The 57,671-nt window shown below is 37.8% G+C and carries 53 protein-coding genes and 2 pseudogenes (2 of these 55 cut by a window edge); 17 read left to right on the forward strand and 38 right to left on the reverse strand.

The window, feature by feature from the left end; translation table 11 throughout:
• Positions 1–369: the 3' portion of a DsbA family protein gene (locus tag AB7942_RS13450; protein ID WP_369447229.1), read on the forward strand. Its footprint begins 561 nt before the window's first position; 369 of the gene's 930 nt are visible here — the last part of the coding sequence; its start codon lies beyond the left edge, outside the window; the stop codon is at positions 367–369.
• 504 nt (positions 370–873) lie between these two features.
• Here the strand turns inward: AB7942_RS13450 and AB7942_RS13455 are convergent.
• Positions 874–2,619 carry an AAA family ATPase gene (locus tag AB7942_RS13455; RefSeq protein WP_369447230.1) on the reverse strand — a complete coding sequence of 582 codons (1,746 nt, stop codon included), beginning with the start codon at positions 2,617–2,619 and terminating at the stop codon, positions 874–876.
• Positions 2,620–2,998: 379 nt separating this feature from the next.
• Positions 2,999–3,292 carry a hypothetical protein gene (locus AB7942_RS13460; protein WP_088088234.1) on the reverse strand — a complete coding sequence of 98 codons (294 nt, stop codon included), beginning with the start codon at positions 3,290–3,292 and terminating at the stop codon, positions 2,999–3,001.
• A gap of 361 nt (positions 3,293–3,653) precedes the next feature.
• Here AB7942_RS13460 and AB7942_RS13465 point away from each other — a divergent pair, with 361 nt between their 5' ends.
• The 4 genes from AB7942_RS13465 (at position 3,654) to AB7942_RS13480 (ending at position 7,747) form a co-directional block, all read left to right on the forward strand.
• Positions 3,654–4,523 (forward strand): SDR family oxidoreductase, encoded by an 870-nt coding sequence (locus AB7942_RS13465; protein ID WP_098934074.1) that lies wholly within the window; start codon positions 3,654–3,656, stop codon positions 4,521–4,523.
• 238 nt (positions 4,524–4,761) lie between these two features.
• Positions 4,762–5,148: a hypothetical protein gene (locus tag AB7942_RS13470; protein ID WP_098934073.1), complete on the forward strand. Its 387-nt coding sequence runs from the start codon at positions 4,762–4,764 to the stop codon at positions 5,146–5,148.
• A gap of 337 nt (positions 5,149–5,485) precedes the next feature.
• Positions 5,486–6,970, forward strand: a complete 1,485-nt coding sequence (locus AB7942_RS13475) for an amidohydrolase (protein WP_369447231.1) — start codon at positions 5,486–5,488, stop codon at positions 6,968–6,970.
• A 453-nt stretch (positions 6,971–7,423) separates the two neighbouring features.
• A complete protein-coding gene (locus tag AB7942_RS13480) occupies positions 7,424–7,747 on the forward strand; it encodes a DoxX family protein (RefSeq protein WP_369447279.1) in 324 nt (107 codons plus the stop codon).
• Between the two features lie 170 nt (positions 7,748–7,917).
• On the opposite strand, the gene AB7942_RS13485 is transcribed toward AB7942_RS13480, so the two are convergent.
• From AB7942_RS13485 to AB7942_RS13495, 3 genes are all read right to left on the reverse strand, one after another.
• Positions 7,918–9,300, reverse strand: a complete 1,383-nt coding sequence (locus AB7942_RS13485; RefSeq protein ID WP_369447232.1) for a purine-cytosine permease family protein — start codon at positions 9,298–9,300, stop codon at positions 7,918–7,920.
• A gap of 38 nt (positions 9,301–9,338) precedes the next feature.
• Positions 9,339–10,331: an agmatinase gene (gene speB, locus AB7942_RS13490; protein ID WP_369447233.1), complete on the reverse strand. Its 993-nt coding sequence runs from the start codon at positions 10,329–10,331 to the stop codon at positions 9,339–9,341.
• Between the two features lie 95 nt (positions 10,332–10,426).
• Entirely contained in the window at positions 10,427–11,794 is a 1,368-nt protein-coding gene (locus tag AB7942_RS13495) for a sigma-54 interaction domain-containing protein (RefSeq protein WP_369447234.1), read from the reverse strand.
• A 239-nt stretch (positions 11,795–12,033) separates the two neighbouring features.
• On the opposite strand from AB7942_RS13495, the gene AB7942_RS13500 reads away from it, so the two are divergent.
• Positions 12,034–12,798 carry a DUF3891 family protein gene (locus AB7942_RS13500; RefSeq protein ID WP_369447235.1) on the forward strand — a complete coding sequence of 255 codons (765 nt, stop codon included), beginning with the start codon at positions 12,034–12,036 and terminating at the stop codon, positions 12,796–12,798.
• Positions 12,799–12,919: 121 nt separating this feature from the next.
• Here AB7942_RS13500 and AB7942_RS13505 read toward each other — a convergent pair whose 3' ends face one another.
• Positions 12,920–13,387: a DUF3291 domain-containing protein gene (locus AB7942_RS13505; RefSeq protein ID WP_088088243.1), complete on the reverse strand. Its 468-nt coding sequence runs from the start codon at positions 13,385–13,387 to the stop codon at positions 12,920–12,922.
• Between the two features lie 305 nt (positions 13,388–13,692).
• Between AB7942_RS13505 and AB7942_RS13510 the strand changes: the two genes are divergently transcribed.
• On the forward strand, positions 13,693–13,881 hold the full coding sequence (locus AB7942_RS13510) for a YjcZ family sporulation protein (RefSeq protein ID WP_369447236.1): 189 nt from the start codon (positions 13,693–13,695) through the stop codon (positions 13,879–13,881).
• Between the two features lie 755 nt (positions 13,882–14,636).
• Here AB7942_RS13510 and sda read toward each other — a convergent pair.
• On the reverse strand, positions 14,637–14,777 hold the full coding sequence (gene sda / locus AB7942_RS13515; protein WP_369447237.1) for a sporulation histidine kinase inhibitor Sda: 141 nt from the start codon (positions 14,775–14,777) through the stop codon (positions 14,637–14,639).
• A 99-nt stretch (positions 14,778–14,876) separates the two neighbouring features.
• Entirely contained in the window at positions 14,877–15,050 is a 174-nt protein-coding gene (locus tag AB7942_RS13520) for an alpha-L-rhamnosidase-related protein (protein WP_369447238.1), read from the reverse strand.
• 166 nt (positions 15,051–15,216) lie between these two features.
• Here AB7942_RS13520 and AB7942_RS13525 point away from each other — a divergent pair, with 166 nt between their 5' ends.
• Both AB7942_RS13525 and AB7942_RS13530 read left to right on the forward strand, forming a co-directional pair.
• Positions 15,217–16,137 (forward strand): hypothetical protein, encoded by a 921-nt coding sequence (locus tag AB7942_RS13525; RefSeq protein WP_369447239.1) that lies wholly within the window; start codon positions 15,217–15,219, stop codon positions 16,135–16,137.
• A gap of 5 nt (positions 16,138–16,142) precedes the next feature.
• Complete coding sequence (locus AB7942_RS13530) at positions 16,143–16,877, forward strand: SH3 domain-containing protein (protein ID WP_369447240.1); 735 nt, start codon at positions 16,143–16,145, stop codon at positions 16,875–16,877.
• Positions 16,878–18,086: 1,209 nt separating this feature from the next.
• Here the strand turns inward: AB7942_RS13530 and AB7942_RS13535 are convergent.
• The 14 genes and pseudogenes from AB7942_RS13535 to AB7942_RS13600 form a co-directional block, all read right to left on the reverse strand.
• On the reverse strand, positions 18,087–18,842 hold the full coding sequence (locus tag AB7942_RS13535) for an amino acid ABC transporter ATP-binding protein (RefSeq protein ID WP_098935000.1): 756 nt from the start codon (positions 18,840–18,842) through the stop codon (positions 18,087–18,089).
• A 22-nt stretch (positions 18,843–18,864) separates the two neighbouring features.
• Entirely contained in the window at positions 18,865–19,578 is a 714-nt protein-coding gene (locus AB7942_RS13540; protein WP_369447241.1) for an amino acid ABC transporter permease, read from the reverse strand.
• An 11-nt stretch (positions 19,579–19,589) separates the two neighbouring features.
• Positions 19,590–20,297 (reverse strand): amino acid ABC transporter permease, encoded by a 708-nt coding sequence (locus tag AB7942_RS13545; protein ID WP_369447242.1) that lies wholly within the window; start codon positions 20,295–20,297, stop codon positions 19,590–19,592.
• Between the two features lie 21 nt (positions 20,298–20,318).
• Positions 20,319–21,191, reverse strand: coding sequence for a transporter substrate-binding domain-containing protein (locus tag AB7942_RS13550; protein ID WP_369447243.1), 873 nt, complete (start codon positions 21,189–21,191; stop codon positions 20,319–20,321).
• Positions 21,178–22,362, reverse strand: coding sequence for an acyl-CoA dehydrogenase family protein (locus AB7942_RS13555; RefSeq protein ID WP_369447244.1), 1,185 nt, complete (start codon positions 22,360–22,362; stop codon positions 21,178–21,180). The genes AB7942_RS13550 and AB7942_RS13555 overlap by 14 nt, the downstream gene beginning before the upstream one ends.
• A 2,120-nt stretch (positions 22,363–24,482) precedes the next feature.
• A complete protein-coding gene (locus AB7942_RS13560) occupies positions 24,483–25,382 on the reverse strand; it encodes an aldo/keto reductase (RefSeq protein ID WP_369447245.1) in 900 nt (299 codons plus the stop codon).
• A 152-nt stretch (positions 25,383–25,534) separates the two neighbouring features.
• On the reverse strand, positions 25,535–26,251 hold the full coding sequence (locus AB7942_RS13565) for an SDR family oxidoreductase (protein ID WP_335719758.1): 717 nt from the start codon (positions 26,249–26,251) through the stop codon (positions 25,535–25,537).
• Positions 26,252–26,350: 99 nt separating this feature from the next.
• Entirely contained in the window at positions 26,351–26,863 is a 513-nt protein-coding gene (locus AB7942_RS13570) for a type 1 glutamine amidotransferase domain-containing protein (RefSeq protein WP_369447246.1), read from the reverse strand.
• Positions 26,864–26,984: 121 nt separating this feature from the next.
• Complete coding sequence (locus AB7942_RS13575) at positions 26,985–27,503, reverse strand: DJ-1/PfpI family protein (protein WP_335719756.1); 519 nt, start codon at positions 27,501–27,503, stop codon at positions 26,985–26,987.
• Positions 27,504–27,741: 238 nt separating this feature from the next.
• On the reverse strand, positions 27,742–28,056 hold the full coding sequence (gene trxA / locus AB7942_RS13580; protein ID WP_335719755.1) for a thioredoxin: 315 nt from the start codon (positions 28,054–28,056) through the stop codon (positions 27,742–27,744).
• A gap of 496 nt (positions 28,057–28,552) precedes the next feature.
• Positions 28,553–29,153: pseudogene (locus tag AB7942_RS13585) on the reverse strand (spore germination protein); the annotation flags it as partial.
• Positions 29,154–29,319: 166 nt separating this feature from the next.
• Positions 29,320–29,754 carry an OsmC family protein gene (locus tag AB7942_RS13590; RefSeq protein WP_369447247.1) on the reverse strand — a complete coding sequence of 145 codons (435 nt, stop codon included), beginning with the start codon at positions 29,752–29,754 and terminating at the stop codon, positions 29,320–29,322.
• A 988-nt stretch (positions 29,755–30,742) separates the two neighbouring features.
• Positions 30,743–31,525, reverse strand: a complete 783-nt coding sequence (locus AB7942_RS13595) for an SDR family NAD(P)-dependent oxidoreductase (protein ID WP_369447248.1) — start codon at positions 31,523–31,525, stop codon at positions 30,743–30,745.
• Between the two features lie 327 nt (positions 31,526–31,852).
• Positions 31,853–32,110, reverse strand: coding sequence for a DUF1450 domain-containing protein (locus AB7942_RS13600; RefSeq protein ID WP_369447249.1), 258 nt, complete (start codon positions 32,108–32,110; stop codon positions 31,853–31,855).
• Between the two features lie 931 nt (positions 32,111–33,041).
• On the opposite strand from AB7942_RS13600, the gene AB7942_RS13605 reads away from it, so the two are divergent.
• From AB7942_RS13605 to AB7942_RS13635, 7 genes and pseudogenes are all read left to right on the forward strand, one after another.
• Positions 33,042–33,365: an ArsR/SmtB family transcription factor gene (locus AB7942_RS13605; protein WP_335719768.1), complete on the forward strand. Its 324-nt coding sequence runs from the start codon at positions 33,042–33,044 to the stop codon at positions 33,363–33,365.
• 20 nt (positions 33,366–33,385) lie between these two features.
• The gene (locus AB7942_RS13610; protein ID WP_335719751.1) at positions 33,386–34,351 is read left to right on the forward strand and encodes a TIGR03571 family LLM class oxidoreductase; all 966 of its coding nucleotides are present in this window, start codon (positions 33,386–33,388) and stop codon (positions 34,349–34,351) included.
• Between the two features lie 98 nt (positions 34,352–34,449).
• Positions 34,450–35,220, forward strand: a complete 771-nt coding sequence (locus AB7942_RS13615) for an MsnO8 family LLM class oxidoreductase (protein WP_369447250.1) — start codon at positions 34,450–34,452, stop codon at positions 35,218–35,220.
• 156 nt (positions 35,221–35,376) lie between these two features.
• Complete coding sequence (locus tag AB7942_RS13620; protein WP_335719748.1) at positions 35,377–36,402, forward strand: LLM class flavin-dependent oxidoreductase; 1,026 nt, start codon at positions 35,377–35,379, stop codon at positions 36,400–36,402.
• A 173-nt stretch (positions 36,403–36,575) separates the two neighbouring features.
• Positions 36,576–37,697, forward strand: coding sequence for an NADH-dependent flavin oxidoreductase (locus AB7942_RS13625; RefSeq protein WP_369447251.1), 1,122 nt, complete (start codon positions 36,576–36,578; stop codon positions 37,695–37,697).
• 270 nt (positions 37,698–37,967) lie between these two features.
• A complete protein-coding gene (locus AB7942_RS13630; protein WP_369447252.1) occupies positions 37,968–38,219 on the forward strand; it encodes an SDR family NAD(P)-dependent oxidoreductase in 252 nt (83 codons plus the stop codon).
• Positions 38,220–39,039: 820 nt separating this feature from the next.
• Positions 39,040–39,582 (forward strand): annotated as a pseudogene (locus AB7942_RS13635) (IS1595 family transposase); the annotation flags it as partial.
• Here the strand turns inward: AB7942_RS13635 and AB7942_RS13640 are convergent.
• The 3 genes from AB7942_RS13640 to AB7942_RS13650 all read right to left on the reverse strand — a co-directional run bounded on the left by AB7942_RS13640 (position 39,526) and on the right by AB7942_RS13650 (position 40,887).
• Complete coding sequence (locus AB7942_RS13640) at positions 39,526–40,068, reverse strand: hypothetical protein (RefSeq protein ID WP_369447253.1); 543 nt, start codon at positions 40,066–40,068, stop codon at positions 39,526–39,528. The pseudogene AB7942_RS13635 and the gene AB7942_RS13640 overlap by 57 nt on opposite strands.
• A 341-nt stretch (positions 40,069–40,409) precedes the next feature.
• A complete protein-coding gene (locus AB7942_RS13645) occupies positions 40,410–40,676 on the reverse strand; it encodes a hypothetical protein (RefSeq protein ID WP_369447254.1) in 267 nt (88 codons plus the stop codon).
• Positions 40,624–40,887, reverse strand: coding sequence for a hypothetical protein (locus AB7942_RS13650; RefSeq protein ID WP_369447255.1), 264 nt, complete (start codon positions 40,885–40,887; stop codon positions 40,624–40,626). The genes AB7942_RS13645 and AB7942_RS13650 overlap by 53 nt, the downstream gene beginning before the upstream one ends.
• A 932-nt stretch (positions 40,888–41,819) precedes the next feature.
• On the opposite strand from AB7942_RS13650, the gene AB7942_RS13655 reads away from it, so the two are divergent.
• Positions 41,820–45,086, forward strand: a complete 3,267-nt coding sequence (locus tag AB7942_RS13655; RefSeq protein WP_369447256.1) for an Ig-like domain-containing protein — start codon at positions 41,820–41,822, stop codon at positions 45,084–45,086.
• A gap of 237 nt (positions 45,087–45,323) precedes the next feature.
• Here the strand turns inward: AB7942_RS13655 and AB7942_RS13660 are convergent, their stop codons facing one another.
• The 13 genes from AB7942_RS13660 to AB7942_RS13720 all read right to left on the reverse strand — a co-directional run.
• Positions 45,324–45,959 carry an FMN-dependent NADH-azoreductase gene (locus tag AB7942_RS13660; RefSeq protein WP_369447257.1) on the reverse strand — a complete coding sequence of 212 codons (636 nt, stop codon included), beginning with the start codon at positions 45,957–45,959 and terminating at the stop codon, positions 45,324–45,326.
• A 290-nt stretch (positions 45,960–46,249) separates the two neighbouring features.
• The gene (locus AB7942_RS13665) at positions 46,250–46,438 is read right to left on the reverse strand and encodes a hypothetical protein (protein WP_026565324.1); all 189 of its coding nucleotides are present in this window, start codon (positions 46,436–46,438) and stop codon (positions 46,250–46,252) included.
• Positions 46,439–46,493: 55 nt separating this feature from the next.
• Complete coding sequence (locus AB7942_RS13670) at positions 46,494–46,631, reverse strand: FbpB family small basic protein (RefSeq protein ID WP_081825434.1); 138 nt, start codon at positions 46,629–46,631, stop codon at positions 46,494–46,496.
• 145 nt (positions 46,632–46,776) lie between these two features.
• Positions 46,777–47,985: a thiolase family protein gene (locus AB7942_RS13675; protein WP_369447258.1), complete on the reverse strand. Its 1,209-nt coding sequence runs from the start codon at positions 47,983–47,985 to the stop codon at positions 46,777–46,779.
• Positions 47,978–48,643, reverse strand: a complete 666-nt coding sequence (locus tag AB7942_RS13680; protein WP_369447259.1) for a 3-oxoacid CoA-transferase subunit B — start codon at positions 48,641–48,643, stop codon at positions 47,978–47,980. The genes AB7942_RS13675 and AB7942_RS13680 overlap by 8 nt, the downstream gene beginning before the upstream one ends.
• The gene (locus AB7942_RS13685) at positions 48,630–49,325 is read right to left on the reverse strand and encodes a CoA transferase subunit A (RefSeq protein ID WP_369447260.1); all 696 of its coding nucleotides are present in this window, start codon (positions 49,323–49,325) and stop codon (positions 48,630–48,632) included. Before AB7942_RS13685 ends, AB7942_RS13680 begins: the two co-directional genes overlap by 14 nt.
• Positions 49,326–49,780: 455 nt before the next feature.
• Positions 49,781–50,272, reverse strand: a complete 492-nt coding sequence (locus AB7942_RS13690; protein WP_369447261.1) for a zinc-binding dehydrogenase — start codon at positions 50,270–50,272, stop codon at positions 49,781–49,783.
• 5 nt (positions 50,273–50,277) lie between these two features.
• Entirely contained in the window at positions 50,278–51,468 is a 1,191-nt protein-coding gene (locus AB7942_RS13695) for an MFS transporter (protein WP_369447262.1), read from the reverse strand.
• Positions 51,469–51,574: 106 nt separating this feature from the next.
• Positions 51,575–52,675 (reverse strand): alkene reductase, encoded by a 1,101-nt coding sequence (locus tag AB7942_RS13700; protein WP_369447263.1) that lies wholly within the window; start codon positions 52,673–52,675, stop codon positions 51,575–51,577.
• 127 nt (positions 52,676–52,802) lie between these two features.
• Complete coding sequence (locus tag AB7942_RS13705) at positions 52,803–53,066, reverse strand: ArsR/SmtB family transcription factor (protein ID WP_246869550.1); 264 nt, start codon at positions 53,064–53,066, stop codon at positions 52,803–52,805.
• A 315-nt stretch (positions 53,067–53,381) separates the two neighbouring features.
• Complete coding sequence (locus AB7942_RS13710; protein WP_026565604.1) at positions 53,382–53,717, reverse strand: DUF3870 domain-containing protein; 336 nt, start codon at positions 53,715–53,717, stop codon at positions 53,382–53,384.
• 69 nt (positions 53,718–53,786) lie between these two features.
• The gene (nagZ, locus tag AB7942_RS13715; protein ID WP_369447264.1) at positions 53,787–55,544 is read right to left on the reverse strand and encodes a beta-N-acetylhexosaminidase; all 1,758 of its coding nucleotides are present in this window, start codon (positions 55,542–55,544) and stop codon (positions 53,787–53,789) included.
• 222 nt (positions 55,545–55,766) lie between these two features.
• Positions 55,767–57,671, reverse strand: partial view of a XylR N-terminal domain-containing protein gene (locus AB7942_RS13720; protein ID WP_369447265.1) — the 3' portion only. It continues 27 nt past the right edge of the window; 1,905 of the gene's 1,932 nt are visible here — the last part of the coding sequence; the start codon falls outside the window, past its right edge; its stop codon occupies positions 55,767–55,769.

Raw genomic sequence — 57,671 nt, forward strand, 5'->3', positions numbered from 1 at the left:
GAGCTGCCAAGCGGACAGCAATTATTAAATGAAGATTTCGTGCTAGCTGCCAAATTAGGTGCCAGAGGGTTTCCTACGATTGTCATGATAAATGAGGAAAATAAAGGTGTGAAGATTGTTGGTGCTCGCCCATTAGAATACTATGTTGCAGGGCTAAAACAAGTACTAGATTCAGAGACTCTCCAACCTAAACAACAACCAGCACTTTCTAGCCTGCTTGAAAAAGAAAAGCTTTTATTTTCGAAAGAGATTGAGGTAATGTACGATCTTGAAAAAGCAGAAATTAACGCTTTTGCTGAAAAAGAACTTTCATCAAGCAGTTTTCAAGTGAGGGAAATTCTAGGTGAAACCTATTTTGTGACGAAATAATCACGAAAACAGTAACTGGTTCCGTTCCCTATCGCTATAATTAAAAATGGAACCAAAAATGACTATCAAATTGTAAACTAATTTGATAGTCATTTTTTATTGGTATATCAAGCTTTTTACAAAATAAGTGCTTAAATTTGTACAATGATAATGATTACTTATACATGAAAAACAGAATAGGTACTTTTTGCATGTGCCTTTTGTCATTTTTAAAGTCTATTGTATCTGCTTTGGTTTTCCAATATAGCTAAACGAATTAGCTTCACTTTTATTTCTTTACTTAATGAAAGCCATTGAGGTTTAAGGATTTTCATTTTACATTCCCCCATTAGAGTATTGTTCAGTTTCATATTTTGTAACAATATTCATCTGAGATGCAATTGTTTTTTCTACTATCTTTATCATTCCCGATTCCTCAAACTTTTTAACATTTTTCGTTTTCCATTTTATTTGAATTTTCTACATTTTTTTCATTTACTGTTTTGAATCGTAAGGAATCACCGTTTAATTGGACTCCTTTGATTCATCGGCGCTCTCGTCTGCTGGAATAACAGGAGCCTCCAGCGCAGGGGAATCAATATACTCCATAACTTTTACCTTTGGCGGCTCTGGCCGACTTTGACCATACAGACGTACGTAGATTTCTTCAATTTCCTCTCCTGTCAAATCACCCCGCTTCAGCAATTCTTCTGCAATGGAATGGACAAAGTCGGCGTTTTCATTTACTAGCTTCTTTACTTGAAGCATTTGGTCTTTTAACAACACGTTGATTTTTGGACGGAGCGCTCTAAGTCCATCGATTCGAGAGCCTATCGCCAGCCAGCTGAACAGCTCATCTCCCATACCTACCATTCCAAGGTAGGCGCCAGCTAACAGCGTAGCATGCTGCAGGTCGGAGGTGACACCGTTTAATTTCTTGAAGAGGAACTCTTCTTCCACCGCCCGTGCTGCCAGACACACCTGAATTTCTGCTAGGATTTCGCTATCGCTTCTATTATACCGCTCCTCTGTCGGCTTGGTCGCTGCAAGACCTAGCGCACTGCCCCTGCGGATAATTGTTACCTTCCAAACCCGTTCGTGCGGCTTCAATAGATACTGAGCGACTGCATGGCCGGCCTCATGGTAGGCGACATTACGCTTCTCATCTTCCATCATAGAGCTCAGAGGCTGCTTTAGTCCCCACTCATAAGTCTCCATGGCGGCCCGGAAGTCCTCGTAGCTTGCTAACTGCGCACCATGTTGGTGTGCAATTACAACAGACTCATTAACGATGTGTTTGATTTGTGCTGGGCTATAACCAATCGTATCAAGTGCAGCCTTCTCAGGTGTAAGAGTAGCGTCCCTTTTTACCTTTTCGAGGTAGTAGTTGAATACGTCCACCCTTCCATCATAATCTGGGGAATCGACCCAAAGCTTCCGATCAAATCTGCCGGGGCGGAGCAGCGCCTGATCGAGTACATCGGGCAGATTGGTTGCTCCGATTGTCAGCACTGCAGGTCGTTCTGCTTTTTTGCGCCGCAACCCAAGTGAACGTAGCAATTTGGCAATCTTGGAGTTATCAATGTTTGGCGGGTCCATCTGCAGAAGCAGCTCATTAAGCAAGCCCGAACCCATGCCCGCCATGCCAAGCATCCCACCCATACCACCACCGCCGCCTCCTCCCGAACGACTCATTCCGATTGCATCGATTTCGTCGATAAAGATAATGCAGGCGCCGTATACTTTCGCAAGCTTCCTCGCCTTCCTATAGAGGCCCATCACCTTCAGGTTGCCGACACCGAAGAACATATTTTGAAAACTAGGAGCCGATGCGTAAGCAAAGGGAACCTGCGCTTCGTTCGCAATTACCTGTGCCAAATAGGACTTTCCAGTGCCAGGGGGCCCACATAACATCAACCCTCGTATCGCCTCACCACCCATGTCCTTAAACTCCTTGACGCCCTTTAGCAAAACGACAATCCGCTTGGCATTATCAACGATTTCGGGATTTCCTCGGTAATCATCCCAAGTCGAACCAGTCTCGCCAGGCAGAATCCAGTAAGTTCGTCCCCGTGCCAGGAACCAAAAAAGTGCAACAAACTGGATAATCATAAACAACATTGCAAAGAGCAACTGCAGCAAATAACTAACAATAGTCAACGCTACCTGCCAATAGGCCGGCCCTCCCCTTAAGAGAATCATTCCTAAGAAAAAGATGGCCGCAAGCCAGAGAAGAGATTTACGCCACTTGACCCATTGATATTTCCTCATAGCTTCACTACCTTTCGGAATATTCAGAATATTATATGAGGAATTAGCCCTAAAAGTGCCTAGAAAGGTGTCAGGCACCTAAAAAAGACAATTGTCCATCATATACGGACACCTTTAATTATTTTTTAAGGCGAATAACTTGATAATCATACTGATATTTATTCGTTGTCTAATCAGGTCATACCTTATTTATGTGAACGACATTAAGATTTCTTTCTGTTGAAGTGTTGTTAATAATTTCCATATCCCTATTAAAAATGTTCTTTAAATCTAGGCACCTTTTCCCTGCAAAGGCATAGATAGATTTACCTATTCCTATGAACAAAATATTGCTATTAAAAAATGAAAAAGCCCTCCAAGTAGGAAGGCTTCACCTTGCTTATTTAATTAATTTATTTTTAATGTCCAATAAATATTTGAGTACAGCTGCTATACCGCTTATGAAATAGAATGTTATCAGAATCCACCCTGTTGGATCTATTGGAAACATGGTTATTAGAATGTTCAACGGCAAAACAATATATACGATATCCTTTAAATAATCTAAAACAAATGTGGGATCGAACTTGCCTGCCCAAAAAGATTGGAAGAATGCAATAAGAAAATTAAGAATCATTAGTCCAAATACAGCCCACATTGTGTAGAGCATCCAGTCTGAAAGTGTAAAGCCCATTTATCATCACCACCTTACAATATACTATGCTAGTAATAATGTAAGGTGAAGACGACAACAAGTTAAATTAACAAAATTTTCAGAAATAAGAAGTTAAATAAAAAAAGGGTTTTTGGATTCTTAACCTGTATCTGCATAAATGTTAATCTACAGTCTTGCTGCATTTCCTTTTAGTACAGCTGTTCATAATGATAGTTGGTAAAAACCATACTCTAAGTCAATTAACACCCGCTTTCTCCATCTTTCTATTTGAATCTAGCAAAGGGTAATGAAAATCATTGTGAGATTGATTGTTATGGTTTATTCACTTTGTTAAATGGGTACTGTATTGTCATCCCAAATTTATAGGAGGTAATATCAAATGAACAATGAACAGTACCCAAGCAAATTACCCGCACAGGAACAAAACCAGCAACCAGGAATTGAGAAGGATATGAAGCCACTTCCAGATACGGAAAATCCGAACTACAAAGGAAGTAACAAGCTACAAGGAAAGAATGCCATAATTACCGGTGGTGACAGTGGAATTGGACGTTCTGTATCAATAGCTTTCGCAAAGGAGGGGGCAAATGTTGCGATTATTTATTTAAACGAAAGCAATGATGCCGAAGTAACCAAACAGCTGGTTGAGGAGGAAGGTGGAAGATGCCTATTAATTGCTGGAGACATCGGTGATGAATCCTTCTGTAAAAATGCCGTACAGCAAACAGTAGATGAGCTGGGTGGACTTGATATACTTGTGAATAATGCAGCTGAACAGCATCCTCAAGAAAGCATTTTGGATATAGGGACAGAACAACTGGAAAAGACATTCCGGACAAATATTTTTTCTATGTTCCATTTAACAAGATCCGCGTTGCCTCACCTTAAGCCAGGAAGTGCGATTATTAATACAACATCTATCACTGCCTATCAAGGACATCCAAAGCTGCTTGACTATTCTTCTACTAAAGGTGCAATTACAACCTTTACACGGTCTCTTGCCCATCAGCTAGCCGAAAAAGGAATCAGGGTAAATGGAGTCGCTCCAGGACCTATTTGGACACCACTTATCCCTTCTACTTTTACCGCGGAAGAAGTAAGTAAATTTGGACAGGATACACCGATGAAGCGCCCTGGACAACCGGAAGAGGTTGCTCCTGCGTATGTCTACCTTTCATCAAATTCAGATTCATCCTATGTTTCTGGACAAATTTTGCATATAAATGGTGGAAAAGTCGTTAATGGGTAGGTAGATACAATAAAAAGGGATTCGCAATTCATCCCCTCCCAGAATTAGAACTGAAACAGAAATATAGCCCATTTCCAAGCATATATTTTAAAAGTTTAGGACGGTTCTTTTTATAAACAGTGGTTACCATCCCATCCATAAGCAAAAAAGAGAGACAAATAATTTACATTATTAATACAACTTGTCCACACCTCCCAATTTACTCCTACATTTAATGTAAAAAGGGAGGTGAAATTTATTGAGTATAGAGGACGTTATTTCAATTGGAGCAAATTGCATTGTTCAAATCAGAAATCGCTTTTTTCTTTTAGTAGAAATCGAAGTGGAAGCAGGCAATGTTGCATTTGAAGAATTCGTGTTTATTCGTATATCACGACAAGAGGCCAGGACATTGTTGGATGCAGGAGTCCATCGTTGTGAAATTACAACCCGCGTTCCGAGATCGGATGATGTAGAAGTAGAATTTATTTGTCTCTTGATTGTAGATGGAGAGGCATTTGCAGTGTTTGATGTAGAAAACGACACGGACGAAGCAGTTCTTGTCGAAATCCCATTAGCAGCAGCACGTCGATTAATCCGCAGAGGTGCAAGGGAATGTACTGTCATTGACAGATTGCGAGATTAAGATTTTTAAAAAGAATGAATAGATTACATTAGAGGGCTATTTACGCGAATAGTCCTTTTGTTTTTTATAATTAGGCTGTGTAAAACTAGTTTGTTGATTTCCGCTCCAGGCGCTTCGCTTTCCGAGGGCGGGTTCGTGGAGCCTCCCGCAGGAGTCTCGCGCCCTCCGCTCCAATCAACAGGGTCACAATATCAGCAATTACCTTTAACACTGCCTCTTATAAAAATAAAAGGATCATTATATTTTTCTATATCGTATCCACGGATAAATATTTTGGATGATGATGGGTAATTTATTATAGTCTGAAGATTTAAGGTACATTTATAGGAGGAAATAAATGAGACTCAGAATACTTTATAAATTGTCGATGGTCGTTTTGGTTACAGCATCTATTTTAATAGGAGCCTTTTATCCTAATACGAAAGCGATGAGTGTGGAAGCAGCGAGAATCCCAGGGAATAATCAAAAGGCAGATCTTGTGATTAAAAATGGGCACATCTTAACGATGAATGCGAAAAAGGATGCCTTTGTCAAAGGGACAATTGTAATAAAGGATAAGAAAATCATTGCAATTGGCGATGAAAATTTGGAAAAACAATATAAAGCCTCTAAAGTCATTAATGCCAATGGTAATATAGTGATGCCGGGAATGATTAATACTCATAATCATGTTCCAATGGTTGCGTTTAGAAGTATTGGTGAAGAAGGAGTAGGCAATCGGTTATTTGATGTTTTTTTTCCACTAGAAGGAAAATTACTTTCAAGGGACCTAATTTATAAAGCATCCATTCATGGCGTCATAGAAATGGCAATGGGCGGAGTTACGACATATGCAGATATGTATTACCACGAAGATGAAGTAGCAAAAGCGACAGAAAAGATTGGCATTAGAGGAGTTCTTGGAGAAACGGTTATTAGCTTTCCAACAGTCGATGCTCCTGAACCATATGGCGGACTAAAATATGCAGAGGACTTCATTAAACAATATAAGAATCATGAACTAATTACCCCATCTGTGGTAGCCCATGCTCCCTACACAGTTAGCCCTGAGATGATTAAGGCATCGAAAGATTTAGCCAAAAAATATCAGGTACCATTTGCGATTCATGCGGCAGAGTTTGCTGATGAAGCACAAAGAGTAGAAACCAAGTTTGGTCAGAAGTATCCTTCAGTCATAAAATACTTGGATTCTTTAGGAATATTAGATGAAAATACAATGCTTGCACATGCCATCCATATTGATGATGAGGACATTAACATCATTAAACAAAAAGGAGCCACAATTGCCCATAATCCAATAGCGAATACAAAAGGGGCAACCGGTGTGGCACCAGCTATTAAGATTGATAAAGCAGGGATTAAGATGGGATTGGGTACAGATGGGCCAATGAGCTCGAACACCATGGATGTATTCGGGACAGCGGGATATGCGGCAAGAGTCCATAAATTGGTCAACAAAGATCAAAGTGTAATGCCGCCAAGTAAGGTTGTCGAACTTGCCACAATCGGTGGTGCAAAAGCACTTGGGTTGGATAAAAAAATCGGCTCACTAGAAGTCGGGAAATACGCGGATATTATTATTGTAGACATCCATGCGCCTAATACTTTTCCAACATATGATCCGTATGCAACGTTAACATATTCAGCAGGACCGCAAAATGTAAGAGATGTGATCGTCAATGGGAAATTGATTGTAGAAAACAAAAAACTTAAGACATATGATTACAAGAAAAATCTGAAGGATATGGAAGGAATCTATAAACAAGTAGCAGAAGTAGAGAAAACACTTCCCTATCATCAACAAAAACCAACGAGTGAATGATGTATTCAACAAAAAAGCGAAGCTTGAGGGAATTATCCTCAAGCTTTTAACCCTTTTTTACCGGCACTCATATCAATTTATAACATGAGAACCCTCCCTGTGGAGTTTTACTGAACACTATTTTTGTGGCTTCCCCTTCATGCATGTGACCATCACACCGTTTTCTCCGCACATCACTATCCATTTTCCATCATCGAAACAAGAGTCTCTTTGAGTAGAGTAGCTCAGCCAATAGGGATGCACATCATTATTGTTTCCACTCAGTTTATTCACAAAGAGTTAAACCGTCCCTAGCTGTCAGACTATTATCAACAAAAACTTACATAAAACTTTTTCCTTTTAATTTCAATCAATTTTACTTTATGTTGGTTTTTTGTAATGGTCTGTCCCTCTTCTTGCATAAAGATATAAAAAGGAGGGATTTTAATTTTATATCCAAATAAACTTATTAGAATTACTGTTGCTTATGTTTTTATTACCTCAGCACTTATGAAATTAATTGGTACCGAAGTAGCGAATCATTTTCTTGGATTAGGACTTCCCTATCCCCACATGATGTTAAAGATTATCATTTTATTAGAAATGGTTTGCGGAATTCTACTATTGGTTAATAAAGCTGTTAAAAATGCAGTGGTACCATTAATTGGTATTATGATCGCAGCCATTCTATTAACAAAGGTTCCTTTACTGCACACTGGCTTCCTTCCATTCGCATTTGGTGCTCGTTTAGACATTGTTATGTTAGTTTTGCTAGTTTATCTATACAAGGCCAAATAAGATTTCCCTGTTTTTTGGGGTGCAGTTCAAAACGTTTGTAAGGATTTAATTTAGCTAATTGGTACTTCAGAAGTCTAGTGAACAAAAAAAGGATAGAAAAGGAATCACGTATTCCCGCTTCCTACCCCTTTAAAAATAATTCCATTTTCTACTTCATTACTTAACTAATTTTAAGAAGTTTTACTCTCTTCATACGGGATTGGTACCTGGGACGGTTCCTTCAATTTTCTTTTCATCATTACATAATAGAGTACTGATGGAACCACCAATCCTAATATCCAGGCTATATCGGCTCCCCCCATTGCTTTCGCACCAGGTCCTACATAGAACGAGGTGTTCATAAATGGAACTTCGGCGATAATTGAAACGAGGAAAGAAATAGCAGTAATTTTGTTTACTTTTCCGTACTTTCCATTTAAATCAAAAATATCTTTAATACTATACTCCCCGTGACGCAGGACGTAAAAATCAATGAGGTTAATGGCTGTCCATGGAATTAAAAAGTAACTAATAAATAAGATAAAGTTGATAAAATTGGACAAGAAATTTCCCTGACCCCAAATAGCCAGTAAAGTTCCAACTGTTCCAATTCCAAAGATAAAGAACATTCTTACTTTTGGGGTTACTTTTATTTTTGAAAAAGGCTCAACAGTAGATATGGTTGACATAAAGGCGCCATATAAATTAAAAACATTGATGGAAAACTGACCTAGGATAATCACAGCAATTAAAAGAAACGAAAAACTTCCAAACTGATTAGCGAGATTCGTTCCGGAGTTACTAAGGAAATTCGGAATGGCCGTAGTCAATAAGACTCCTAAAACCATCATCCAAACAGTGCCTAAAACAGTCCCTGCATACGTATACCAAAACGTTTTTGAGTAATTGGTATCAATTGGCAAATACCTTGAGTAGTCAGCGACATAGGGTGCAAAAGAGATCTGCCAGGTTGCTACCACACTAACACTTAACATAAAGATTGGTAGATTGAACTCAGCTGGAGACCAGCTTCCTGACGGAACGGGTAATTGGAAAACAATAAACGTAGCAGCTATGAAAACAAGAAAGAACACCCATGTCAAATACTTTTGCATCTTATGAATAAGATCATGGCCAATCATTGTCACGATAAAGGTGAGGATATTAAGAACAATGATACTCAAAGTTAAGTTAAGATCTAAGGCACTGCTCAATACTTGTGCACCTAACAAACCACTGCTTGCAAAAAAACCCAAGTACATGAAAATAACTAGAATTAAGGGAATCACGGCTCCAATAACACCAAATTGTGCACGGCTTTGAATCATTTGGGGGATACCTAGTTTAGGTCCTTGAGCAGAATGTGAAGCCATAAAAATGGCTCCTATTAAATTACCAACGATAATAGCTACAACACTCCAAAAAAGATTTAAGCCAAAAGTGACACACAATGATCCTGTTACAAGTGTGGTAATGTGCATATTTGCAGCAAACCAAACTGCAAACAATCCTCTTGGTTTTCCATGACGTTCATTGGCTGGAATATACTCAATACTTCTTGTCTCAATTTTCATAGATCTGCCCCCTGAAATATATTATTTGGTGACTTATCTTAGGAGTGAACTTCTTCCTTATTCAACTTGCGTTCATCTATGTTTTCTTTTTCCTTTAAAACAAAGCTGAGTAAATCCAATGCAAGCCGTGCACCTACTTGACCGGTCATTCCAGCTGGGTCATATGGCGGTGCTACTTCGACCAAATCAAAGCCAATCACTTTTCCTCTTTTAGCTATTCCTTCAAGCAATTCATTTACTTCATCGTAAATAAATCCTCCTGGTGAAGGGGTACCTGTTCCGGGTGCTACTGAAGGATCCAAACCATCAATATCTAGGGTAATATAGTATTTTTCTCCTTCTGGAAGTAGTTCTATCACCCTTTCAATTCCCATTTTCCTAATTTGGCGCGGTGATAAAATAACACTTCCATATTCTCGTGCTGCATCCACATCTTCCTTCAAACTGCTGGAAATTCCTCGAATTCCAAATTGGAAAATTTTCTGAACATGGTCCATTTCAGATAAACGACGGATACAGCTTCCATGCCCATACCTTTGCCCGGAACGATGATCCGCCCAATCCAAATGTGCATCGATTTGAATAACATGAAAAGGCCCTAACTCTCCTAAAGCTTTACCAACTGGAATGGTAATGGAATGATCTCCGCCTAATACAACCGGCATGGCTCCTTTTGAAACAATCTTTCTAATGGCTTCTTCTGTGTTTTCATGGCATTGCATCATATCTCCATGAACCATGTCCACATCACCGCAATCTACTACTTTCCATCTTGGCCCCAAATACGTAATATCTTTTTCAATATCGTAAGCACCATTTAATCCAAAACTGTAAAGTGTTGATCCTTCACGAATCCCCCTTGGACCCATTCTTGCTCCCGATTTCCATTGAGTACCCATATCATTTGGAACTCCAATAACGGCTACATCCGCATCTAGTTGATTAATATCTGAACAAACAGGATATTTTCCAAAAGTGCAGATACCAGTAAAAGGTAAATTCAAAAATTGCTTTTCATCTTGATTTGACATAAAATAGCCTCCTTTAAGTTTCTATTCTTAAAGATTGCAATTTTCATGCCAACTAATAAAGACAGCGTTTAAGAGAACGTTATAGTCAAAAACGACTACCTTTGCTCAACATATTTTAGTATTTTCCGATTGGCAGTAGATTGGCTGATTCCCAATATTTCTGCAAGTTTAATGCTACTGGGATATTTATGATACATTCGCACAATATACTCCTTTTCAAGTGTTTCTATATAATCGTTTAATGGAATTTCTTTCGTTGACGGGGTGAAGGAATCCTTTTTTGTTTCCTCTTCTCCCCAATCAAGGTCTATTTCGTTCCCACTAGATGTGATCATCTTCTTTTCAATATAGTTTCGTAATTCCCTGACATTTCCCGGCCAATTTTGCTGGCTTAGCCAAGCAGCCATTGTTGGGGTAAAATATGTATTCAATTGATATTTACGATTCAATTGTTCAGTAATCTCGTAAATTAATGGAATGATTTCTTCCTTTCGTTCCCTTAGCGGTGGAATCTCTACCTTTACGACATTGATTCGGTAATAGAGATCCTCTCTAAATTTCCTTTCTTTGATCATCTTTTCTAAGTTTTGATTTGTAGCACAAATAATTCTGCAATTTACCTCAATTTTTTTTGTTCCTCCAATTCTCATTAGGGTTTGGTTTTGCAAAACCGACAATAATTTTACCTGAAGATTCAAAGGCAGTTCACCAATTTCATCTAGAAAAAGAGTTCCCTTTCCTGCTATTTCAAAGTACCCCTTCTTACCCCCTTTTTTAGACCCGGTAAAAGCTCCCTCCTCGTAACCGAAAAGCTCTGATTCAAATAAAGATTCAGGTATTGCACCACAGTTTACATCAATGAAGGGTTCAGCCTTTCTTGATGACATTTGATGAATTTTATAAGCAATATGGTTTTTACCAACCCCCGACTCCCCCTCGAGTAATACAGTAACGTTTATATCTGCTACCTTTGATACAACTTCAAATACTTTTTCCATTTTTCCATTACTTATAAAGAATTGTTGAGTCGCCTGTTTTCGTAATTTTTCATTTTCTTCTTGAAATTTTAGTAATGCCTTTGCTACCTGCTCATTTTCTTTTCTTAAGGACTCAAATTCGGTTATATCTCTTGAAAAACTCGTAGCACCTATTAATATTCCTGATTGATCATAAACCGGATATCCGGAGATGATTAGTTTTCTATTATGATTTGTTTCCTGAATTAGCGTTACTTCCTTGTTAGTTCTGAGCACGCTTGCAATGACAGAGGGAGAAAAAAGTCCTTGTTTTTCAAGTTCGAAAATATTATGATTAACGATTTGCTCACACGGAATACCAAAGACTGTTTCAGTAGATTGACTTGCATATAAAACCATTCCCGTTGCATCCGCAATAAAGATTTCATCAAAAGAATGTTCTAAAATATGGTTTAAAAGTATCGAATCATCCCAGCTTTTATTCATTTTCATCACCTAGTCATTTTTGATTTAATCATAATCAAAAATGACTAATAATTCAAACTATTTTAAATTTTAAACGAGGCTGCTCGATTTCTTCATATGCGACTGGGATTTCATCCGTATCGTATTAAAAATATCTATTTATACTAAGTTCAATTGATTAAATTTGTTGGATAAGTGGTAAATATAAAAACAAGAGAAATGCAAACTGGTGTAGTTTTGCAAAGAAAGGATTAACGAAAATGATTATAATGGAAAGAGAACAAAGCTATTTTATGGTAACTCAGAATGATCACGCCAAAATTGCAGGGGAAATCGCCCGAAACTGTAAAGATGAATATTTTTTTGATCATACACGAACCCAAGAAGTGCAACTGGCGATCCAAGAACATGACAGAGGCTGGATAGAACTGGATACGTCTCCTGTATGGAATGATAAAACGGAGATGCCGTACTCTTTTATCGACTACCCGATAGTGCTTAAAATTTCTTTTTATAAAAAGGGATTGAATGAAGTTGAAAAAATGAGCAGGTATGCTGGACTTTTATGCAGTTTACACTATTCATCATTCATCCAGGATGCTACAGAGCCCGCAGTCAGGGAATTTTGGAATGAAGAAAAGCAAAGACAGGAGCAACTTTTAAAGGGATTGCAAATAGTGGGAAACGAGAATAAGAATGAAACTTTAATGTACCACTTAGATCTGTTAAAATTTTGTGATTATCTTTCCCTGTATATTTGTTTAAATGAACCTGGAGATAATAAAAGGATACATCCCTTTTTTCGAAATGGATTTCCACAGTTATTTCCTTTTGTTACGGACAAACCCATCGATGCTCATTGGAAAAACCAAGAAACGGTTTCGCTCTCCTTCTCCCCTCTGAAAGGTGAATTAGAAGTAAAACTGCCTTATAGGGCTGTAAGAAAAGACCAAATAGAGGAACATGGCATCTTACAGGCATACAAGGATACCCCTGTTACTATAAGGAAGATAGCGTTTAATTAGGAGAAACCTGTGGAAAGCATTTTTCCGAAAAAATGCAATCCACCCGTATATTGTTTATCTAAGATCTGCGTTTAGGTATAAAGGTTTTACAACAGGTTTCGGCTAATATAATCAGTACATTCTATTTAACCAAGAACGTCTCTCCTACTTCATCAAATGCGTGCTTATAGTCAAACGCAAAAGGAGTGGGTCCATGCTGAATATAATAGTTGTATCTCTTGAATGCCTCCCCCCAGGATACATCCTTCACCTTCTCCGTCCACCACACCACATATGTAGGTTGTTTCTCTTGATGAGTTTCAATCCACTTGTTCCTATCTCGTATGGCTTGCTTGTGTTGACCTGAATACGTAAAACGATATAAAGATTGAAGGCTTTTCCATACCGTTAGTGTAAGAATAGGAACACCCTCTCCTTGGATAACTTCCTCAGGGAATGGCACTCCATTAGGTGAAAACTCCTCTATAAGATGCCCTGATTTAGCAGCCTGGCGAATCACTTCGTATCCCACCTCAAAAAACTCACGAGAGGCAGGATGCTCATACGGATGTTTTAGTCTACCGACAGTATAGATCGCAACAAAAGCCATAATTATCTCTCCATTTACACTTTTTACCTACATATATTCAAGAAACTCTGGACTAATTCCTGTTGAACAAACTTACCATCATTCGTTGTTTTCCACGATGATAATTAATCAAGAAAAGTGTAGTCTCCATACACTCATTGAAGGGTGGCTGCACTTTTTAATATTTCGACAAAAATCTACGAAACTCGGACGATGACTGGCTCTCCCATTAAATTTTATATATACGGGCTCCAATTTCATCTCTAAGTATATTATAAAGGGTGTTAGCCTAATTACTCTCCTTACAAACGAAAGGTAGTGTTTGAATGTATAATAACGCAATCCCTCATCTTGGTGATTACTCTAATGCTATTCCCCATGCTCCAATGTCTTACGGCTATGCGACTCCTTTTCAAGGACATTGTGTTAATGTTCGTGGATGGGGAAGTTTTATCATTATCATAGTGTTGTTTATTTTATTAATCATTATCGGTGCAATTGCTTTCTGCCATTAATTAGGGCAGACCTAATTAAAAGCTCTTCAAAAAAACATAAAGATCTTGTCGAGTTAGATGACAAAAGTCAGGGACATGGTACGAACCCATGTCCCTTTCATGTAAGCAAAGCTTCTATGTTTAACCTACAAAAACGAATCATTCCTCTTGAATTGGAATCATTCATCAAAACTCAGCCGCCAAGCTGACTGGTGGTTTCGGTTAAGATAATATAATCTTTATCCAGTCCTCTAGTGTTAAGGCCTTTACTTCTTTTAAAAAATTGTTGTGCATGTACTCTTGGTAATGATCATGTTTATTTTGACCGCTCTAATGGCTAGTTCGTCCTTCCTATTATTCTACTAAATTTGACAAAATGCTGCCGAAAAAAATGCCAGAACATCCCTAAAAGGGGTATGTTCTGACACTTCAACTGAAAAAATATTTAGCTTTATAGATTTGTAACAACTTATAAATAAATTTAAGAACCAAAGTGGTCCTCTACCCTGTCAAGGTTTGCATAACTTCCCAGAACTGCACCCAGGTCTCAAGCAGTTTTGAAGTTTGCTGGCACCTTTTTTTCCGGTATCTGATGTTCCCTGAAATATTGATTTATCAAGCTTATTTGCTCTCTAGTGTTTTCTTTTGATTTGTAATTTTAAAAATTTGGGCACCAAGCATGGCACCACTGTACCTAGCAACATATATTATCAAATGTTAAAATCTAAAAATGCCGCACAAGAAACTTGTTAGCGGCTTTATTATTTTTATTTATTCTATTTAGCATGTCGAAATGGTACCATAAAAAAACGCTTATTTATTTCTTCCGATAATAAAATAAAAAAGTCTTTACCTACATTAAGCCTAATAGCATTTCTATATACTTCAAGCAATTCTTCAGTGCTGAGTTTATCCATATTGATTTCACTCCATTTAGTCTTTGCTTTTACATTTTAAATAAGAAGGCAGACACTAAATGACCTATATCTTGAACCATTTCGTGTCTTAACCTTCAATTACATGCTGCTACACCTTTCTGTTGCCCCAAAAATATTGGGAATAACATGAGGAACTCTAAATTCAGCCGTCTGTTCTGCCCCTATATCTTGGTGCCATTTAGTGAAGAATAATGCCACATTCCGATTATATTCAGCTGTATCTGCGAAAACTTGAGCATCACCTGTCCACAAAGCCCCTGTTTTATATATATATTCCTTTTAAATTATGTTACTTCAACTCTCTCAATCCCCAATTTCTGCATAGATTTGGGGGCTTTTCTTCCGCTTGTCTGCATAGAATGTAGACAAGCGGAAGTGATCTCTCAATGAAAATAGTTAACCTGGAGGGAATAACCTAATGCAATTTATTGAAGATGTTAAAGACGTGAAATTTAGCTTTTTGGAAAAACCGCCGGCGTCGTCTATGACTTATGCCTTTGTTTATGTTAATAATCACAACGAATACTATGCAGTTAAAAATGGAGAGCGTTTGTCACGTAGTGAATTCCGAATTGGCAAATATAAAAGGGTTTATACAGTCAATATGCAGCAGCAAACCATCACCTACAAGGAGGAAGTCCCTTCGGCAACAAGAGGTAGAATGTTTTCTGTCAATTTATTTATCGATATTGCCGTTGAACACCCTGAACGGTTAGTTCAACAAAATGCAGGAGAAATTGGCAACATTTTTAACAATAATCTGCCCTTCTGGGTGGAGTCGGAAGCAAGATTTTTTCTAATTGAAGAGGATCTGAGTTTTGCCCGGCATATTGAAGATTTTTTTCAAACCTCGCGATTGGTCAAGGTGTTAAGAGATGCTGGTATTGTTGTTCGAAATGTTCGTGTTTTGATCCGGCAAGGTATTCGGGACCAGCGCCATGATGAGGAGATCGCCGATTTAGACCGAAACGCAGAACTATCCGCCTATCAAGAGGCTCTGGACTTGGAGGAGGCGCGCCGGATTTCGGCAACGATTAAAGAAGCCCTTCAAGCAGGGGATTTTATCGCTGCAGGGAAGCTTGGAGAAAAGAATGAAATGGCAAAGCGGTTAGTGGAATCGGAGTTTAGCCAAAATCAAGCCTTCAAATTTGAGGTAAACAAACAACTTTTAAACTTGATCAACGATCACTCTATTGACCAGTTTGAGGCAGAACAAAGATTGGCCAAGCTAAAAAAACTATTCCCGTATCTCCCGGTCAATCTGGAAAACATCAATAGAAAAAAACAGATTGCTGGTCCAAGGAGAGAACTTTCATCCTATTTATATAAAGGAGATTAGCGATTGTGGAATCCATTTTAAATCAGCTGTTTTGGGTCTGGTCACTTATTTCAGTCCTTCCGGAATGGTTGCGTATTTTTTTAGCTCTCTTTGTGTTCCTGCAGCTCGCAAGGCTGATATTGTTGTACATTGTTCCTCCCATCTTAAACTTTTTGTGCCGTTTGTTGAAAAAATTGCTTTATCTCATTTCTTACCCAATCATGGCACTTCTTTGCAAGATGCAAAGGAGCCGGAGAGAAGCAGGAAAAGCGGGCATATCTGTTTGGATTGATATCATTGAAGGAATGTTTGCCTTGTTCGAAAGTTTTTTCAACAAAATCATTCAGCTTTTCATGAAACGGAAAAGGAATAAGACCAGGATTAAAAGATGGACCTTCTATTCTGCCACAGCTTTTGTGATTTTGCTTACTGCAGCAATCATGAACAATCCAAATGAGTGGTATACAGAAAAATGGAAGAAAGCTGAGGTATGGTTAAACCAAGAACATGTGCACATACAAGCATCCGAGGCTTCCCCTGATCAAAAAGAATTAATTTTAAATATGAAATATGAAGAAGGCGGAAATATTCGTGAAGCTCCCACACTAACCGCGCCCCGTCTATACACTATTACAAATGGAGAAATAATGCAGTTTTTAAATGAAGAACAAGTAGATTCCAAAGGAATTAAGTGGCTAAAAGTTCAAACCGCAAACGGGATCGAAGGCTGGATTTCAGCCTTGATTGTCAGTGAAAAATAATAAATTGAGAGGGATATTTACCATCTTAGTGTCGCAATGAATGCAACAAATTCCGTGATTTTAGGATCCTTTGTCCAGTTCATAGCACAACCTAAATAAGGAGAGTGGACTCCAATGGGTATAGTCCCCTCTCCTTATTTAAAGGTCCCTATGTCCTAATTGGTGTCAATTCATATAGCGATATTCTCTCAGACTATTCAAAATGATAATGAAGTTACCTGTCACCACCCGAAAGATGTCGATGAAAATACGACAAATTGCGGGTAGTGACAGGCACAAGTATCTATTGCTGTTATTAATATTGTCCTGTGGATTATTTATATTGGGATAAGTGTAAAAACTTTTTTAGAAATTTCTCGAACAAAATCATATCGGAATGTCCATGGAATTCTTCTTCTTACTTCTGTTAGCACACAATCGATAGTCCTTTTACTTAACACTGTTTTCAAAGAATTTCCTGACATCTTTAACCTATCCTTACTATTCATAGGATTTTGTTTTTATCTTGTTTCTGTTTTCTTTATTTTATATAGATAAATAAAAAATTCTTGGTCAATTGAAATGGATTGGAACAATACGAACTGCATTTTACATGGGGCTGTATCTATTTCCGGGATTGCCTAGTCACAGGCATCATTAGTATTGATACCATAAGATTGATATGGAGAGCAGCCCTGATTATGGCGCAGGTCTCAAGCAGTTTTGAAGTTTGCTGGCACCTGTATTTCTAGTATCTTGATGTATCCTCAAGTATTGATAAATTAAGGATTCTAGACGTCAAGTATTTTCTTGTGATTTTTAATTTTAAAAATTTGGGCACCAAGCATGGGACAAGTTTGTAACTAGCTAAGTACTTTTTCAGTGGCCTCCTCAGGCAGTCGAGCCTTTTTAGCTTCAACCCGAAAAATTGCATATAATCAATTTATCAGAAAAAGGGGCATTGATTGTTTGCGAAATTGTTGAATCCCATGTACTTGGTAACTGAATTACATTCTCTACTAGTATTTGACTAAATGCTTTGCCACTATTTCCGTATTCAGGCGATTTATAGTCTTACAACTACTAATCGATGATATTATAACAAAGCGTTTAGAGTTAATAAAACTACATTACTATCTTAATTTCACTAAAAACAAAATGATACTAGGTAAAAGACATTGTGATGGCCGCAATGAAGAAAAACCTCCATTTCTAGAGGTTTCTCATTCATTAAATATTATAAATAAAGTCCTCAGGTATGACCCGTCTTAAGAAATGCTGCGTTCTTTCCTCTTTTGGTCTTGAGAAAATCTCCTTTGGAGAATTCTCTTCTACGATCACACCGCCATCCATAAAGATGACTCGGTTCGCTACATCCTTTGCAAAAGACATTTCATGGGTCACCACTAACATGGTTGTTCCTTCTTTTGCAATATTTTTCATGACGGTTAAGACTTCACCGACTAATTCTGGATCCAGTGCTGACGTTGGTTCATCAAATAAGATAATATCTGGATTTAACGCAATCGCTCTTGCAATGCCAACCCTCTGCTGCTGCCCGCCAGACAGTTCACTAGGGTAGGAATTCAATTTATCTGCCAATCCCACCTTCGCCAAGGCCTGTTGCCCCAGCTCATTGGCATCTGCTTTCGGAACCTTTCTGCCAATGATAAGACCTTCTGTCACATTCTCTAATACTGTTTTATTCGTAAACAGATTATAATTCTGAAACACAAAAGCAATCTTTTGTCTGATTTGATGTATTTGTTTTTTGGTTACAGATTTAAGGTTCACATGAATATCACCAAAAATGGCTTGCCCCTGATCGGCCCGTTCAAGAAAGTTAATGCACCGAAGCAATGTGGTTTTACCAGAGCCACTCGGGCCAAGAATGACAACCACATCACCCCTATCAATCTGTAAATCTACTCCTTTTAAAATCTCATTCTTACCAAAGGACTTGTGGATATTTTTAATCTCTAACATGACTTTGCCTCCAATCATGATCTTAGGTAGCGGCTGCTTTATACTTCCTTAACCGTTTTTCATACATCTTAAATAAGGTTTCCACTAAGCTGCATAAAATGAGATAGACAAGAAAGATATCGATGTACGCTTCAATAAAATTGTAGCCAACATTGGCTGCCACTTGAGCTTTTAACGTAATCTCTCTCAATGACAAAGCATAACCCAAAGAGGTAGCTTTAATAAGATTGACCGTTGCTGTACAAATATTGGGCAATGCCACCACTAATATTTGTGGAATGAGTATTCTTCTAAACGCTTGCACATTGTTCAACCCAACGGAATAAGCTGCTTCCAGCTGCCCCTTACTGACCGTGCTAATAGCAGAACGAAATACTTCAATTAGAATAGCCGTTGTATTCAACGAGAAAACAATAAATGCGTACCAAATCGGATTGATATCGTAGATACTCGCTTTAACATGATACTTCTCGAATATGGGAGCCAATAGTAAAGGAACACTTGTAAAAATAATAAAAATTTGAACAATGACAGGAGTCCCTCTCACAAACGAAACATACACTCGTGCCAACTGGCTTATCACTGGAATTCGATTAATCCGCGATAAGGCGAGCAAAAATCCTGTAGGCAGAGCAATGAGTAAGGAGACAATCGTAATGAGTAAGGCTATAGGCACTCCAGATAATGCAACAAAAAAGGTTTTTACTAAAAATGAAACATCCAATCCGACCGACATGCTGTCACCCCCTATGTCGTTTTTATAACCAGTTTACCTTTACTAAAAATCTTTTCTAGCATTGAAAAGAACTGTTCAATCAAAATGGATAAAACCCAGTATATAAGAGATAAGGCAAGATAAATTTCTAACGAATGAGAATTATAGTTATTTGAAATAATAAGGCTTGCTTTCCCCATAATATCAACCAAACCAATGGTATACGCTAATGATCCTTCTTTCATTAATTCAAGGAGGCTGTTACCGAAATTGGGCAATGCGACAACAAATGCTTGCGGCAACACAATTCTCCGAAATGCCTGGCCAGGACTAAGCCCAACACTAACCGCTGCCTCATATTGTCCCCGGTCGATCGCTTCATAGGCCGTTCTCATCACCTCAGACATGAAGGCCCCAAATTGCAGCGAAAAGGTAATCACAACATAAATCGAAGTGTGAAGATGATTCAGTTCTGTACCAAAGTTACTGGCTATTGCCGGAAGCCCGTAATACACTAAAAATAAAAGAACAATAGAGGGGGTACACCTTAAAATGGTGGTATACCCATTGGCGATTTTTCTGGCAGCCGTACTCGTTCCGAGTTTCATTACGGCTAAGATAAATCCTAGAATCGTACCGAACAAAACCGATAGACCTGCAACCATAAAGGTCACGTGTAAAAACGAAAGAAGTTGTGGCAATGCTCCCCAAATGTAGGTACTATCAAAATACGTTTGCATATTCCACCTCTTTTTAGATGGTTACCTTTTTACAGTATCCAAAAGTTTAAATAAATCAGTATTATAGAACTTAACCATCAGTTTGTTTGTCTTCTTTTCCTCTTTTATTTTCTTGATGGCTTGATCATAGGCATCTGCAAATTCTTGTTCTTTTTTGTTGAATAATGGCCACGTTTTGACAACTGCAAACTCATTATAAACAAGGTCATTTGCTAAATTATGGTAAGGGCCATCCTTTGCAAGGACTTGCTTTTCATACGTTGCTCCCAAATAAATGCCTCCATCTACACGTCCTTCATTTACCCATTGAACGACATCCACTGAGAATGCATCTCCGGCTTCCAGTTTAACTTTATTGTCTGGATTGGCTTGGTTATATTCATCCACAATGGTATATTGAGCATTACTTGCCGCAATAGGTGCTAACGAAAGCTTAGCTTTAGCAAAGTCTGATAAGTCTTTTATATTTTCGTTTTTCTTTTTTAACAAAATACCAACGCCGCTGAGTCCGAGGAATTCTTTCGGAAAAATATAACTCTTTGTTCTTTCCTCTGTGAACCAGGCATTTTTTACCCCTACTTGATATTTGCCTTGCTGCACCCCTACCAATAAGTCTTCACTGGATGTTGGCACATATTCGAATTCATATTCTGGCAATGCCTTATCCACTAATTTCATGACTTCAATTTCATATCCCGTTGGGTTGCCCTTTTCATCTAGGTATCCGATTGGTTTACCACCTTGATCAAACGCTACTTTTACTTTTCTGACTTCTTCCTTAGCAGCTCCCGCATCCGATTTTGCCCCAGTTGTTGCCGTTGAGCCGCAGCCTGCGATGAGGGTTACTAAAGCGATTCCTGTAACGGCAATTTTAAAAAACTTATTCATTTTCATTGTCTTTTCCTCCCTTAGATTCATATTGTTGAATAGCTGTTTGAGCTAATTTTAAAATGGTTAGATCATCCATTGGCGGATTATGCAGGCCTGCCCGGACATCTCGGTAATAACGCTGCAGTGGATTGGTCAGCTGTAAGCTTTTTGCTCCGACTAATCGCATAGCTTTGTCGACCACGGTAATCGCGGAGTTGGTCACAATATGTTTGGCTACAAGTGCTTCATTTGTGATATCCCGTTGACGATCCTCATCGATGTAAGCCTCTGCCGTACCATATAGGGCAAATCTTGCTTTGTATAATTCCAAGTCCATCTCGCCTAATAACGCCTGCACGTTCGGCAGCTGAGCGATTGGACCCTTAATACTATTGGGCGAATGGGTATTGGCAAATTCGAGTGCATAGTCCCTGGCCGCCTGCGCGATCCCTAAATAGGTGGCAGGAATCAGCAGACCCCAGCCATTCAGTTTAAACCCCGTATGATAACTAGGAATTTCGACTAAGTCCGACTCATCCACTACCACGTTTTCTAATACTAGATCATGGCTGCCGGTACCACGCATCGCGATCACATTCCAATTTTCCTCGATGGTTAGTCCTTCCGCTTCTTTTGGAATCAGCAAAAATCCTACCGTTCCTTTTTCTTCGATCCAAGCAGAAGTTAAAAAATAATCCAGTTCCGGTGAGCAGGTTGTATAGCTCTTCCGCCCATTAATCACCCATTTTCCAGCTACACGCTTAGCACTTGTTTCGGGCCGGCCCCCGCGAATGGGACTGCCTGTAGCCATTTCGCTTACTGCTCGGTTAATGATGGCCCCATCGTTCACTTCTTCAGCAAAAAAGGCTAACTTTTCTGGATTCCAATACCGATTTTCAAATAATTCTCCAACGGTCATTAATGTCCATCCAATCGATAACGCGGTGCTGCCATCATAGCTTCCCAGTTTTTCTTGTAAGAGAATGGCATCATATAGAGAAAATCCTGCCCCGCCAAATTCCTCTGGTAAGGTCAATTTGGTATAACCGATTTTTCTTAACGCCTGGATATTCTCTCTAGGGAAGCTGCCCTCCTTGTCTATTTGCGAAGCTTTTGCTTTAAAGTCCGCTTCGAATGGGTACAGCCGTTCAAGCCACTTACGCTGTTTGCTATTTTTTACAAATAAGTCCTCCATGCTCTTTGCTCCCTCCTAACACTTAATAAAAAAGACTGCTCCCATTTAGAATGGAAGCAGCCTTCAGTTGACTGATAAGCTAAGCTCATAAGTATAAATACATTTTTGGAATATTATGTATCTATTACATTATAATAATCACATTAATCCAATGTGTCAACTAGGAATTCAAATTTGTATTTCCATTAACTAATTTACATACTCCAGATTCATATGAATCATTAAGAAGATCTGTACCGTAAAGAGATTTTAAATAAACCGCTCAAACATCTCACATATTGCAATGCTTTCAGTGACCGTTCTCGTTATTACAACTCTTCCCTGTTTTCTTACACTTCTACTCATACAAAAAAACTCCAAATATAATTATTTGAAGGCTTTGAACACACAACAGTTTTAGCTTCTCGGTAACACACAGTGTCGTTTAAAATGAACAAAAAACTGTATAGGTGGGAATTTGGTTGATTAATTCAAAATTTTAATGTTGGCGGGACTGCGTGGGAGTCGAACCCACCAGACCACACACGGCGGTCTCAAGCAGTTTTGAAGTTAGAGGAATGGTGTTTTTTCTAGTTATTTGTAATTATCATCAGTTATCTGGAATCCTTAATTTTAAAGGGATTTCGGGTAATTTCATATAATTTTGTTATTCCTAGTTATCGGTTGTTATTTTGAGTTCGTGACCAAAATGTGACCATTAAGTGACCGATAAACTAAAATTAAATATAAAAAACTGCACCTTCCATTTCAATCTTATATAGTTTCCGACAATAACTGCAAACCTCTTTAATATGGTTTGCAGTTTTTTTAGAATAATTATTTTTTCTTTAGTATTAGAAGCTTGAAACACAAAAGCTAATTTATTTACTGATATCAGCATTAATCATTGTTTAACCAATGTTTTTTACTGGGTGGGTCGGGGTGACCCGACACTTCTGAGGAACACGATTTTGAGTCAAGACTCTCTAACATCAGACCACCAGTTCAATTATATCTACAGTTAATTGAATTTTTGTTAAAACCCACAGTATACGATTAATTTCAACTTCCATAATAGTCAAGCTTACTGAACATGTTTGTTGAATTTAACTTGTCCTATTTTCTTGTACTTATGGATAAGCTCTACCTCTACTTGTCTTGCTTGTTCTCTATATTCACCAACAATTTTGTATGAAATCTCCCCTTCTTGCAATCCTGTTTATGCTCTAAATTTCTTCAATTAGAATAACGTTTGCAACGATACCAGACTCTACTCCCAACATAAACAACTTCAGTATTCAACCCCATGCTCATAAACAATAAATTGATCGACCTTTCTAAGTTTGTTTGGATTTAGATTGTGTGTTTTTATTAGGCCAATAAACTCTTGGAAACTTATTCCATAAATATTGACTATGGCTTGGTTCCTCATTTTTTTGTTAAATGTTAAATAAATTGCTCCTTTGTTGGCAACAGAACAAAACATTCTGTGCAAACAAGCGCAATCTTCTGGATGAAAATCGTAACCTCACTTCCAGATAGCTCGGAACAGGATTTTCTTGAATTGTTTTTCCTGGAGAAAGTCTACTAGATGGAGATCTAAACAATCCGTTCTTTGCTTACACTGATCAGGATCCAAATATCCTAATGATCCTACAAAATATATTGATGTTAGTCCAGGAAGTAATCCAAAGCAAATACATTGATAAAATTTTTGGCGGAAACAGTCAGCCTAACGTTGCTCCAAATTCAGAACATTACACGACCTAATTAACAAGTATTATCAATAGTACAACAAACCAGTTGTTCTTTTTGGTTATAGTATGGGTGCTTCCATTATTAACCTAACCTTAATTACTGTTTATACTATCCTTCGGTATAAATAGCAATTAAAACTTTTGCCTATCATCACCGATATTGCTGATGTAATTATCTCGCATTTAAGAGAATAAATGAAAGAGGAAACAAAGAAATCAGTTTATATTAAAATACTTCGTGGAATTGGATATAATTGGAGGAGCCAAAAGGGAAAGCATGTGAAGAAATGTACTTTAGGACTCTGTTGACAAATCAGAGTTTGAGAAGGGACATTGACAGGTTCTCCTAGGCAAAGAGTACAGATCCTTTGGTCCCCATTCATTTTATATAATATCCAAAGGTATTTTTCTTGTTGGTTTTGGAAATACCTCGTCAAGTCTGTTCAGATCTTCTATGGTAAATTGAATAGTAGCAGCTTGAGCATTGGCTAAAACATGTTCTTCCTTAACAGCTTTTGGGATAGCAATTACGTTGTTCGAACGAATGGTCCACGCAAGAGCAATTTGTAATGGCTGCACATTGTATTTTTCTGCAATCTCAATGATGGTTGGATCGCTTAGTAATTGTCTTCTTAAGCTCCCTCCCTGGGCCAGGGGACTATAGGCCATAATTGGTATGTTATGTTCATGATGCCATGGTAGGAGATCATAATCAATTCCTCTAGAACCTAGATGATATAACACTTGATTTGTCATACATTTTTTTCCGTTAGCGGTATCCCACAACTCTATCATATCATCCGTATCAAAATTAGAAACTCCCCATCTTACAATTTTACCATCCTTGCTCAGTCTCTCCATTCCTTCAATCGTTTCTGCCAAAGGAACACGACCTCTCCAGTGTAAAAGATACAAATCAAGATGATCTGTTCCTAGTCGTTTTAGACTATTTTCACATGCGCTTTCAATCAAATCTAACCCGGAATGATGAGGATATACTTTCGATACTAAAAAAACTTTATCTCTACGCCCCTTGATTACCTCACCAACTAAACGTTCGGAATCGCCATTTCCGTACATTTCAGCCGTATCGATTAGCTTCATGCCTAGTTCTATTCCAAGTTGCAAAGCTTTGATTTCTTTGTTTTTGGATTGAGGATTTTCACCCATGTACCATGTTCCTTGACCAATGCTTGGAAGAAAGGTTCCATCAGGTAAAGTTACTACACGTTTTTCAAGTGAATGCTTAATTCTCAATATTTTTTCATGGTCACGTAAACTCATTTTCATCATTCCTTTCATATCTCACCTTGTTTTTTTTGAACTGCAATTCTTCAATCATTACCATTTATTGAAAAATTGGATTATTAATTAAAAAATAAATGTGGCTATACATTGTTGTAGTATAGCCACAAAAATAACATTATAATGCTCACTTACACCAAGTGAGCCCCGCCATCAATAAGAAGAACAGTACCAGTTGTAAAACCATTTTTCACTAAGTACACGTAGGCCTCAGCAATGTCTTCAGGCTGTGCCACGCGATTAACAGGTAGCTGCTGTGCAATTTTGCTGTATAAATTTTGTCTTTGCTCGTCAGGCATCCCTCCGTAGAGTGGGGTGTCTACGATACCAGGTGAAACAACATTTACCCGTATAGGGGCCAGGTCTACTGAAAGCCCCCTAACCAATCCATCGAGCGCTGAATTGATCGAAGCAAGTGTAGTTGCCCCCTGTGGTGGACGGATTCCATAAACACCAGAGGTCAATGTGATAGAACTGGTATCATTCAAGTACGGAATAGCAGCACGAACGGTTAAGTATTGCCCCCAAAACTTACTATCAAACGCTTCTCTAACATCCGCAACAGGTAAGTCACTAAAATGACCCATTGCACCTTCACCTGCCGTAACGACAAGGTGATCAAAATTCCCTACCATTTTAAAAAAGTCAGCTAGTTTTTCTTCACTGCGAAAATCAACATTGTATGCTTCCACATTACCACCAAGTACATTCTTTGCCTCCGAAAGTTTTGCATCAGAACGACTTGCAATAATGACTTGAGCAGATTCATCAAGAAATGCCTTTGCTGCGGATAATCCGATACCAGAAGTACCTCCTATTACGACCACACGTTTTCCTTTTAATGACATTGTATGAACCCTCCTTAAAAAATTCTTTTTAGGTTGTATCTGAAAACAATATTACATTCTACTTTTAGTGAAAATAATATAAACCAACGCTTCATTATTTTATTTTGCTAATAGTTTTAACGCTTCACGATTGAATGCCGGGATATCATCTGGAAAACGGCTAGTCACAATATTATTGCTTACCACAACTTCTTCATCTTTGTAGTTAGCCCCTGCATTTTTTAAATCATTACGAATAGATTTGAAACCAGTTATGTCGACGCCTTTTAATAGGTCTGTATCGATCAATACTTGTGGTCCATGGCAAATGGCAAAAACAGGTTTGCCTTCTTGGATAAATTCTTTTGCGAATTGTCCAAAGCGGTCATCTTCACGTAGTAAATCAGGGGAGAAACCACCTGGAATAAGCAAAGCATCAAAGTCTGCTGGATTAACTTCATCTATGGCTTTATCAATATTTACGGTTGCACCTTTTTTACCAGTTACTTCATTTCCTGCATGTTTATTAATTGTAATCACTTGATGACCAGCTTCTTTGAATGCTTCTGCAGGTTCTGTAAATTCAACATCCTCAAATAAATTGGTGATAAGTGTAGCAATTTTTTTGCCCAAACTAAAAACCCTCCTTAAATCGCAAAAACTTATTATTCTCACAAAAAATGCTTATATTTAATGGAAGCGGTGGGTTCGAAATTTACTTCCGAACCACACTCTATCCAACCAAAATGTAGAACTAACGTAATGCTTTAACAAGGGCTTTTCCAAATTCTTTCGCACCTTGTGGACCATCGCCAGTAATAATATCATCATGGGCAACAACGTGTTGTTCAACATATTTAACGTCAACAGCTTTCAATTCGTTCTTTTGAACATCTAGTGGATAGCAAGTTGCTTCTCTTCCAGAAAGCAAACCAGTTTTAGCAACTGTAACAGCCCCTGCACAAATTCCTGTTACAAGAACTTTCTCATTGTAAGCTTGCTTCAAAAAGCCTTGTAATTCTTGATTTCCCCATAGATGATCATTTGTACCAGATCCTCCAATTACCGAAACAACTTCAAATTCTGTGGGCGATACGTCTGAAAAGATAACCGAAGCAGTTGCTTTCCCATCATAGTCACCAGTAATTTCACCTGCCACGGTGCTAGCAATGGTTACTTCGACTCCTGCATTTTCAAGCTCTTCTTTTGGTTTGAATAACTCATCTTCATTAAAACGTTCTGGCGGTATAATTAAGAGTGCTTTTTTACTCATTATTTTTTCCTCCTCAAAAAGAAAAAGATTTGTTGATAACACTTTTTCATATATTCGTATTTTTACCTGTGGCTGTTAACAATTTCAGCGAGCTGTGCAAGTTCTAGTGTATTGCGAAAAGCATCAGCTGGAGAACTTTCAACGTGCAATCGGTGAAAGGTCTAGTAATGAGAATGGTATATCAAATACTTTTTTGTATGCTCAGATATAGATTCATCCTCTTTCTAAAAAGTCTGTATTACATATGCTTTGAAATTATTTCTGTCAAAGCTTCTTTTGGATAGAACCCGATAACATTATCTACAGCCACTCCGTCTTTGAAAAGAATCAACGTTGGAATGCTCATGACTCCAAATTTTCCTACTGTTCCTGCGTTTTCATCTACATTAAGCTTTATAATTCTAACTTTGTCACCCATTTCACCATCGATTTCCTCCAATACAGGTGCAATCATTTTACAAGGACCACACCATGGTGCCCAAAAATCCACTAAAACTAATCCCTCTTTAATTTCAGTGCTAAATGTTTGATCTGTTACGTGTGAGATAGCCATTATTATATCCTCCAATTCATTCTTATAATTTTAATAAAAGTATTTTTTAATGTTTACAAAAAATACAAAATTATCTTTAATGTAATAAAAAAAGTTACAGTTTGTTTTTTATAAAACGTACTGTAATAAAATAGTTTACAGTATAGACATTACGAAGCAATGGTCTGGTAAATGTCCCTAACAAACTAAACTATTTTAAAAGCCTCTTTTCAAATTGATTGCTTCCTGTTCAAAAGGAATTACTGTAATTTTAATATTTACAGTTTATGAAGTCAAGAAAAATTAACTCGATATTCTCAAATTCCACTATAGTGGGTATACACCGATGAAAAGTTCTCATCGCATTTTGCGTTTTTCGCCTGAAGCAGATTTTTGTTTATTTTGTTTATGATAATATATGAAAGTATTTGACTTTGCTAATGCCTCTTATTTCACCTGCGACGGTATTTTTGCGGTTGTGCTATTTCCGATAGATCTGTTAGAGTAGGGGATTAGTGACTGATGCTTGACCGATAACAATACCACCTAGAATACCGAGAGTTTGTCCTACTTTCGTTGGTAAACGTGCTCCTGCTTCACACAGCAATTCAATCGTAAACTCTAAAAAAAGCACTTTCAAAACCGGCGGGAACGGAACGTTATGCCGCGAGAAACTAAGCGGGCCAAGTAAAACTTTAGGAATCATTTCATAATGATACGTTAAAACGGCTATATAGATAGAAGTGGCGAATATAGATAGAAGTGGCGAATATAGAAAAAAGAACACTGAATATTCGTATCAAACGGAAGAAGGAGCCAAGCACCCACGGTAAGTAGTAATCTTCCGGAGAAATAAAAAAATCCGTCAATGTAGCGGGTCCAATGATCGCATATCCTGAACCATTACTAAACACAGCTACCTGACCCCTAGTTAAACTAAAAACTGTGCGGTCTATGCGTTCGGTTGATAACAGAAGGGGCAACGGCGTAAATCTATTATCAGAAATCATTTGATGTAATTGAGAAGAATCAAAAACGATATCAAAATCAATCTTCTTTAAGCGTTGGGTAATGGTTTCAATGTACTTTTTATTAGTAACCCCATCAATATAAGCCACGATGTTATTTGGAATGTATAAGTGGAATGTTTACTACTAGTTCTTCATGCGCAATTTTAGTTGTTTCCTCACATAAAAAAGGCAGCAGAATCGCCGCCTTAAATTTAAAACACCGTTTTATTTAACAGGTCTAAAAATAAATTACTACATCTTTGAATGAATCAGTTTATTTCAAAGAAACTTTACCTTGAATTTCAATTTTAACATCTGCTTTTTTCAATAAATTTCCGACTTCGCACCCTTTATCTGCTGCTTCCGTCGCTCTTTGTGCGGATTGAATTTGTTCTTCTGTTGCATCTTTAGATAAAACGATGTGAGGATAATGGATAATTTTAAATTCATTATCAGATATATTTGCCTCTGAGTTCACTGTAAGTTCAGCAACAGGAAGGTTTCTGCTTGCAAGTACAAACGTAAGAGTTGCTGTATAACAAGTAGTTACCGAAGAAACAAGAATCTCTTTTGGATTTGCTCCGTTGCCACTACCTCCTAAAGATGTAGGAATAGCGATTTTTGTATCAAGATACTCCGCTTTAAGGGTTCCATTCCCTTTTACTCCACCATCCCAAACAGCATTCACATTTATTTTCATATCAGCCATGTTTAACACTCCTTCAAATAAATAAATTATATTTATATCATGTTCGTTCATATATGTTTTTTATTCTACTGGTATCGCAAGTAGTTCACGAAAGATGAAAAATACGGTACAAAACATTGATTACGGTGTAATTAAGACCAAATTCCGCGCAATTAATGTTGGTTCGGTACAATTACTTTCTAACTATACGATAATGAATGAATTTTGAACCTATAATATATTAAAAAGCAACAAAGTTTGCGAATAGAGCCTTAAGAGTATTCGAATGAATCGAAGGTCTTGTACAGATCGGTGAGAAGAAATTTCTCAACGATCTGAAAATAAATCCTGCCGTTCGGAAGAGGCTATTTTATAAGTTGTAAAATTGAAACAAACTGTGCTACCAAAGCACCAAACCAAACTAGGGTAACATCAACAATAATGTCCCCAATGTTTTAAAAAAACAAAAAAAGTCCATTCCTACTCCAAAGGACAGTATCATACAAACTAATTGAATTGCAGCCTTTAATGTTTTTGTCAAATAAGTTCCTATAAAAAATCTAGATACTATTCTATAAATTATTGCTCCAATCAGTCCAATGCTGGTGACAATAAATGCATATAATAAGTAATTAACATCTTTTTGTTGTTCAACTATCCTAATATTCAGCCAGTAACTTATGAATGAATAAATGTTTACATAAAGCAAGAAAAAGAATGGAGGAAATTAAACTCTAATTTCTTATTGGCTCATTTATCAGGGGGATTGGCTGATTCTGGCACTTGATTGGCTCATTTTCCGGCGGGGTTGGCTCATTTTTGATTAAGATTGGCTCATTTCCATAGATTATTGACCTTTTTACCATTTATAACCAATTTATCATCATGAGAAAAATATAAGGACAACCCGTCCTAAAGTCATTCATAACCCCGATGAACGAAAAACCGCAAAAATAAGTCTCTTTCTCTATTCCTTCATATTGCCAAAGAAGAAGTCTCTTCACTCATTTTATTTGGTTCTATTTTTTAACCAGCTGTCAAATTCGGTTGCGACTAGGCGTTCACCTGTTAATCCTTCAGATTGCTCGGAAGCAAGATAAACGATAGGTTTTGCCATGATTTCCGGCTTCAGAAGCTGAGAGTTTCCTTCAAGTTCCCTTCTCACTTCATCAGGTATCATTCCGGTTACGGTGGCCCCGCCAGGAAGAAGCATATTTACCGTCACTCCAAATTCACGCAGGTCTTCAGCCATGATAAATGACAGGGACTCGGTTGCGGCACGAGAAGGGCCGTATGGGACAAATCCTTTTCGTTTCATGGTTTCATAATTCATCGATATATTGATAATTTTTCCTCTTCCCTGCTCGACCATCAGAGGAGCGAATCCCCGGGAGGTTATGAAATAACCGGTCACATTTGTATCGATTAAATTTCGAAACCCTTCAGGAGAGACCTGATAGAAAGGCTGTGGTTCTCTAAGGAATTTTGGGTTTACAGTCCTCATGCCTATCCCGGCATTGTTCACGAGGACATCGATCTTACCCCATTCCGTTTTTACCCAGTTCACTGCATCTTGTACCGATTCCTCTGACCTGACATCCAATGGAAGTTCAAAAACATTCGAATATCCCTTATCTTGAAGGTTTTTTACAGCTTCCGTCATTTTTGCTCCCGGACGGGATGCCACTGCAACCGTTGCTCCTTCATCAAGAAGTGCTTCTACCATGGCATATCCTAAACCGCTTGATCCTCCTGTAACAACTGCATGTACGCCAGTTAATTCTTTTGCCATTTTTCCACCTCATTTGGTTTAAATTCAAATCTTCGAAAGGATTATGATAGTATGTACAGTTTTTATATATCAGTTCCCCTGCAGTTAAAAATTTTATGTGCATCGGAAGCGACTAAGTTTTTCCAAACTCATTCTTACTTTCTTTGCTAATAAAGCCCAGCCAAATAATCCATTATCTTAAAAACCTGGAATGGTTAAAGATCAGGAAAATCCCAACAACTAATTTAACCCTTTTTTTCATAGAAATAAATTCCTTCCAAATTCCAGGATATAACTTTATTATATCTCAAATTCCTCTGAAAATAAAAAAGCTGGCCCTGTAAGTGTTCATAAGAACCTCGGGGTCAGCCTGACTTTTTGATGAATCGATTGGATGATTTTCTTTACTAAACCTTCCGCATCTTTTGCTTCTACAGTCGTTAATTGGATGCGGCAAATGGGTTTTACCCGGCACTCCAGGCACCTTCTAAAGCAATCTGTGACTTTTACATCAACTTCTGTATGATGTTCAAGGCGGAGTAATTCCAACGCTTTTCCGGCCTCCGTCACTCTAATGTTACGCTCACAAAACTTGGCTACTCTCATTAGTCCTGGTCGTAATGAGTGAATTGAATATCCAAAGTACGAAGGTATGTCTGAAGGCCCGCGTCCTGAATTGGGATGATGAATGCCGGCTCTCCGGACTCGTTATGGTGAGAGTGCCATAATCCTGGAGGAGTTACGAATGCCTTTCCTGGTACCCAGTCGATACGGATCGGGTCGATGATTTCGGATGTTTCAGGATCAACCTTATCTCCTACCAGTGTATAAGTTCCAGGCGCTGCATAGGCAACAAAGTCAAGAGCGACTGATTTATGGCTGTGCGGTGCCTGGTTGGATCCTACTGGAACGATGCCGAACATCGTTGAGGTGTATAAACTTCATCTAATTCTTTAACTGTCAGGTTGCTCTTGATTCTGGGGTAGGTGGTATCCTGAATACTCGGCAAATTATATCCCTTCTCTTTGTAAGAACTTTTTGAAAACTTCATTTATACTAAAATAAAAAACCTATCATCGGAGATAGGTTATCTTTAAATTACTATATTTTCCAGATTGGCCTCTCAAACAGCGAATCGTTCCTTACCCCTTCAAGAGAACCATTCAAAACGAAGCAACAGAATCCATAGACATTGTATCGTCATCTATAACATCATCTTCATCAGAAGTTTTTTCACCTATCCTTTTAAAGTCTTGATTTTTCAAAGCTATATACCAACCCAAACCATTTAAAAGATGGGCAAAATAATCCTCATCTCTCCGCCACCTGTTCTCTAAGCTAATTTGTGTAGTTCCTTTAAAGCCGTTTCCTAGCCCTGTCTAAAGCATAAAATTTGATTTTGGGTATAAAGGAAAATAATATAGAGATATCGCAAATTATCAATATCCTTTTGTTCGATTAGTTTATACGCATTCCAAGCAAAATAGATTTTAATAAGATCAGAAAGGGGCGGGCATCGTTGAATCGGGAATCAAATATGATAAATGACGAACAGGCAGTTGAAATTTTCAAGGCTCTGTCAAATCAAATAAGAGTAAATATTCTGCAAATGTTGAAAGAACCTGATAATAATTTTTCCCCGCAGGCCCATGTCATCAAAGAAAAAGGCTTTGATGGAGGGGTTTGTGTTAGTGATATTCGCAGCAAAGTAGGACTATCACAGCCCACTACCTCCCAGTATTTGTCTATCCTATTGCAAAGCGGGCTGGTGGAAATGAAACGAATCGGACAATGGACTTATTATCGACGCAATGAGGAAACCATTAAACAGTTTGAAAACTATATAGGCTCAAAAATATAACCTTTTAAGGAGGACCAAGAGTGAGTTTTCAAAATCATCGTGCCTATAACAGCATGTACCAGAAAGACAAAATGACACTCGGATTTATCCTCCCGACTGCCAGGATGTCTAAAAATCCGATTATGGAGAATCAGCTGGAGCTTGCCCGTAAAATTGAAGAATATGGCTTTTCTTCATTATGGCTCCGTGATATTACGATGCAGAATTTGAATATTGATGATAACGGCCAAAAGTACGATTTATGGATTTATTTGACTTATCTTGCTGCCTATACGAAGCACATTGCGTTAGTGACAGGAAGTGTAGTTCTCCCTTTGCGCCACCCCGTCAGGGTAGCCAAGGAAGCTGCATCAATTGATCAATTGTTTCCAGGTAGATTGATTATGGGAGTGGCATCAGGGGACAGGGAAAAAGACTTTACAGCTTTAGGGATATCTAAGCAAGAAAGCGGTCCGTTATTTAAAGAAAATTTCGAAATTCTCGACCGGCTGTTAAAAGAGGATCAGCCGACAATCCACAGCCACGCCGGGCTGATCGATGGTACAGATATGAGGTTAATCCCAAAGCCTGTATCTTCGATTCCGACCATGGTGACTGGATTTAGCAATCAGTCTATCAATTGGATAGCCAGGAATGGGGATGGGTGGCTTCAATACCCAAGAAGCATTATTCAACAGGCGCAGCTTATCCAGGATTATCGTGCTTTAACTGAAGTTCATGCTCCAGGAGATTTTAAACCCTTCTCTCAAAGCTTGTTCATCAATTTATTGGAAAATCCCGATGAAATGCCTGTCCCCATACCCTTAGGCTATTCCGTGGGAAGAAACCGTTTAGTTGATTTACTTCATCAATTTCAAGCGATTGGTGTCAACCATTTGGCGTTTGTTCTGTATTTTTCCAAGCGCCCTCCAGAGGAAGTAATCCAGGAACTTGGAGAATTTGTTTTACCCTACTTTCCAACCCATAAAGGTACAGGCCAGCTTTAAAAAATTAAATTGTATAAAAGGAGAAAGAATTATGACAAAGAAAATAAAACTTTTCAGTACTAGATCCCTCCCCAATTGTCGAGGGAGGATCAGGCGCAATGCTGCTTTCCCATTATTCTCCTCTTTCCGTGGCTGAGCAATTTGGAACATTAGAAACCTTCTTCCCTGGCCGGATCGACCTTGGATTGGGGCAGGCACCTGGCACCGACCAATATACAGCAAATGTATTGCGGCAGCGGGTTGCTGGTGAACCTGAATTTGATGCCCGGCTTGAGGAGCTTATCGCATATCTTTATGGTACAGGAACAGCCACTAAGAATGGTTCATTTAGCTTTCACGCCATTCCCGGCGAAAAAACAAATGTGCCAATTTGGCTGTTAGGTTCAGGGTTTTATAGTGCACAATTGGCTGGAATACTTGGGTTACCATTCTCTTTCGCGGGACATTTTGCTCCAGGTAACATGATGGAGGCCATAAAACTGTACCGGGATTATTTTCGTCTGTCTCAATTTTTGGAGGAGCCATATGTACTGTTAGCCGTTCAAGTGGTGGCTGCTGATGAGAAACTGGAGGCACAAAGGCTTGCCACTTCGATGTATCAAAAATTTCTTTTGTTAACCAGCGGACAGCCTTCGCCCATTTTGCCTCCTGTTAATAATATGGACGATCTTTGGAACGATAATGGACGCAGGGCGGTTGAAGAACAGCTTTTCACTTCCATCATCGGGGACCCTGTAGGTGTGAAGCAACAGCTCCATGAGTTAATAGAAAAGACTGACGCTGATGAAATTTTGGCTCAAACAGAGATTTTTGATCATAAGGCACGGCTGCGCTCTTATGAAATTTTGGCTCAGGCTGCAGTAAATTAAACAGTGTCTAGTCTAATAAGGGATGTATTTTCTGCAGATATTAAATCAGTTAAATTAATGTGATTTAGATTGAAGCAGTAAAAGAAGACAAAGAAAACAACCTGTAAATTCTTTTATAGGTTTGAAACGAAATTTTTAAAGAAAGAAGATGAGCATATGCCTGAAAATGATACAAAACAAATTACTGATATTCCATTCTCGGTCCTGGATCTCTCTCCAATTGCAGATGGAAGTACGCCGGCTGATTCTTTTCGCAATACTTTGGAGCTGGCCCGGCTCGCTGAAAAGCTGGGGTATAACCGATATTGGCTCGCTGAGCATCATAATATGCCATTTATCGCCAGCTCTGCAACATCGGTAGTCATTTCCCATGTTGCAGCAGGTACATCAAAAATCCGGGTAGGTTCAGGCGGCATTATGCTGCCAAATCATGCACCTCTTGTTATTGCTGAGCAATTTGGTACTCTGGAATCATTATATCCAGGACGTATTGATCTTGGCTTGGGCCGTGCACCAGGCACCGATCAGCTTACCGCACGCGCATTAAGACGTGACTTGAGAAGTTCAGGAGAAGATTTCCCTGAGCAGCTGGCTGAGCTCCAGAATTACTTTGACCCTTCCCTGGCACAAGGATATAGTCATGTTAAAGCAATTCCGGGTGAGGGATTAAACATACCTATTTGGCTGTTAGGTTCAAGCGGATACAGTGCCCAGCTGGCAGGAGAGCTTGGACTGCCGTTTGCATTTGCGAGCCATTTCTCGCCGCATAACACACTGCCGGCTATCCAGCTGTACCGCCGTTCGTTTAAGCCTTCTAAAGTACTGGACAAGCCGCATGCAATGGTAGGGCTAAACATCATTGCGGCCGACACAGATCAAGAAGCTGAGCGGCTCGCTACAACATTGCAGCAGCAGTTCTTGAATTTAATGCGCGGGAAGGAAGTCCCATTGCAGCCGCCAGTGGATAATATTAATGATATAGCGAGTGACTATGAAATAGATGCCCTTGAAAATCAATTAGGAACTTCGATTGTCGGCAGTCGTCAAATCGTAAAAGAAAAGCTGGAAAAGTTTCTGGATGAAAGTCAAGCCGATGAAATCATGGCAATCGCCCAGGTTTACGATCATAAGGCCCGCCTTCATTCCTATGAAATATTGGCAGAAATTACTCAGCTAAAATAGGTCAAAACTGGCCGATCCTTATGGCAAGCTTTTAATGTATCTCAATAAATTATTTTGTAATGAATATAAAAAAGTGCCTGTTAAAGAAATTTTTGTAGTCTATGTTATCCATTTGCTAAATAGCAAAACCCAACCCTTTAATAAACTTGATGTAAACAAAAGAAGAAAAAAAGATGAATCCAAAATATGAAGCTGCTTTTAAACCATTTACCTTCCGTTCTGGAGTTGAAATAAAGAACCGTATTACAATGGCACCCATGACCAATACGGCGGCACATGAAAATGGTGAAGTATCAGACAAAGAAGTTGCGTATTATCAAGAACGGGCCGGTGGTGTAGGAGCGGTAATCACCGCATGCACATACGTCACCAGGAATGGAAAAGGATTCCCGGGTGAATTTGGTGCAGATTCCGATTCCCTAATCCCTAGTTTAAGACGTGTGGCTACAGCTATACAGGAAAAAGGTTCAAAGGCGATTTTACAATTTTTTCACGGTGGCAGAATCTGCCCGCCTGAAGAATTGCTCGATCGTCAACCAATTGCTCCGAGTGCGGTAGCAGCGGAACGGGACGATGCCGTGGTACCTCGGGAAATGACAGCAGACGAAATCGATGAAATTATTAAAGCATTTGGTGAAGCAACCAGAAGAGCAATCGAAGCTGGGTATGATGGAGTTGAAATCCATGGTGCCAATACGTATTTGATTCAGCAATTCTTTTCTCCACACTCAAATCGCAGAACTGACAAGTGGGGTGGGACGCTGGAAAAACGTATTTCCTTCCCGCTTGCTGTAGTTGACGCTGTTAAAAAAGCAGTTTCAGACCATGCAACAAAACCTTTTATCATCGGCTATCGGTTATCGCCTGAAGAAAGAGAGAATCCTGGCATCACCATGGAAGAAACGTTGCAATTAGTGGACAAGTTAGCGGACCAGGAGCTGGATTATCTCCATATTTCTGTCGGCGGCTTTTGGAACGGATCAATCCGTGATGATAACGATCAGACATCTCGAGTTGTTATGATCCACGAACGTGTCGGCGATCGTGTTCCTGTGATGGGTGTTGGGATGCTGCGGACACCCGATGAAGTGATGAAAGCATTTGAAACAGGTGTACCTTTAATCGCTTTAGGGAGGGAATTGATAATGGAACCTCAGTGGGTACAAAAAGTACAAGCCGGTGAAGAAGATAAAATCCGTACAACATTATCTAAAAAAGATCAAAAAGAACTGGCTATTTCTGATAAAATGTGGGAGTACTATACTGGCATCCCTGGCTGGCTTCCTATTGTATAAGGAGTGCACTTATCTCATTCCATCTCTGCTTCCTTGAATTGTTCAACAAAAAATGGGAATCGTGATGATAATTGGCCTTGCTCAGCAAGTATAAGAATATACCTTATACTAAACAAGACGGAACATTTTAAAGGGAAACCATCTTAGTGGTTTCCCTCCTTTATTGAGTATTAGAGCAGAAAATCTGAAATAGTTCATTTGTTTATGACTAGAAGTTTATTATTAATATATAATCAACAATAGACGCCCATAGAAAGAATTGGATCTAAAGTGAACCTGGGATTAAAAGATAAAACCGCACTCGTGACAGGCTGCAGTAAAGGTATTGGAAAAGCAATTGCCGTCGCGTTTGCCAAGGAAAGCACCAATGTTGTAATTTGTGGCCGTGGTGAAGAAGCATTAAAAGAAGCAGCAGCGGAAATTGAAAAGCTGGGAGGCAATGTGCTTGCCGTTCAGGCTGATCTAACGAAACAATCTGATGTGGAACATCTGGTCTCCTCTGCAATCGACCGCTTCAAATAAGGAATAGGCTTGTTTTCCCTCTCCATCTCCCCTCACCTGTTACACTAGGAAACCGATGAAGCACCCTATATCTTCCTAATTCAGTGTGTGTCATCGGCAAGATTACTGCAACAGGTGATGGTGGCATTGTCAAGGACTCGAAGTTTTTTCGATAGAAAAAGGTTTGTGAACCCAAAGTGGAGCAATCCTTGACCATGCCATGGGATGTGGCGGTCGTGCTGCCGTTATGGTTTTGTGAGAGCAGCTGCATGTAATAGCAACTGTGGATTAGCCGAAGGGTTGATTTACCCCTTATTTAATACCCTGTCAGATTCCCTTATCGAGGGATTTTTTTAATATTAAGGAGAATTATAATGAGTGACCTACTAATGATCGAGTCGGTCTACTGTGACAGATTACGGTGCGATTGGATTGGAAGCGAACCCGCCTAAAGGGGGGAGAGTGGTACTATAATTCTCAGGCACTTAAGGTGCTGTTCAACCCTATCCACTATGAGATGGCTCACAATTGGAACGATAATGATTGATTTAAAGGGATTGTCCTTGTAACAGACAAGCCGGTGTTTCCAGAGGATATTAAACCAAGTGATAAGGCGGCGGCTCTATGTAATAAATAAACTCATGACTCTAGACGAATTCAGCAAAAATTACCGAACCAAACTTCGTATAATCATTGATTCCGCAACTTTTGAGGAACGGTTTTAATCTTTATGAAACAATAAAAAAACACCATATCAGCAAATGCTGAATGATGCCCTTAATGAAATTGATACATTTTTAAAGTAAATACTCTGACTTGGCCGTAAGATTATTAAAAATAAAAATATTCGACCGAAGAAGCTTGTCATGCCCACTTATTTTTATTGAAGTGGTCAAATGGATTTTGTTGTGAGAAATGTGGTCACGATGCATATTTCGAAACAAAAACGCGGAAGCACAAGCTTTATGAATGCAAAAAGTGCCGATATCAATCTACTGTCACTGTAGGAACCGTGATGGAAAAAACAAGAACTGACTTAACTAAGTGGTTCTTAGCCATCTATTTAATCTCTCATGATAAACGTGGTGTATTAGCAACTAGACTTTCTGAAGAACTTGAAGTGACGTATAAAACTGCTTGGCTCATGCTTCACAAAATCCGCCAAGCCATAAGAAAACGTGATGCAAACTATACACTAGCAGGCATTGTAGAGCTAGACGACGCCTTCTTTGGTGCGCCATCTGAAGGCGGAAAACGCGGGCGTGGAACAGACAAAACCAAAGTCTTAGTTGGATTATCCTTGAACAAAAAAGGACATCCACTCTATTTAAAAATGGAGGTAGTCCCTGATATAAAAGGGACAACGTTGATTGATTTTGCCCAAATTTTTCTGAAAGAGTCGCTGATCATACACATCTAACAAATCGTCCTCATATTCTTCTAAATCATCTGGCACTTCTTCATTCTCCAAATTAGTCAATAAATCCTGAAGTCCTTTATTTTCTTCCACCCACTTCCTAACGGCAGTAATTGCTTTTTCATCCATATCAAAAAACTCAAGAATATGATCCAGCGATGGATATAATCCCCGTTTTTGCCATGTCATTTGAATAAGTGTATTTACTTTTTCCAATTGAGTAACAATTTCATTTGAGTCAGCAATAAAGCAATGTTCCTGAATTTTCAGAAGAGATTTCCTTAATATATACAGTAAATAGAGACATTTATCGTCATCAATATCCATGGCAACATATTTAAATGACGAAATAAGTGCCGGCTCATCAATCGTTACTTTCATTTCATGGAGTTTCTCTTCATCATTTGGGTTCTGCTCCACATATTGCAAATATTCCTTATAAGGAAGCAGCACACCATATTCTTCAAAAAGGTGAGAAAATTGAAGTGCCCAGTTGATAAAAACAGAATAGGGTTTGACAACTTCTTTTATAGTTTTTTTTCACCCCTTGAAAGCATGACTATGTACCACATTAAATGTCTGATTTGCATAGGCATTTATAGACCAATAACATGGTACAGTATAATTTAATGGGATATCCTGAATTAATTCCCCTTTATTTTCCTGCTCTAAATTCGTATCACGATTTGTTGCAATACGGTCAGCAAATAATGAATGTGTTCCTACGCAATATGTATTTCCCTCAGGGTTTTCACAGACTCTGCCATTCCAGTTATTATCGTGCCAAGCCATTCTTACAGTAAGATGACAAATCGAGAATCATCAATTTGATTTAATAATGCTTTAACTTCTGCTGGTGTAAATGCCTGTATTTCATCTTCTGGTGTTTTAATCGGCTTAAATTTTTCGTGAATAGGTGTATCAATCCAGCCTTCCTGATAACAATGACGTAAAAACGCACGATTAGTTCTTATGCGGACATTAACGGTAGTTGGTTTTAGACCTTGGTCATTTAGCATAGCCAATATAATTTCGAAACAATTCAACCGTAACTTCCTCATTAGGAACATCCCCTCCCAAGTAATCATTGAGATAATTAAAATGTTCATAATAGCCTTGGATTGTAGGCTTTGCCAAACCCTCAGTTTGTTTGAAGATCATAAATCTCTCAAACATTTCAAACAGAGTCATTTTTTGTTCGGTTTGTTTGAATCGTTTAATATTCTGATTACTTCTCGAACCTTTTCGCTGAGTTTTCCTTACGGGTTGCATTAAAAAAATCCACCTTTCATTCAAAAATTGGTGGATTTGACTCACTAGTACACCCAAAATCAGTCGCACTAGTACTATGTAATTTTCAGAAAAAATACTGGTGACATTTTACTTTCAAATCACTGCTCTAACAGCCGGTAAAACCGTGCTTAAAAACAGTCAAAACCCTTGATATCACTGGTTTAGTTGGCGGGACTGCGTGGGAATCGAACCCACCAGACCACACACGGCGGTCTCAAGCAGTTTTGAAGTTAGAGGAACTTTGTTATTTCTAGTTATTTATTAATATCATTAGTTATTGGAAACCCTCATTTTTAATGGGTTTTACGGAAATTTAATAAAATTAAGTTATTTATTATTATCGGTAGTTATTTTAAGTTCGTGACCAAAATGTTACCACTTTTTTTCTAATAGTTACCCGCCTATCGTTACCGACAAGATCTGCAGATCCTGTATTAAGGATCTGCAGATTATTTTTTTAAGCTTATTATCTATTTATGCATATCAAATGTTCAAGATCCCTATTGAAAAATAAAGACCGAATTTTAAATAAATGTATGTATGATTCGGTCGAAAAGAGTGAACAAAAAGGCGCTTCGGCAATAATAATGGTTTGAATTTTATTAAGAATTCCCCCTTTATTGGGCAGATTAGGCCTTCAACGTTACTTTTTTAAAAAAATATTTTGTTGTCAATTTATTAGTCATAATTTAGTATTTTAATTATGAAAATTGGAAATATTCTAATAAATTTTTAATGATGAAAATTACATATCCAATGAAAATAACGTCAATTTTTCATAGAATATCTTTGTCAATAAACAAGGTCAGTGTGAAAGATGAAATCACATGAAGAAATCTAGTTTTAGTAGATTGATATTAGCAGTCTGTATTTACAGGTTGATTAATATAAAAAAAATAGGAGGTTGACAAATGAGAAAAAAGGTAACAAAACGAATTACAGCATTAACTCTCATCTTTACCGTAATCCTGTCTCTATTTAGTAGTTTGGCTTCTGCCTCACCTGAAAAGTCAGTAAAGGAAACAAAGGAACCGCCTACAAAGGAGATCGTAAAACTTACTCCAAGTGAATCGACAGTCTCGTTCTCTCTTTCTAAAGGCAAACACGAATTAAAGGCTGAAGCAGCGTATAAAGATGGTTCCAAAGCGGATGTTACAGCAGAAGGAAAATGGACTTCACTAGATGAGAAAGTTGTAACAGTTGCCAGTGGAGTGTTAACAGCTGTGAATGCAGGGTCTACACATGTACAATTCAGTCTTGGTAATGCGGTTTTAAACGTTGAAGTAAATGTTACGCAAGATGCGCGTGTTTTAAGCCAAAATTCAAATCCTTCAGAAGGGAAAAAAATTGTATCGCTCGTTTTAGCTGCACCTAGAATAACATTCATAAAAAAAGGGGAAGAGCGTCCAATCGCTTTGAAAGCGCTTTATAGCGATGGTTCGATGGAAGACGTGACTAAATCAGCTAAATGGGAATCACAAGATCCGTCGATTGCAAAGGTTGAAAATGGCTTATTAAAAGGGATATCATCAGGTAATGTTTCATTGAAAGTAACCTACTCAACTTTTCCAAAGATAAACTTCTTTGCTTCTATAGAAGATGTTCCAGATAATGTAACGTCGCTTTTTCTTACCTCTGACATGTTGAGGTTAGAAACCTCTGATAAGCCGGTTCAAGTAGGAGCCTATACAAGGGATCTCATGGTGGGTAGTACAAATGTTACTAATTTAGGAAGTTGGACTACGACAGATCGTAATGTTGCTACCGTTAGTAAAGATGGTCAGATTACTCCAGTTGGACTAGGACAAGCATATATCTATTTTAAATACGATAAATTGGTTGGTGCTGTACTTGTTAATGTTGTTAAGCCGGAGAAGCTTGTAACCGATACACCTGCTGTTGAAATTTTGCCAGGTGCAAATTGGCCGGTTAACTTAACCGAAGTATTCACTAACGGAGTATCAGAAGGTACTACATATTTACGTAAAAATGTAAATCCATATGATGTGAAGTGGACTGTAGAAGACAGCAGCATTGCAACGGTAACGAATTCGGGAGTAATCATAGGAGGTAAGCCAGGTAAAACAATTGTGACAGCTTCCTATCGATCAGATGTTCTTTCTCCAGTTAAAATGGAGGTTACTGTCACCAATAAGCTTACTACTCCAAGAGTTATTGGTATGACAGCTTCTCCATCAAATCTCTCATTAGGTGCAGGTGAAGAAGCGCCTATTACAATAAACGCGATTTACAGTGATGGGAGCACGGAGGATGTCACAGCTTCCGTTGAAATGTATCCCGACAATCCTTACGTAGCTTCAGTTCAGCGAACATATGGTGCTGGTACATCAACACACAAGGTTATTGGTGAAATGAGTGGTGCAACTGTTTTGCATGCTATCTATAATGGTGGTCGTAACACTGTAGATATCCCGGTGGCAGTCACGAATAAAGACGGTCAGAGGAAGGCTCCAACCCCTGAATCGATTTCTGTTACACCAAATATGAAAAATATGGTAGTACATCAACAGCAGCAATTGGAGGTAAAAGCGAGCTATACGGACAAATCTGTGGTAAATTCGACCTCAACTGCGGTTTATAAATCATCTAATCCTAATGTTGTTCAAGTGAATAATGATGGCCTACTTACTGCTGAAGGTACTGGTACAGCAATAGTTACCGTAGATAGCTCTGGTTACTCCAAGCAGATTCCTATTGCCGTTTCAGAAAAACCTTCTAATGATTTCGTGAATAAAATTGTTGGTCTGATTCCTAGTGAAACGAACATCTCATTCCAGTTAGCTGACCACACACATTCGTTTTCTGTAAAAGCAAAATATCAGGATGGTTCAACAGCTGACGTCACTTCAGACTCAAGATTCACATCATTAGATCCGAACATTGTTACAGTTAAGAATGGTGTTCTTACAGCGGTTGCACCAGGTACAACTCAGGTCCTTATCGATCACGGAACAAGCACCGAAATCTTGAATGTTTCAATTCATTCTGGAAATGATGCATCTACAGAGGATTTAAAAATTGAGTCATTGATTGTATCCTCAATGGATGTTGTAGTTCAAAAAGATAAGCTTTATCCAGTACATGTTTTTGCTCAATACAATGATGGAACTCAAAGAGAAATAACGAATTCAATTCAATGGACAACAGATGAACCTACAGTTGTAAGTGTTAAAGACGGGAAATTTATTGGAATGAATACTGGAAAAACGACGGTTAGTGCAACAATTGCAGGTTTCTCTTCTATTAAAATTCCAGTAAAAGTACAAGATCAAGCTGGACCATTAAATTTAGTAGGAATTGTTAGCGCGGGGATGATAATACAGCCTGAAGCAGGAAATATAGTAGAAGCGATAACTAATAATAGCAATGGGATGATATTACACCCTGAAGAAGGAACTATTGATGCGAACGCGTTTGCTGAATATACAGATCATAATATCGTTCAGGTTGATACAGAAGGGAAATGGGAATCTTCCGACGAAAGTGTAGCAACTGTTGACCAGAACGGAGTCATTACATGGGTCGGCCCTGGTGAAGCATACATCTGGTTCAATTATTATGGTTTGAGAGATGCTATTTGGGTAAGAAACACTAAACCTGTAGATTTATATTGGGCTGAAAACAATAAATGGACAACTAGAAATGTAATGTTAGAACCTAATAAGTCCACTGACATCTCAATTAATGGCTTCTTTGGTCATCATGGCAGAGATGGAAATTGTGATTGTTATAATCTTACTAGCAAAGCAAAATTGACGGTGGCGGACGAATCGGTTGCAACGATTTCTGCTGATGGACATATCATCGCTCACTCTGTAGGAAAAACGACAATAACTGCTACTGTTTTTGGAATGTCAAAGACAATTGATGTTGAAGTTGTAGCAAAGTATCCTACATTTATTAGGGGGATAAGTTCTTCGCCGGGTTATATCGTAAATTCAGCAGGCTCAACAAATGAAGTAGTCATAAATGCTATGTCCAGCGATGGAACGATAAAAGACGTTACAGCTGATGTCAAATGGAATAGTTCTAATTCGGAAGTAGCTGAAGTGACCGCTGATCATAAGATCCTAACGAAGTCTGAAGGAGCCGCTGTTATCATTGCGGAATATGGTGGATTTAAAATCATTATTCCTGTTATCGTTAAACCTAATTAAATAATGTCCATTTAGAATGATTGATGATGGGATGAATTCGCCGCAATATTCAATATGAAAAGCCAGTACTTTGTGGCCATTCCCCCCAAAAAGTTGAGAAGTAAAAAAAACGGGAGCCGTTTCTATCGAAATGGCTCCCGTTTTTTTAGTTTCATACTTTATATTGTTCACTAATACCCTATCACACTATTAAAAAAGACAGACCCGACATGGGTCTATCTCTTCGACTTTATAAAACTAGAAAGTATGAACAAGGTCTTTAGCACGGGCAATAGCATTTTCTTTTATTTCCTGTGCTTTATCTGGCATTGCATTATGTCCTTCTACAAATAGCCCTTCGAAAGCCGGAATTCCAAAGAAACTCATCATGATACTTAAATAACGATGTCCCATTTCCAATTGAGCTGCAGGACCTTCAGAATAAACTCCACCGCGTGCTTGAATGTGCAATGCTTTTTTATCTGTTAGTAGTCCAATAGGTCCTTTTTCAGTATATTTGAATGTTTTCCCGGCCACTGAAACCGAATCAAGATAAGCCTTCATAACAGGAGGGAATGAAAAGCTCCAAAATGGTGTAACAAAAATATATTTATCTGCGGCCACAAATTGGTCACTTAACTCGCCTAAACGGCTAACTTTTGCTTTTTCTTCATCATTAAGTGTTTCAAATGCTTGTCCAGATTGGAGCTTTCCCCATCCGCTAAATACATCGGTATCGATATGCGGGATGTTTTCTTTAAACAAGTCAATATGAACGATTTCATCATTTGGATTAACTTCCTGATAGGTATCAATAAATGCTTTCCCAACCGCCATACTATACGATTGTGTTTCATTGAGTGGATGTGCTGTAATGTACAATACTTTTGCCATATCTTTTTACCATTCCTTTGTGTAATTTGAACATTTTATTTTGAATTAAAAATGAAAGAAATATCAATGAATTTTATAAGTCTCGATTTCTACTATTTTTAATTCGAGACAATTGTATAAAATAATTTGATGATTGCCAAAAAATAGTATGCTTTAATTTTTTCCTCCTTTGGGTAACATAAACAGCCATTACTATTCAACAGTCAAGGGCTAGTCCAAAGTGCAAATCAGAGTATTATGCTTTATAGAACTATAGAATTCATTTAAGATTTTTATTTAATCGGTATCATTCAATCCGATTCATCTGCTTGGTTTTCGGGAATCACTATAAACAGGAAATTTGGTGGTAAACTGTTTCTAATTGCTTGAATAAAAAATTCAATTGCTCTTTCAGATTCAAATTTGATATCACCTATGACTTTATTTTCAATTTCAAGTTCTTTTCCTTTATGATCAAATATTTTCACTCTAAATTTCATAAATTGAACATCCTTATTATTTAACCATTTTATTTGATCCATATTATTTTTGCGTCTATCGTTTTATTTCATGACGTTGTTCAATACGTTTTTCAATTCTTTCTAATTCCTCGTTATTGTTAAGAAGTTCTTTTTTGATTTCCTGTACTAATTTTTGAAATGACTTTTTATGCATGTGATTCGTTTTACGCATGATCGTTCCTCCTGATGTATGTGTTTTGTTTTATTAAATGATCCGAAAACAATAGTCTCAATTTGTATTTTTGTTGGAATTCATTTTATATTGATACAGTGATTGCAGGGAGTGAATTCCACCGGTATTTAACAGCACATTAAACCTAATTTTGTGGGGAAACCGGCGCCCTAAATACTGTTGCGATACCCTGTCCACCAGCCATGCAAAGGGTAGCAAGCCCCCACTTCGCCTTTCTTTTCAACATGGAGTGTATTAGTGTCACACTAACTCTAGCCCCACTGTTTCCAATCGGGTGTCCTAATGCAATGGCTCCGCCATTTACATTAGTTTTATTCATTGCTAAACCCAGTTCTTTTATGACAGCTAACGATTGAGCAGCAAATGCTTCATTAAGTTCAATTAAATCTAAATCCTCAATTTGTATATTTGCCATGCTTAACGCTTTATTTGTTGCCTCAACAGGCCCAATTCCCATCCGATCTGGCTTTACCCCTGAAACTCCAAGTCCTACAACTTCTACTAAAGGCTCTAATTGATATCGATCCACCATTTCACCGGAAACCAGTAATAACATAGAGGCACCGTCGTTTAATCCAGATGAGTTCCCCGCTGTGACTGTTCCGTCCTTCTTAAACACAGGTTTTAAAGCCGCTAATTTTTCTAAATCTGTTTTCCTTGGATGTTCATCATTAGAAAAAATAATTGATTCTCCCTTTTTTTGTGGAACTTTTACAGGAACAATCTCGTTCTGGAAATCGCCATTTTCAATGGCATTAAGTGCCTTTTGCTGACTTTCATATGCAAATAAATCTTGCTCCTCACGGGAGATCGAATAATCTTCAGCCAGATTTTCTGCTGTCATTCCCATTACAAGCTTTCCGTACTTCTCTACAGGCTGGGAACCCGGTTGACTTTCCTTATTCGGATCGAGAATTTCACTGTTTCCTGAAAGAAAGCCATAACGTCCATTTCGAATATAATAAGGGGCATTGCTCATGCTTTCTACCCCCCCTACAATATAGGCATGACCTAGACCAGCTCGAATTGCCAAGAAAGCATTATGAATAGACTGCATACCCGATCCACATTGGCGATTTACGGTGTACCCTGGAATTGACTCCGGCAGGTCTGCCTTTAAAAGAGCCACTCTAGCAATATTGGCTTGGTCTTGGCTCTGTTTTGCCTGACCAATAATCACTTCATCAATCACTTCTTCAGGCAGCAAATTCTTTTCTTTTACATTCTGAAATAATGGAAGTAATAGATTATCCGGCTGTAAGTCCTTTAGAGCTCCGCCTATTTTTCCCACCGCTGTCCGTTGTGCACTTACTATATAAACTTTATTATTCATGATGTCCTCCATCGTTTACTGACATAACTTTAAAGTCTGCATCCGTCTTTTCTTGAACTTCTTTCAAAGTGACACCAGGCATTAATTCTTTTAATACTAACTGATCATTTTGGAATTCAAAAACAGCTAATTCTGTAATAATCAAATCAACTTTACGAATGGATGTAATCGGGTATGTGCAATTTTTAACTATTTTAGAATCTCCATTTTTGGCGGTATGATTGGTCGTAACAATAATCTTTTTGGCCCCGGTTAAAAGATCCATTGCCCCTCCTACTCCCATGATATTTTTCCCAGGTATCGCCCAGTTTGCAATATACCCCTGTTCATCAACCTGCAGTGCTCCCAGTATGGCAACATCAACATTTCCCCCGCGGATCATGGCAAAAGAGTCTGCACTATTAAAATAGGAAGCACCCATTCCCTCACTAATTGGCAGCTTTCCCGCATTGACTAGGTTTGGATCAAAATCTTCTTCACTATTCAACTCTTGAACCCCAAGCATTCCATTTTCTGTATGGAAATAAACGAACTCTGAATCCACATATTTGGCAATGAGTGTGGGTATTCCGATTCCTAAATTAATGACTGAATTTGGTTGCAGTTCAGCCGCTGCCCTTTTCGCTATTAACTCTTGAACGTCTTTATTTGATTGCATTTTTTGCTACAACTCCTTCCTTAGTTAGAATCAGATGGCTTTCTACAATGGCGTCGACAAATAAATGAGGGGTGACAATTTCCTCGGGTGAAAGCTCTCCTGCCTCAACAATCTCGTCAACCTCAGCAATGACGAAGTCAGCTGCTGTGGCCATTAACGGATTAAAATTGCGAGCCGTTTTGTAATACACTAAATTCCCGAGAGTATCTGCCTTTGCAGCTTTAATCAGTGAAACATTTGCTCGCAGCGGCTCTTCAAATACATAAAATTCTCCATTAATTTCGCGTACTTCCTTCCCTTCTGCCAATTGAGTCCCAACACTTGTTTTTGTATAATAGCCGCCAATGCCAGCTCCTCCACCCCTTATCGATTCAGACATCGTTCCCTGAGGCATAAGCTGAATTTCAAGTTTACCTTGATTAAACTGATCTCCCACTTCCCTGTTACTAGTAAAATACGAACCAATAGCTTTTCTAATTTTTCCTTGTCGTAATAAAATGCCTAAGCCCTTTCCCGGTTCACCTAGATTGTTACTAATGACGGTCAATTGATTCACATCATGCCGTGTCAACTCGTCAATTAAACTTAATGGACCACCAACTAAACCAAATCCTCCCACCATAATGGTGTCACCAGATTTAACCTTTGCAATAATTTCTTCCGCCCTTTTTACTTTTTGCATTGATATCACTCCCAGTTTATTTATACAAAGCAAAAAGCCCAGCCAATCCAAAGGAAATAAGCATTTAGCTTTTTCCTTTGGAAAGACTGGGCTATCTTAAATTTAATGAAAACGGTGAGTTTTCAACATTAAGAATTCATCTTTCCATCATCTTAATCATCAACCGATTAAGAATTTTGATTTATAAAATATATCGTTGGTCTAATTATACTACTTTAATTATAACTTTCAAGAAGAAAAAGTATTTTTAAATATCTTTCCTTGATAATTGTTTGATGATGGTGTTCATAACAACCAATTATCTACATCAGAGCACGTGCAGTTGTTGGATCGTCTAAAATTGTTCCCGTACGTATCCATGCATCGTTCGAGAGACAGGCGATCACTAAATATTGTATTATATGTGCCTCTTATCACTAGGCAAGTTCATATGGTTTTGTTGTGATTTGATCCTTTTATAGTTTTACAAGAGTTCTTCCACGTACTTTTCCTTCTAATATGGCAGCTAATACTTCTGGCAGCTCATTTAATGAGATTTCATTTACCATATCTTCATTTAACTTTGTTGGTTTCAATTCATCACCAAGACGATTCCAAACTTTTAAACGCTTCTTCATTGGACATTCAACCGAGTCAATGCCAAGCCAATTAACACCTCTTAAAATATAAGGAAAAACGGTTGTGGAAACTTCTATCCCACCTGTAAAACCACATGTAGCTACAGATCCGCCATATTTCAATGTACTTAGAATGTATTGGAGAGTTTTACCACCCACAGGATCAACATCACCAGCCCATTTTTCTTCACGAATTGGTGTTTGATCTGTATCTACTATTTCATTCCGATTAATAATTTGTTTAGCCCCTAATCCTTTTAAATATGTCTCTTCGTTAGATTTACCTGTACTGGCTACAACTTCATACCCTCTTTTAGCTAAGATATCCAATTTGATCAAGCTTGCTTTTGTGCCGTAAAATCAAGGTTGACTACCTTTTTATTATTTAAGAAACGTGATAATCCAAATGTTGTAATACTTGCAAACACAATACTTAACGCACTGAACCATGTAATGGAAGACAATGATATTTGCCCCACAATTATTCCACCAAAACCTGCACCAGCCGCAAAGCCAAATTGCATCATCGATTGGTTCAGACCTAGCAACACATCTGAGGATTCAGGTGATAGCGTTGCTAAATTATATTGCTGAGTTGCACCTGATGACCAGCCTGCAAATGACCAGACTGTCAATATAACAAATACAGCAATAATTGAATGTGATATGAATGAAAGCACGACTAAAGATGTTACGTTTACAAGTAACCCTATTTTTAATGTAAAAATTACGCCTCTCTTATCAGCACTTAAGCCACCTAGTTTAGAACCAAATAAGCTTGCAACTCCAAGAACTAGTAAAGTAATGCTTACAAGAGAATCACTCATACCTACATTTTTTACAAGGAATGGAGATAAATAAGTAAAAAGAATTCCGTATCCTGTCATTAAAAAGAAGGTGATTGATAATGCTAAAGCAATTTTTGGTTTTTTGAACATCGCAATTTGTCTCGTTAAAGGGATTGAAGCATCACCATTCATTTTTGGTATTGTATTTAAAACAATAAAAATGACAAGTAAAACTAATATTGCGGTACCGATAAATACAAATTTCCAGCCATACGTAGATGTAATAAAACGTCCAATAGGAACGCCAATGATTAATGATGCGGTAAATCCCATGACAACTGTTGCAATTGAACTGGCCTTTTTATTAGCAGGTGCAATCTTTGCTGCGATATTTAAAATTGTAACGACTGCTACACCTGTACTTAAAGCCATAATAATGCGAGCAATTATAAATAATCCATACCCTGGAACAATCACTGAAAGTAAATTTCCTACAATAAAAACAAATAACGCATAGATCAGTAATTTTCGTCTTTCCATTTTAGCCGTTAATACCAGTAATATAGGTGTACCGATGGCATAGGCTAATGAAAAGACTGTAATTAATTGACCAGCCGCTCCAATTGACACTCCTAGAGCCTCTGCCATTTTATCCAAAATACCTGAGATGATGGGTTGTGAAGTACCGACTAAAAAACTTATCAGTGCTAAAATATAAATCTTTGCTGTATTGGACATGTGCAATTTTCTCCTCCATATCATTATTAATTTCTATATTTCTATAAACACTGAAATAATATACAAAATGAAAGAAGCTATATAAGCTTCTTTCTATTCTAGTGCTTTAAATTAATGTATTAAGATGCTTCTTAACATCGTATTCTTCTATTTCTTTTCCATTTTTTAAACGATGAATAAAATCAGGATTAGAAATGAATGGACGTCCGAAAGCAGCGACATCAATTATTCCTTCTTCTATCGCCTGATTCGCCATTTCCGGATTTAATGTACCTACCCCAATAATGACACCATCCCAGTATTTTCGGACTAATTGATGCATCGTTTTTCCATCTGCAAGCACTCGATCAAATTGCATAATCGATGGGTGAATCATTGTTGCACCCGCTTCCTTAAATGCCTCAACAAATGTGCTAATAGCCATTTCTGGATCTTCCCACATGTAATTTGGTATATCTGCTTTATGAGCAGAGAATCGAATCATTGTTCGTTCTGTACCGATTGCGTCGATAACTGCTTTAATTACTTCCTTCATGAACGTTAATCTTTGAGCAAGGTCACCACCATATTCGTCCGTACGATGATTGGTTATATCTGAATTAAATTGGTCAATTAAGTATCCGTGGGCACCGTGAATTTCCACACCGTCAAAACCTGCTGCTATTGCATTTTTCGCAGCTTGCGCATATTGATTGATTACTTCATTAATATCTTCAATTGTCATTTCTTCAGGAATATCATATGGCTTACGGAAACGAGAGACAAGGCCTTCAGCTGGAATAGCTGATGGTGCTTGAGGAGGCAGATTTCCAGCAAGCTCGTGATGAGATAAACGACCAACATGCCATATTTGAGCGATCATTGTTCCTCCCTCTTTGTGCACAGCATCCGTTACTTTTTTCCATCCCTTAATTTGTTCGTCTGAATAAATGCCTGGAATTCCAGGATAGCCTTTTCCACGAGGACTAATGACCGTTCCTTCTGATATGATTAAACCCACTCCATCAGCAGCACGATTTCGGTAATATTCAACAATATCCTCTCCTACTACACCCGTCTGATCATCTGCAAAGGATCTTGTTAACGGTGCCATTGCGATACGAGAGCGTAAATTCCATGCTCCGATTTTTATCGGTTCAAACAATTTACTTTCTAAACCATTTTTTAAATTTCCCCAAGAATTTGTTTCTTTGCTAATTTGATTCATACATTTTCCCCCGTTCATTCCAATTATTCGGTATTTCTATAAATACTGAAATTAAAATTAAAATTAAAATTAAAATTAAAATTAAAATTAAAATTAAAATTAAAATTAAAATTATTCCGCTTTAATATTAAAGTAAAGCGGGAGCGTATTGTGCAAGGACTTCTCGTTGTAAACTGTAATATCTAAAGGTTCCCTCTCTGCGAACTGCTAATAATCCGCAATCGAGTAATGGTTTTAAATGATGCGTCAATGTTGAATTGGCAGGGCCTTTTAATTGATTTGCCATTTCCAGGCAAGCTAATTCTGATTGTTGAGCAAGTAATTTTACGATTTGTAAACGAGTCGATTCACCTAGTGCCTTATAGACTTTTACTGCAATATCATCATTCACCGCTAAAAACCTCCTTTCAGCAATTCTTATTTCAGTATTTCTAGAAATATTATATTTAATCAGAGATGCTCTGTCAAGAGAGTACTTTTCCATTTTTTAATTCAAAGGCTGTTTTCTTAATTGAAGAATGTGAGAACAAATAGTCACCAAAATATAAAGCCTGTATCTTAGATTACTAAGTAATTATTGATACAGACTAACGAAAAAAGTCCAATTTCTCAATTTAAATGCTGAGAAATTGGGCTCTTTAATATTCTAATTTACTTAACGTCGTAAATCCGTATTTTCCTGACGCTACCCCCTGTTAAATATTTTTTATTTCACTTGATTCAGTCTTTCAATGTACCTTTTATAGGCTGCTTTTAAAGCAACGATTACGGAATTCGTAGAAGGAGCAAAGTAATGCTTCTCAACTCTCTGAATAAGGTCATCAATCCCCTTGGATAAGTCATAACCGACCATCATACGTCTAAAAAAATCCTTTGTTAAATCTGCCAAAAAAGTGAATTCCGCATTAATAATTAGGTTGGTATTCGGATCAATTTCCAATATTATTCCTGCATGTTTATATACTTCATACATTGCGCTACCTTGTGGTGCTTTAGCATATGCAGTGACAAGTACAGTATTCAATTCGGATTGTTTTCCCATAATATTGCCACCTTATCTCGAAGAATTTTTTCTAAATTTAACTTACGTCAAAAAATGTTTTGTCGTCTTTTAACTTGCCATATTATTATGAGCTAAGGATGCGTTATATATAGAGTAATGATCAAGATACATTGTTTTAGTTCCTGTAGGAAATACAAACTTTAATGTATTGCTTCCAACTGTATAGCTGATAATTTCTTCCTTGTTACTTGTTTTTATATCTGTTTTCGGAGAACCAAAATAATGTTTAATATCGTTAATGGTTAAGTTTTTTAAACTAGGATCGTAGGATCGAATCTCAAACAGTTGCTGTCCTTTATTATAAGCCACAACTACATGTTTTTTACTATAAGTGCAATAGGTGCCTTTCGCTGCTGCAATATATTCTCTTTTATCTTCTTTTCCCCAGCTCTTTCTTACTTCATCAATTGTGGTACTTTTTAGATGAAAATCAGCGTTTATTATGGAACCTTGTTTTGCTTTAGTTGCTATATTTAAAAGTAATTTACTATTTGTTATATTCGTCGTAGTAGTATTTGAAATCGTTTTTGTTATTTGAGTATTTAGATTACTTACATTTACAGGTGAAACTTTATGATTATTAATATTATATTTATGTTTCAAAGTTAAAATCCTGTATACACTCTTATTTATCGTATCTTCAGAAATAGTATGATTTGTCACTGCTGAATAAATACTGTTGTAGACAGTATCCACATTATCCATTCCATGACCAACTAAAATAATGTCGCTCCCCGCGTTTATTGCCCTTACGGCTGCGTCTTTCAACTTGTAGTGTTTTGCAATCGCACCCATCGTCATATCATCTGAAATGACAACTCCTCTAAATCCAGATTGTTTACGCAAAAGATCTGTGATAATGGTTTTTGACATGGATGCAGGATAATTAGGATCAATTTTTTTCACTAATATGTGAGCAACCATCACCATATCGGCGTGGTCTTTGATTGCATTGTTAAATGGAACTAATTCAACCTTTTTTAGTCTTGTAAGATCATTCTGTACTAATGGAAGTTCCAAATGAGAATCAACGGACGTGTCTCCGTGACCAGGGAAATGTTTAATAACTGGAATGATTTTTCCAGAACTTATTCCATTCATCATACTAACTCCTAGTTTAGAAACAATACTGGAATTTGATCCAAAGGAACGATCCCCGATAACAGTATTATTAGGATTGCTTTGGATATCTAGAACGGGAGCGAAATCTGTGTTAAATCCAAAAGCTTGCAATTCATAGGCGATCACCTTACCGATATTATATGCGTATTTTTCATCTTTTTTATTTCCAATGATTCTTGCACTCGGTGTGTTTTTGATTGATGTTGGCATTCGGTGTACTCTTCCGCCTTCCTGGTCGACGGATATGAATAGTGGTACTTTATTCTTGCTGTTTGCAGTTTTAATTGCATTTGTTAAGTTAACTAATTGAGCAGCACCCTTAACATTCGTTTGATATAGGATTAACCCGCCTGGCTTGTATTTATTAATTAGGTTTTGTGTATTTGAATTAACGGTTATACCATCAAATCCTGCGATTATCATTTGCCCGATTTTTTCATTTAAAGTCATCTTATTAAGCTGCTCTTGAATTGGATCTTTCTTAGGTAGTAAAGTTGTCTTTTTGGTATCTTCTGTTTTGGTATCTTCTGTTTTGGTATCTTCTGTTTTGGTATGTTTAGTTTGGCTTGTATTCATCTCTTTATGATTATCATTATTATTATTAGTTGTATTATTATTTGAACAACCATTCATAAGTAATAATGCAATCAAAATGAACAGCATTTTCAAAATCAACTTTTTCATAGTGTTGGTCCTTCCATTTATAGAGTCCTCTTCAGTTCGATTTAGTAAATATTTTGCACGGTTCCTTTTTATTTTATTTTTATCCAATTAATATCATAACATTCTACTGTAACAGTTGTGACCGGCTATTTCCTACGGTTTTTCAAGAAAAAAACTGTCTTAATAAAACAAAAAAAAGAAGAAAACAAAGATGTTTCTTCTTTTAACATTATCCATATGATTTTACACTTCTAATAAGTTAATCTTCCCATTGGCATTCAGAATCCTTAAAGCAAGTTGAAGATTAAATTTTTGATCTGCATGATTAAAATCAATCTCTCCGATATCTTTTAATCTCTGCACTCTATATTTCAACCCACTTAGCGAAACATTCAGTTCCTTTGCTGTTCTCTGAAGATTGCATTCGTTCGCAAGAAAGATGTGAAGGGTAGAGATAAGTGTAGTTCCACCGCTTTCTTCATCATATTTGAGAAGCTTTTCGAGCGTTCTGGTTGCATAAGTAAGAAGTTGTTCTTGAGCAGAGCCTGCATATAGTAAGTCAAATATGTTCATTTCTTCCACTAAAAATATTTCACTTGTACGTCCTAATCGTGTCATAACCTTCATCATGTTTGAACATTCTTCAAATAAGGGTTGAAGTACTTCAATGGACACCGCCTCACGACTAATACAAATGGAAGTTTTAATATTTGCAAATAATTGCTGTTGGCGGTCTTGTAGGTTTTTTGCTATCTTTCGGAAATCTAATCCATATGGATCTGAAGGCCCCAAAAGGATAATCTCCCCTCTTCGCTCTACAATTAAAGTATCCTTCATAGAAGAGTGAGAATTAGTTCGAACAATATTTAATAATTCATTACGAAGATTCATATGCAGATCTTGATCTTCTATCAAGCCCTTATCGTTTCGCCGTTGAATAATTTTCACAAGCATAAATCGGTGTGGATTTCCAAAATCATATCCCATAAAATTTGCTCGTTTCACTAATTGTTCAATAGGGGTTGTACCGGATAACAATTCTTCAAGAAATTCACCTTTTAATTTATGTTCGGTATTCAAGGCCGTTTTTTCTTTCAATAAATCTACTGCCATAACAGTAGCAGCGCGCTCGGTAATCATTTTTCTTAGTTCTCTATCTGTTCCTTCAACATGGATGACCGATAAATATCCCATAATCTCATCACCAAGAACAATCGGGGCAATGGTCCTGTCAAGAAACACTGGCTCATCCGAAATTATAAAATCCTTCGCACATTTTTCCTCATCTAACTGTCTGAACTTCAGGTAAAATTCGGTAGAAAGATCCTTTTCCGGATTGATGAGGTATGGGTCTATACCTGAATTTTCCTTGTTTGGCAGCCACCAAGAAAGCGGACGAAAGTATTTATCTTGAACAATGACAGGTGAATGAAGCATTTGCCCGATTGTATTAATGACAGCTTGCCTGCTCTGCCCGGAAAGAACCATCCGGTTGAGCTGTTCATGTATGTCCATAATTCGTTGTAACATCGTATGCTGTTTTTGAATGTGCTGATGTGCCTCTTCTAATTCTTCGGCAATTTTGGTTTGATCATAATAAGATAGTTCCTGTTCAATTTCATTTCCCCATTCCTCTACAGTTCTTCCAATAAACCGGCACTCGGCATCCCCTCGACCAACACAAGTCACTTCTTTATACAATATTTTCCTTCCGAAAATTCCCGTTGAGACCCCGCTTGCATAACCAATTAATGTCCAGCACACCGGATCTTTGACTATACCGAAATGTTGAATATGTTGATCTACTTCAAATGAATTTAACCAAACTCCTTCCATATAAAACTTATTCTGTTCATAATCCACACTAAGACCTTGTAAATCAACTTGAACAAAGCCTTCTTGCATATGAAAAATTGGAGCTTGTTGATGGAGGTATTCAAGAGAAGCATTAGGAAATAGTTTTTTAATTGAAATCGAATCTTTATATCCACATTCCCACCCATATCGAAGGAGGAACGCCCTTGCTCTTTCTCGCCCCAAAGTAGAAATAAGGTCACGACTGAGCATTCCTAATGCTTCGGCATTCATCAGAATAAAACGTTCTCCTTTAAACATGATTTGGCCTGGATGAAATTCAATATCTGATTT

The sequence above is a fragment of the Neobacillus sp. BF23-41 genome (assembly GCF_041106275.1).

What these genes read in the sequence shown, in the direction of transcription:
- trxA (WP_335719755.1), bottom strand. Translation starts at nt 28,056, where the DNA reads ATGGCTATCTCACACGTAACAGATCAAACATTTAGCACTGAAATTAAA.
- AB7942_RS13675 (WP_369447258.1), bottom strand. Translation starts at nt 47,985, where the DNA reads ATGAATAATAAAGTTTATATAGTAAGTGCACAACGGACAGCGGTGGGA.
- AB7942_RS13525 (WP_369447239.1), top strand. Translation starts at nt 15,217, where the DNA reads ATGCAATTTATTGAAGATGTTAAAGACGTGAAATTTAGCTTTTTGGAA.
- AB7942_RS13475 (WP_369447231.1), top strand. Translation starts at nt 5,486, where the DNA reads ATGAGACTCAGAATACTTTATAAATTGTCGATGGTCGTTTTGGTTACA.
- AB7942_RS13670 (WP_081825434.1), bottom strand. Translation starts at nt 46,631, where the DNA reads ATGCGTAAAACGAATCACATGCATAAAAAGTCATTTCAAAAATTAGTA.
- AB7942_RS13455 (WP_369447230.1), bottom strand. Translation starts at nt 2,619, where the DNA reads ATGAGGAAATATCAATGGGTCAAGTGGCGTAAATCTCTTCTCTGGCTT.
- sda (WP_369447237.1), bottom strand. Translation starts at nt 14,777, where the DNA reads ATGGATAAACTCAGCACTGAAGAATTGCTTGAAGTATATAGAAATGCT.
- AB7942_RS13700 (WP_369447263.1), bottom strand. Translation starts at nt 52,675, where the DNA reads ATGAATCAAATTAGCAAAGAAACAAATTCTTGGGGAAATTTAAAAAAT.
- AB7942_RS13505 (WP_088088243.1), bottom strand. Translation starts at nt 13,387, where the DNA reads ATGGCTTTTGTTGCGATCTATACTGTCGGTAGACTAAAACATCCGTAT.
- AB7942_RS13540 (WP_369447241.1), bottom strand. Translation starts at nt 19,578, where the DNA reads ATGTCGGTCGGATTGGATGTTTCATTTTTAGTAAAAACCTTTTTTGTT.
- AB7942_RS13660 (WP_369447257.1), bottom strand. Translation starts at nt 45,959, where the DNA reads ATGGCAAAAGTATTGTACATTACAGCACATCCACTCAATGAAACACAA.
- AB7942_RS13605 (WP_335719768.1), top strand. Translation starts at nt 33,042, where the DNA reads ATGATAAATGACGAACAGGCAGTTGAAATTTTCAAGGCTCTGTCAAAT.
- AB7942_RS13590 (WP_369447247.1), bottom strand. Translation starts at nt 29,754, where the DNA reads ATGGCTGATATGAAAATAAATGTGAATGCTGTTTGGGATGGTGGAGTA.
- AB7942_RS13655 (WP_369447256.1), top strand. Translation starts at nt 41,820, where the DNA reads ATGAGAAAAAAGGTAACAAAACGAATTACAGCATTAACTCTCATCTTT.
- AB7942_RS13625 (WP_369447251.1), top strand. Translation starts at nt 36,576, where the DNA reads ATGAATCCAAAATATGAAGCTGCTTTTAAACCATTTACCTTCCGTTCT.
- AB7942_RS13615 (WP_369447250.1), top strand. Translation starts at nt 34,450, where the DNA reads ATGCTGCTTTCCCATTATTCTCCTCTTTCCGTGGCTGAGCAATTTGGA.
- nagZ (WP_369447264.1), bottom strand. Translation starts at nt 55,544, where the DNA reads ATGAAAAAGTTGATTTTGAAAATGCTGTTCATTTTGATTGCATTATTA.
- AB7942_RS13685 (WP_369447260.1), bottom strand. Translation starts at nt 49,325, where the DNA reads ATGCAAAAAGTAAAAAGGGCGGAAGAAATTATTGCAAAGGTTAAATCT.
- AB7942_RS13555 (WP_369447244.1), bottom strand. Translation starts at nt 22,362, where the DNA reads ATGGAGGACTTATTTGTAAAAAATAGCAAACAGCGTAAGTGGCTTGAA.
- AB7942_RS13600 (WP_369447249.1), bottom strand. Translation starts at nt 32,110, where the DNA reads ATGAGAGTAGCCAAGTTTTGTGAGCGTAACATTAGAGTGACGGAGGCC.
- AB7942_RS13465 (WP_098934074.1), top strand. Translation starts at nt 3,654, where the DNA reads ATGAACAATGAACAGTACCCAAGCAAATTACCCGCACAGGAACAAAAC.
- AB7942_RS13565 (WP_335719758.1), bottom strand. Translation starts at nt 26,251, where the DNA reads ATGTCATTAAAAGGAAAACGTGTGGTCGTAATAGGAGGTACTTCTGGT.
- AB7942_RS13665 (WP_026565324.1), bottom strand. Translation starts at nt 46,438, where the DNA reads ATGAAATTTAGAGTGAAAATATTTGATCATAAAGGAAAAGAACTTGAA.
- AB7942_RS13595 (WP_369447248.1), bottom strand. Translation starts at nt 31,525, where the DNA reads ATGGCAAAAGAATTAACTGGCGTACATGCAGTTGTTACAGGAGGATCA.
- AB7942_RS13495 (WP_369447234.1), bottom strand. Translation starts at nt 11,794, where the DNA reads ATGAATAAAAGCTGGGATGATTCGATACTTTTAAACCATATTTTAGAA.
- AB7942_RS13695 (WP_369447262.1), bottom strand. Translation starts at nt 51,468, where the DNA reads ATGTCCAATACAGCAAAGATTTATATTTTAGCACTGATAAGTTTTTTA.
- AB7942_RS13650 (WP_369447255.1), bottom strand. Translation starts at nt 40,887, where the DNA reads ATGCAACCCGTAAGGAAAACTCAGCGAAAAGGTTCGAGAAGTAATCAG.
- AB7942_RS13535 (WP_098935000.1), bottom strand. Translation starts at nt 18,842, where the DNA reads ATGTTAGAGATTAAAAATATCCACAAGTCCTTTGGTAAGAATGAGATT.
- AB7942_RS13545 (WP_369447242.1), bottom strand. Translation starts at nt 20,297, where the DNA reads ATGCAAACGTATTTTGATAGTACCTACATTTGGGGAGCATTGCCACAA.
- AB7942_RS13560 (WP_369447245.1), bottom strand. Translation starts at nt 25,382, where the DNA reads ATGAGTTTACGTGACCATGAAAAAATATTGAGAATTAAGCATTCACTT.
- AB7942_RS13550 (WP_369447243.1), bottom strand. Translation starts at nt 21,191, where the DNA reads ATGAAAATGAATAAGTTTTTTAAAATTGCCGTTACAGGAATCGCTTTA.
- AB7942_RS13460 (WP_088088234.1), bottom strand. Translation starts at nt 3,292, where the DNA reads ATGGGCTTTACACTTTCAGACTGGATGCTCTACACAATGTGGGCTGTA.
- AB7942_RS13510 (WP_369447236.1), top strand. Translation starts at nt 13,693, where the DNA reads ATGTATAATAACGCAATCCCTCATCTTGGTGATTACTCTAATGCTATT.
- AB7942_RS13680 (WP_369447259.1), bottom strand. Translation starts at nt 48,643, where the DNA reads ATGCAATCAAATAAAGACGTTCAAGAGTTAATAGCGAAAAGGGCAGCG.
- AB7942_RS13620 (WP_335719748.1), top strand. Translation starts at nt 35,377, where the DNA reads ATGCCTGAAAATGATACAAAACAAATTACTGATATTCCATTCTCGGTC.
- AB7942_RS13500 (WP_369447235.1), top strand. Translation starts at nt 12,034, where the DNA reads ATGATTATAATGGAAAGAGAACAAAGCTATTTTATGGTAACTCAGAAT.
- AB7942_RS13710 (WP_026565604.1), bottom strand. Translation starts at nt 53,717, where the DNA reads ATGGGAAAACAATCCGAATTGAATACTGTACTTGTCACTGCATATGCT.
- speB (WP_369447233.1), bottom strand. Translation starts at nt 10,331, where the DNA reads ATGTCAAATCAAGATGAAAAGCAATTTTTGAATTTACCTTTTACTGGT.
- AB7942_RS13485 (WP_369447232.1), bottom strand. Translation starts at nt 9,300, where the DNA reads ATGAAAATTGAGACAAGAAGTATTGAGTATATTCCAGCCAATGAACGT.
- AB7942_RS13575 (WP_335719756.1), bottom strand. Translation starts at nt 27,503, where the DNA reads ATGAGTAAAAAAGCACTCTTAATTATACCGCCAGAACGTTTTAATGAA.
- AB7942_RS13645 (WP_369447254.1), bottom strand. Translation starts at nt 40,676, where the DNA reads ATGAGGAAGTTACGGTTGAATTGTTTCGAAATTATATTGGCTATGCTA.